This window comes from Streptomyces sp. CNX435, from assembly GCF_059570575.1.
Window position 1 is genome coordinate 57,672 of sequence record NZ_JCANTA010000018.1, and the last position, 57,671, is coordinate 115,342.

Below are 57,671 nucleotides of genomic sequence, written 5' to 3' on the forward strand. Positions count from 1 at the left end.
GTATTTCGGCCCGACGTGCTCGTCCATGAGCGCGACGGACGCGCGCCTGGCGATGGAGATGTTGAGCGGATCGCACCCGCGGGCCAGGGTCGTCCACTCGACGCCGACCCGGTCGAGGGTGTCGGTGAACAGCTTGCGGATGTCGTCGGACTTGTTGGTGAAGAAGTAGCGGGGGTACTCGTAGCGCTTGCGCCGACCGGCGACCAGACGAGTGGTCCAGTTCGTGATCCGGCAGCCGTCGGAGTGGATCAGCCCGCGGATGAACGGCCACGAGTGCGCGCCGACGATGGACTCTTGCCATGGCTCGAGCGCGATCGACCGCTCGTGCTTCCGCCCCGGGCCGTGCTGCGGGATCAAGCACGGCCAGTGAATGCTGTAGCTGGTCACGGCAACGCATCCCTTGTTCCGGACTCGGCAGACCTTGTTCTCCGGACGGACTGCACGGATGGCGTCGGTACATGCGTCGATCAGGCCGGGCCACGCGTCCGCGCAGGCAATGCGCAGGGAGTAGTTGCCGCGCGGCTGGCGGCTGACGCATCCGTCGCCCAGGTACAGCCCGAGGAGGTAGGCGTACGCCTCAGGATCCGCCGGCACGCCCGGCGCCGGGCGGCAGCGCACACACTCGCCTCTCTTCGCTACCGAGGGGAGCGGCTCGATCCGCACCTTCCAGTCACGGATCGCGGCCCGCGATACGCCCATCTGCTTGCTCACGGAGTTCATGCTTCGACCTTGGGCGACCAGGGCGAGTGCGCGCTTGCGCGTGTCAATGTCGTACACGCAAGCGAGCCTGTCCGAAGAGTGAGCCGAACGTGGAGAAATCGCAGCCGATCACCGGATCGCATGAAGATCAAGTGCCCCGGGTGGGATTCGAACCCACGCTGTCGGTGGTTTGAGCACCGGGCCTCTACCGCTGGGCTACCGGGGCATACCGGAGTGCGGCGCCGCCTAGCTTACAAGAGGTAGGTACCCTCGTGGGTGCCCCTACCCCAGCCAGGCAAAACCCCGAGGAGCACCGTGACCGCCCCCGAGACACCCGAAACCCCGGAGGACGTCGCCGCCGCCACCGCCGGTGGCGACGAGCACGTGCCGCCGCAGACCACCCGGGTGGTCATCGCCGAGGACGAGGCCCTCATCCGGCTCGATCTGAAGGAGATGCTGGAGGAGGAGGGGTACACCGTCGTCGGGGAGGCGGGGGACGGGGAGACGGCGGTGCGGTTGGCGCGGGAGCATCGGCCGGATCTGGTGATCCTGGATGTGAAGATGCCCGTGCTCGACGGTATCTCCGCCGCCGAGCAGATCGCCGCCGACTCGATCGCCCCGGTGCTGATGCTGACCGCGTTCTCTCAGCGTGAGCTGGTCGAGCGGGCGCGGGACGCCGGGGCGATGGCGTATCTGGTGAAGCCGTTCAGTAAGGGTGATGTGGTGCCGGCCATTGAGATGGCGGTCTCGCGTTATACGGAGCTGAGGACGCTGGAGAACGAGGTCGCCGATCTCACGCAGCGGCTGGAGACGCGGAAGCTGGTGGACCGGGCGAAGAGCATTCTGCAGACGGAGTATGGGTTGTCGGAGCCGGCGGCGTTCCGGTGGATTCAGAAGACGTCGATGGATCGACGGTTGTCGATGCAGCAGGTGGCGGAGGCTGTCATCGAGGATGACGCGGAGAAGAAGGCCAAGAAGAAGCAGGGTTAGTCTGCGGGGCCAGAGCGGCAGCCGGCCCGTGCCCCCCTCCCCGGGGCGCGGGCCGCTGCCGTCTGTAGGGGCGCCGTCTCAGTCTTCGCCGAGGTACGCCTTCCGTACGGATTCGTCGTGCAGGAGTTCGTCTCCGGTGCCGGAGAGGACGATCTTGCCGACCTCCATGACGTGTCCGTGGTCGGCGATGGAGAGCGCTGCTTGGGCGTTCTGTTCGACGAGCAGGATGGTGGTGCCCTGGGATTTGAGTTCTCGGATCGTCTCCATGATCTTCTGCATCATGATCGGCGAGAGGCCCATGGAGGGTTCGTCGAGCATGAGCAGTTTGGGCCGGGACATGAGTGCTCTGCCCATGGCGAGCATCTGCTGTTCGCCGCCGGACAGGGTGCCGGCGGCTTGTTTGCGCCGTTCGCCGAGGATGGGGAACAGTTCGTAGCACATGGTGATGTCTTGCTCGATGCCTGCTGTGTCTTTCCGGAGGAAGGCGCCGAGTTGGAGGTTTTCGGTGATGGTGAGGCGGGGGAAGAGCCGGCGGCCTTCTGGGGAGTGGGCGAGGCCCATGGCGACGATCTTGTGGGCGCCGATGCCGTTGAGGGGCGTGCCGTCGAAGAAGATCTTGCCGCCGGCGGGCTTGAGGAGGCCGGAGAGGGTGCGCAGGGTGGTCGTTTTGCCGGCGCCGTTGGTGCCGATGAGGGTGACGACTTCGCCGCTTTGCACGCTGAACGAGATGCCTTTGACGGCTTCGATCTTGCCGTAGGCGACTTTCAGGTCGTCGACCTGGAGTAGCGCGGTCACGCGTCGCCCTCCTTGCCCGTTTTGGTGGTGATCGCGTTTTCGGCGGCGATGACCTGGTCGGCGGCTTCGTCTTCGGGGGCGCCTTCGAAGGGTGTGCCGAGGTATGCGGCGATGACGCGGTCGTCGCTCTGGACGACGTCGGCGGTGCCTTCGACGAGTTTTTCTCCTTGGACGAGGACGGCGACGCGGTCGCAGAGCCCGAAGATGAACCGCATGTCGTGCTCGATGACGAGTACGGCGATGCCTTGTTCGCGGACTGCGAAGACGAGTTCGCGGGTGGCGCGGGTTTCTTGCGGGTTCATGCCTGCGGTGGGTTCGTCGAGGAGCAGCAGTCCGGGTTCGCTGGCGAGCGCCCGGGCGATTTCCAGTTTGCGCTGTTCGCCGTAGGGGAGGTTGCGGGCGAGGTGGTCGCGTTTGGCGGCCAGTCCGGTGAACTCCAGGAGTTCCATGGCGCGTGCTTCGGACGTCGTCTCCGCCTTTTTGAAGCCGGGGCCGCGTAGGAGTGCGGACCACAGTCCTTCGCGGGTGCGGGTGTGCCGGCCGACGAGGACGTTTTCCAGGACCGTCATGTTGGCGAAGAGGCGGATGTTCTGGAAGGTGCGGGCGATGCCCGCTTCGGTGACTTGATGGGAGCGGTGTGGCAGGACCTTGTCCTTGTACCGGACGGTTCCTTCGGTGGGGATGTAGAGCCCGGTCAGGCAGTTGAAGAAGGTGGTCTTGCCGGCTCCGTTGGGGCCGATGAGGCCGACGATCTCGCCCTGGTCGACGGTGAGGTCGACGTTGCGTACGGCGGTGAGGCCGCCGAAGCGCATGGTGACGCCGCGGGCGTCCAGGACGGTGCCGCCGATCGCCTGCCCCTTCGGGGGGATGGTGTCGCTGGCCATCGGTGTCACACCCCCACCTTGCTGAGTCCGGTTTCTTCTTTGGGCACGTCGAGCTGGCCGGTGTCGTGGAACTCGAGCTGCTTGCGGCGGTCGGCGATGAGGCCCTCCGGGCGGAAGCGCATGAGCAGGACGAGCGCCACGCCGAAGAGCAGCAGTTGGTATTCCTGGACGAACTGCAGCTTGGCGGGGATGAGGTAGAGCAGTGCCGCGCCGATGAGTGGGCCGCTGACGGTGCCCATGCCGCCGAGGATCACGGCCGCCAGCAGGAACGCGGAGTTCGGCGGCACGGCTTCGACGAACTGGTACTGCTCGGGGGTGACGGTGTATTGCACGTGTGCCTGTACGGTGCCGGCGACGCCGGCCAGGGTGGCGCCGAGCGCGAAGGCCAGGAGCTTGAGCCGGAAGGCGTTGATGCCCATGGCGCTGGCGGCGGTTTCGTCTTCGCGGATGGCGACCCAGGCGCGGCCGATGCGCGACTGGTCCGCTCGCCGGAAGACTGTGACGACGACGATCGTGCACACCAGCATGAGCAGGAAGTAGTTGGAGAACCGGCCGAGTTCCATGCCGAGGATGGTGTGTTCTTCGCCGAGGTTGAAGCCGAAGAGTTCCAGTTCCGGGATGTTGGGGATGCCGTTGGGTCCGTTGGTGACGTCGGGGCCTGAGGTGCCGTCGAGGTTGTTGACGCCGATGCGGAAGATTTCGCCGAAGCCGAGGGTGACGATGGCGAGGTAGTCGCCGCGTAGCCGCAGGGTGGGGGCGCCGATGAGCACGCCGAAGACCAGTGAGGCGGCGGCGCCGGTGAGTACGGCTGCCCAGAAGGGGAAGGTGACGCCGATGCTGGAGCTGGGCGCGCCGGAGACGAGGGCCGCGGTGTACGCGCCGACGCCGAGGAAGGCGACGTAGCCGAGGTCGAGGAGGCCTGCGAGGCCGACGACGACGTTGAGGCCGAGCGCCACGGTGGCGAAGATGAGGATGTTGGTGCCGATGGTGGCGTAGGCGTCGTTGCTCTGGGTGAACGGGAAGACGAACGCGGCGACGAAGGCCGCGGTGACGGTCACGTTTCGGTGCTTGGCGGTGAGCTGGCCGAGCCGCTGGGTGAGGCCGGCGCGGCCGACGGCGGTGAAGGCGAAGCCGACGAGCACGATGTAGCCGATGAACAGTTCGGCGTAGTCGGCGTCGATGCCGAAGGTGAAGACGTACAGGCCGATGGCGAAGGAGACGGAGATGATGATGATCTCCAGCCAGCCGGGCAGGTCCTTCAGCCGTCCGGGGGCGGGTGCCTTGAACGAGTGCACTACGTGTTGCCACGGGTCGGCCGGCGGGTTGTCGGGGTCGACGGGGATGTCCGAGGGCAGGCCGAGGGTACCGATGGCGCAGGTCAGGGCCATGGCGACGGCGATGTAGCCGCCGGGGTCGACGTTGATCAGGCCGCCGAGGTTTTTGATGATGGCGCCGATGGTGTAGCCGGTGACGCCGAGGGTGCCGAGTGCGAGCAGCCGTGCGGCGCTGTTGGGCCCGCCGGGGGTGAGCCAGCGCAGTCCGCGCACGCCCTGTCCGGAGAGTAGGAACGCCAGGGTGAGTAGCGCTCCGGTGAGGGTGAGGAGTTGCAGGCCGCCGGGGTATCCGTAGACGGTGAGGTTGCCGGGGAATTCCTCTGTGTAGGTCCATGAGAGGAAGGTGGCGATGAGGGTGCCCGCCGCGCCGCCGAGGGCGAGGAGCCGGGCGAGGCCGGGGGGCAGGGGCAGGGTGCCGGGCGTGGGGCCGCCGGTGGCGGTTTTCTCCATGGTGGTCATCGCTTTCACGCCCTGTCCGAGACGCGTTCGCCGAGGAGGCCCTGTGGTCGCAAGAGCAGGACAAGGATGAGGAGCGCGAAGGCCCAGACGTCCTTCCAGGAGCCGCCGCCGAAGTCCCCCATGCCGGGGATGTTCCCGACGTATGCGGTGGCCATGGCTTCGGCCACGCCGAGGACGACGCCGCCGATCATGGCGCCGTAGATGTTTCCGATGCCGCCGAGTACGGCGGCGGTGAACGCTTTGAGGCCGGCGATGAAGCCCATTTTGAAGTCGACGTTGCCGTATCGCAGCCCGTGGGCGATGGCCGCGACGGCGGCGAAGGCGCCGCCGATGGCGAAGGCCATCACGATGATGCGGTCGGTGTTGATGCCCATGAGCTTGGCCGTGTCGGGGTCCTGCGAGGTGGCCTGCATGGCGCGGCCGGTGCGGGTTTTGGAGACGAAGAAGCCGAGGGCGATCATGCACAGGGGGGCGGCGATGAGGAGGTAGAGGTCGCCGCGGAGGATGGTGAAGGAGCCGAAGTCGATGCGGGGGCCGCTGAACTCGGGGAAGGGCCGCGCCTTCTTGGCGTCGGGGTACCAGGCCCAGATGGCCTGCTGCAGGGCGATGGACAGGCCGATCGCGGTGATGAGGGGTGCGAGGCGTGGCGCGCCGCGCAGGGGACGGTAGGCGAAGCGTTCCGCGCCCACGGCCACCAGGACGGAACAGACGACTGCCATGAGGAACATCAGCGGCAGGGCGACGAGGAGGCTGGTGCCGTTGGGCATCCACAACCACATCGTCAGGGCGCCGAAGCCGCCGATCATGAATATCTCGCCGTGGGCGAAGTTGATGAGCTGGACTATGCCGTACACCATCGTGTAGCCGATGGCGATGAGCCCGTACAAGGCGCCGAGTAGCAGGCCGTTGGCAAGTTGCTGCGGCAGATCGTTCACCGCGGGGCCTCCGAGTGGGTGTCAGATATAGCCGCGCGGGGGGCGCTGTGTGCGCCCCCCGCGCCGCTTGCGGTCTGTGTGATCAGTGGGCGGTGGTGGTCGCCCCGGTCAGCCTTCGAACTCGCCGCTGGTTATCGGGACGTGCTTGCCGTCCTTGACCTGGTACAGCGACAGTTGCTTGTTGGTGGTGTCGCCGTATTCGTCGAAGGCGACGCTGCCGGTCACTCCCTCGAAGGAAACGTCGTTCATGGCCTCGGTGATGGCGAGGCGGGCCTCGTCCATGTCGCCGGGCAGTTCGCCGTCGTTGTCCTCGACGACGGCTTTGACGGCCTGGATGATGGCCCAGGCGGAGTCGTAGGAGTAGCCGCCGTAGGCCTCGTACGCGTCCTTGTAGCCGGCGGCCTCGTAGTTCTTGATGAACTCCTTGGCGGTGTCCAGTTCGGTCAGCGGGGCGCCGACGGAGCTGGCGATGTCGCCTTCGGCATCCGCCTTGGCCAGGGAGATGTACTCGGCGCTGAACAGCGCGTCGCCGCCGACGGTGGGGATCTTGGCCCCGGCCTTCTTGACCTGGGCGGCGAGCGGGGCGCCGGCCGGGTACTCGCCACCGTAGTAGACGAAGTCGGCGCCGGAGTTCTTGACCTTCGTGGCGATGGCCGAGAAGTCCTTGTCGTCGGGGTTGACGTGGTCGGTCCCGACGACCTTGCCGCCGAGCTTCTCGAACTCGTCGGCGAAGGTGCCCGCGAGTCCGGCGCCGTAGGTCTTCTTGTCGTCGATGACGAAGACCTTGGCGAGCTTCTCCTCGTTGTAGAGGTACTGCGCGGCGTAGGGGCCCTGGATGGCGTCGGTGGTGGCGACGCGGAAGTACGTGTCGAAGGGCCGTGCCTTCTCGCCGGACTGCCATTCCTCGCCCTGGGTCAGGGCGGGGTTGGTGTTGGCGGGCGAGACCTGGACGAGGTCGGCGTCGGCGAAGACCTTCTGCATGGACTGGCCGACGTCGGAGTTGAGCGGGCCGACGACGCCCATGACGTCCTCGTTGCCGACGAGCTTGGTGGCGTTCTGCTGGCCCTGCTGGGCCTGTGCGACGTCGTCGAGGGGTTCGAGCTCGAACGTGACGCCCTTGACCTCCTCGTTCTCGTTGGCCGTCTTCACGGCGAGCTCGGCGGAGTTCTCGATGCCGATGCCCAGGGCCGAGAGGTCACCTGTCAGCGGGGCGTCGAGGCCGATGACGACGGTCGTTCCGTCGCCACCGCCCCCGTCTTCGCTGTCGTCGTCGCGGGAACCGCAGGCAGACAGCGTGAGTGCCCCTGCGGTGACCGCAGTGGTGAGTATGAGCAAGGAACGGTGACGCACGATCAGTCCTTTCCCCTGGCGCGGCCTCGACTGCGCAGAGTGGGCCGGTGCACGCGGCAGGCGTCGGAAGGTGACCTGCTGCGCGGTGACTGGGCGTGACTCTAAGCCGCCCCGGCGCGGGATAGCAGAGGTGCAGGCAATGCTGTGACTCTCTTGTTATGACCCTTACATCCGGCGGCGGGGGCGGCAGGGGTGGTCTGTGCCGGATCGACGGAGTCCGGACGCCCGAACGGGCGTGAAGCCGCTGCTGATGTCCTATGCGCCCGGAGCGGCTGCGGGAGCGGGTTCGCATATCGTACGCAGTGCCCGGGACAGTTCGGCGGCGTAGGTCCCGCCGAGGATGGAGCTGTAGTCCTGTATTGCACGCGTGTTACGCAGCGTTACGCGCAGGGATGGCAGGCTCGCGTCGACGGGGAGGCCGGCGCATCGGACGACTTCGAATCGGACGGTGACCCGTGTGGGTTGGCCTCCGGGGAGCCGCAGCGGCAGCGCGGGGTGGACGGACAGCCGCAGGCCGCCGTAGCCCTGGGTGATCTTCTCCAGTGAGGCGCCGGTCTCCGAGGTGGCGGTGAGCTGGACGTCGAAAGTGTTATCGCCCAGTTTGGGGGTTTCTATCCCGAGAAAAGAGAAGTGGGTCGAGTGGATCGGATACGGCACGGCCGCGGGCGGCTCCGGCTCCGGCCGTGTGGCCAGGGCGTATGCGCCGAGGACGGCCAGCACGGCGAGGCCCGCGCCGGCAGCGGTGCGCTGGCGGAAGCGGGCCGGCAGCGCCGCCCAGCGCTCGCTGAGGCGCGGTCCGGCGGAGCCGCCGCCGAGGACCTCCGCGGGCGGGGCGGGGTCGCGCTCGGGGCCGGGCTCGGGCCGGGTGGGCGCGCTCATGGCGGCCAGGGTAAGGGCGTACGCCCGCAAAGAGCAGGGGCGGTACGTGCCTGCGCCTGCCGTCGTCCGACTACCGAACGTACCCGACGGCGGCGGTCTTCGGGCTGCGTGCCCGTCGACCCGCCGCCGTCCGCGGGACGCCCGGGCGCCGTGCGCGGCCGGCCCCGCGGGACGCCGTCAGCGTCCCGTGGGGCCGGAGGCCGGGCGTGGTGCGGTCAGAAGTCCCACTCGGCGTCGTCGAGTTCGGCCCGCTTCGCGCTGTCGGCGCCGGCGAACGCGGCGCCTGCCATGCCGGCGGCGAGGGTGGAGCCGTCGGCGGGATCGATCAGCAGGAAGGAGCCGGTGCGCCGGCAGTCGCCGTAGGCGTCCATGGGCAGCGGCTCCGAGGTGCGGAGCACGACCCGGCCGATGTCGTTGGCCTCCAGCGACCCCGGGGCGGGGTGGTGGGAGAGGTCGTCGAGGGTAAGCCGGTCCGGGATCTCCTTGACGATCGCCTTGACGGTGCGGGTGGTGTGCTTGAGCAGCACCCGGGCGCCGGGGGTGAGCGCGGTGTCGTGCAGGTGGCAGACGGTGGCCTGGATGTCCTGCGTGGCGTCCGGCGCCTGCTCGGTGGGGGCGATCATGTCGCCGCGGGAGATGTCGATGTCGTCGGCGAGCCGGATGGTGACCGACTGCGGCGCCCAGGCGGCGTCGACGCTCTCGCCGAGCACATCGACGGCGGCGACGGTGGAGGTGTGCCCGGAGGGCAGCACGGTGACGGGCTGGCCGACGTGGAAGATGCCGGAGGCGATCTTCCCGGCGTAGCCGCGGTAGTCGCGGTGCTCCGCGGTCTGCGGGCGGATCACGTACTGCACGGGGAAGCGGGTCACGCGGCCGCGCGGGTCGTGGTCGATCTGCACGGTCTCCAGGTGCTCCAGCACCGTGGGGCCCGCGTACCAGTCCATGGTGGCCGAGGGGGTGACGACGTTGTCGCCCTCCAGCGCCGAGATCGGGATGGTGGTCACGGCGGGTACGCCGAGGGCCTTGGCGTACTTGGTGAACTCGGCGGCGATCGTGGCGAAGACGTCCTCGGCGTAGCCGACGAGGTCCATCTTGTTGACGGCCAGGACCACGTGCGGCACGCGCAGCAGCGCGGCGACCGCGGCGTGCCGGCGGGTCTGCTCGACGACGCCGTGCCGGGCGTCCACGAGGATCACCGCCAGCTCGGCGGTGGAGGCGCCGGTGACCATGTTGCGGGTGTACTGCACGTGGCCGGGGGTGTCGGCGAGGATGAAGCGGCGCCGGGGGGTCGCGAAGTAGCGGTAGGCCACGTCGATGGTGATGCCCTGCTCGCGCTCGGCGCGCAGCCCGTCGGTCAGCAGCGCCAGGTCGGGGGCCTCCTGCCCGCGGCTGGCGGAGGCGCGCTCGACGGCCTCCAGCTGGTCGGCGAGGACCGACTTGGAGTCGTGCAGCAGCCGGCCGACGAGGGTCGACTTGCCGTCGTCGACGCTGCCCGCGGTGGCGAACCGCAGCAGGGAGACCTCGGTGAGCGTGGCCGGCTCCGTGGCGGCGGCGGGTGGGTTCACAGTCATGATCAGAAGTAGCCTTCGCGCTTGCGGTCTTCCATGGCGGCCTCGGACATCTTGTCGTCGGCCCGGGTGGCGCCGCGCTCGGTGAGGCGGGTGGCGGCGATCTCGGCGATGACCTTCTCGATGGTGTCGGCGTCGGAGTCGACGGCGCCGGTGCAGGACATGTCGCCGACGGTGCGGTAGCGCACGGTGCGGGTCTCGACAAGCTCGCCGCCCTTGGCGCCGCCCCAGTCGCCGGGGGCGAGCCACATGCCGTTGCGCAGGAAGACCTCGCGGCGGTGCGCGTAGTAGATCTCGGGGAGCACGATCTTCTCGCGGGCGATGTACTGCCAGACGTCCAGCTCGGTGAAGTTGGACAGCGGGAAGACCCGGACGTGCTCGCCGACGGCGTGCTTGCCGTTGTAGAGCTGCCACAGCTCGGGGCGCTGCCGGCGCGGGTCCCAGCCGCCGAACTCGTCGCGCAGCGAGAAGATGCGCTCCTTGGCGCGGGCCTTCTCCTCGTCCCGCCGGCCGCCGCCGAAGACGGCGTCATAGCGGGACTCCTCGATGGCGCGCAGCAGCGGCACGGTCTGCAGCGGGTTGCGGGTGCCGTCGGCACGCTCCTTCAGCTCGCCGCTGTCGATGAAGTCCTGGACGGACGCGACGTGCAACCGCAGGTTGTGCTGCGCGGCGACGCGGTCGCGGTACTGAAGCACCTCGGGGAAGTTGTGCCCCGTGTCGACGTGCAGCAGCGCGAACGGCGGCGGTGCCGGCGCGAACGCCTTCAGCGCCAGGTGGAGCATCACGATGGAGTCCTTGCCGCCGGAGAAGAGGATCACCGGACGCTCGAACTCCCCCGCCACCTCGCGGAAGATGTGCACCGCCTCCGACTCCAGCACGTCCAGGTGCGGCAACTGGAAGTCCTGGGCGGCGGCCTGCTCGAACTGGCTCATGCGAGACCTCGTTCCACCAGTGCGGCGTGAATCATCGCCGCGGATTCTTCGACACTCTGCTCGTGCGTGGGGATGCGCAGATCGGGGGCCGCGGGGGGCTCGTACGGGTCGTCCACGCCGGTGAGGCCGGAGATCTCGCCGGCCGCCTGCTTGGCGTAGAGGCCCTTCACGTCCCGCTCGGCGCAGACGTCGACGGGCGTGGCCACGTGCACCTCCACATACGTCGTACCCTCCGTCTGGTGGCGCTTGCGCACGGCCTCGCGGCTGTCCGCGTACGGGGCGATCACCGGCACGAGGACCTTCACGCCGTGCGAGGCGAGCAGCTCGGCGACGAAGCCGATGCGCTGCACGTTCGTGTCGCGGTCCCCCCGGGAGAAACCGAGGCCGGCGGTGAGGAATTCCCGGATCTCGTCGCCGTCCAGCACCTCCACCCGGTGGCCGGCGTCCCGCAGTCGCTCGCCGAAGGCGCGCGCCAGGGTGGTCTTTCCGGCGCTGGGCAGGCCGGTGAGCCAGATCGTGGCGCCGCGCGCGTGTACGCCGCCGGCGCCGGGTGCGTTGTCAGGCACTCCCACTCCCGTGAATCTCCTCGAACAGTGCCTCCCACTGCGGATGGACCGCCTCGGGAGTGTAGGAGCGCGACGTCTGCAGTGCCGCCGCTCCCATGTCGGCCCTGAGGCCCTCGTCGTCCATCAGCTGTCCCATGGCCTCGGCGAGCCCGTCCACGTCCTTGCGGCGCACCAGGAGGCCGTCCTTCCCGTGGGTGAGCACGTCGGCGGGACCCGTCGGACAGTCGAAGCTGACCACGGGGAGACCGTGGGTCATCGATTCGATCATCACCATGGGCAGGCCCTCGAACCGCGAGCTGAGCACATAAAAGGACGCTCTCGCAAGTTCGTCGTCCAGTTTGTTCGTGTGGCCCATCAGAAAGACGTGGTTGTAGAGGTGGTGCTCGTTGATCTGGCGGCGCAGCTCGGCCTTCTTCTCGCCGGTGCCGAAGATCCGCAGTTGCCAGTCGGGGAACTTCTCCACCAGCTGCGCCCACGCCGGGATCAGCATGTCGAAGCCCTTCTGCGGGAAGAGCCTGCCGGCGGCGACGGCGACGTGGTCGGCGTAGGTGGTGAGCTTCTTCTCACCGGTGTGCACGGCGTTGGGGATGCGTACGACGCGGGTGTCCGGCAGCAGCCCCTGATAGTCCTCCCGGTCACCGTGGGTGAGCACGGCGACCGCGTCGAACCGCGGGTACTCGCGCTGGATGGCGGCGCGGATGTCCGCCGGGTGCGTGCCCAGGTTCATGTGCTCTTGGGCGATCTTCCGGCAGCTGCGCGGCGTGAACCTGGCGGTGAGGAAGTTCAGCCCGGGGCGGGTCGGGACGATCACGGCGTCGCGCTGACGCTCCAGCCAGCCGATGATCGTGTCCTCGACGTAGCGGTTGTAGCGCTCGTACGCGAACTCACCCGCGGGGATGTGCCGGGGCGGCTGTCCCTCCCGCTCGATCCGCCGCTCGGCCGCCCGGGGGCCGGCCGCGGCCAGCTCGGCCTCACGGGCGCCGGGCCGGTGGTCGACCAGCGTGGTGACGGTGACCTTGGGGTGGAGGGGGAAGTGCGGCTCGTCGCGACCGCGCTGCATGCTGGCGATCTCGACGTCGTGGCCGGCGTCGGCCATGGATCCGGCCTGGTTGAAGACGGTGCGGATGGTCCCGCCGGTGCCGTAGGCGTGCATCAACAGATAGCGGATCTTCATGAGGCCGGCAGTACCTCGACGGAGAGGTTGTCCTTGATGGTGTAGTACGGCTTGACCTCGACGTCGGCGCCGTCGACCTGAGCGGGCTGGCCGGGGAAGACCATGATGTTCTTCTTGCCGGTGATCCCGTCGAGGTGGCGGCCGGCGCGCAGCCGGACCTCCGCGTCGCCCTCGCCCGCGGCCAGGTGGATGTCCCACTGGGCCGGAGTGGTCAGCCCGTCGGGCGCCAGGTCGGTCACGGGCACCGTGACGTCGAACCCGCCGTCCGCCAGCTCCGCCGGGTAGCGCAGTTGCTGGTCCTCGTGGTCGCGCCGGACGAGGAGCATCGACCACGGGCGGCTGCCGGCGGCGTCGGCGACGCCGTGCAGGCTGCCGGTGAGGCGTACGGCGCCGTCCCGGGGCCAGACCTCGGCGATCTCGGCATGCGGCTCCTGGGCGGCTGCGGCTCCGCCCAGGCCCTCGCCCTCGACGTAGCCCCAGGCGGCGCTGATCTCGCGCAGCGCCTCGGGGATCTCGTCGGCGGCGGGCAGCGCCCGGCCGGCCTGCACCTGGCCGCTGCGGATCTTGTCCTTCCAGTCACCGAGGCCCTTCTTGTAGCTCCCCTGGGTCTGGGAGCCGTAGTCGAGCATGCCCGGCTCGAAGTCGATCTCCAGGTAGGAGCAGATGGCCTTCATGGCGGACTCGGGGTCGTCGGTCAGCTCCTCGTAGCGCACGACGTGCCCCGGCAGCCCCTGGCGGGCGCGCTCGGTGGCGCGCATGTAGCGCAGCGCGTCGAGGGCCGCCTCCTCCTCGGTGCGCTTCTCCGGGTCGGCCTCGTACCAGGAGCGGGCGATGGAGGCGGGGTGGCGGAGCAGGAAGATGAACCGGGCGTCGGGCCAGCAGGCGGCGATGCGCTTGTACGCGAAGGTGTTGCTGGGCGTCTTCTCGACCAGGAAGTCCTTGCCGGAGCGCACCAGCTCACGGTGGAGCACCCGGTCCCAGATGAGGTGCTCCAGGTCGCCGCGCTCCAGGCCCAGCTCGGCCATGGCGCGCTCCGCGAGCTTGGTGCTCGCGTTGACCTCCAGCCGGCGGAAGTGGAGTTCGTGCGCGGAGTGCAGCCGGGAGTGGGCGTTGAGGAGCAGGCGGAGCAGGGTGGAGCCGGAGCGTACCGGCGACATGATGAACACCGGCCGCCGCAGCAGCCGGTCGACTCCGGGATCCTCCGGGGGCCGGTACGCGACCTGAGCGGCCGGCTTCGGCTCCGCGGACTCGTTGGTCCCGGCGGTCCCGGCGGCTTTCGGGACAGGGGCATACGGCAGCCCGGCCTTACGGATCTCGAAACCCGTGGTTGCGCCGAGCTTGTGATTCAGCTTCCGGAGGAGGTTCATGCGCCCCGAGGCTAGAAGGCGTTTGTGAGACGGGCAACGTACCCGAGCGGCATGTTCACTAAACGTGCAGGTCATAGCTAGTTTGATTGACGCAGAGTGGCGCTGGTCACAGCTACCTCCGCGGACCCGCGCAGACCTGGAGGCTCTCGCCTCGGGCACCACCGATCACCGCCCGGACGGGTGAATTCCGCTCGGGGCGCCGGCGCCACCGGGAGTGAGGGGGGGCTGAGAACCGTGAGAGCGGGATGAGAGGGGACGGCCCCGGGGGCGGCCGGTCTGAGCGTATCGGGTGAGTGATTCTCATGGGCTTCTCATCCTCACGTCCCGGCGCCGTCCCGCGGCGGGACACGCGGGCGGGCGGCGGGAGTTCGGGAGGGCGCCGCGCCGCTGAGTCCGGGCGGCGGTCGGTGATCGGCGGTCGGCCGGATCGCCGGTCGCCGCCGGGTGCCGGTCCGCCGCGGGTCAGGCGTCGCGCAGCAGGCAGGTGAGCCGCGCGGTGCACACCCGGCGGCCCTCCTCGTCGCTGACGACGACCTCGTACGTCGCGGTGGACCGGCCGCGGTGCACCGGCGTGGCCACGCCGGTGACCACGCCCGCGCGCAGACCGCGGTGGTGGGTGCAGTTCAGGTCGACGCCGACCGCGACCTTGGCGGGGCCGCCGTGCAGCATCGCGCCGACGGAGCCCAGGGTCTCGGCGAGCACCGCGGATGCGCCCCCGTGCAGCAGCCCGTACGGCTGCGTGTTGCCCTCCACCGGCAGCGTGCCCACGACCCGCTCGGGCGCCGCCTCCAGCACCTTCAGGCCCATGCGCTGCCCGAGGGCGCCGGCGGAGAACAGCTTCTCCAGGTCGACGCCGATGCCGGCGAACTCGTCGAGGATCTCCTGGGGGAACTTCGTGGTGGTGTGCTCGCCCATGGGCGCCCGGCTCCGTCCTCTACGCCGTCGTGTCGGGCTCCACCGTAGACGCGGTCGCTTCCAGCCTGACCACCAGGGACTTGCTCGTGGGGGTGTTGCTCGTGTCGGCGGTGGAGTCGAGCGGCACCAGCACGTTGGTCTCCGGGTAGTACGCGGCGGCGCAGCCCCGCGCGGTCGGGTAGTGCACGACGCGGAAGCCGTCCGCGCGGCGCTCGACGCCGTCGTGCCACTCGCCGACGATGTCCGCGTACGCCCCGTCGGCGAGGCCGAGGTCCGCGGCGTCGTCGGGGTGGACGAGGACGACGCGCCGGCCGCCGCGCACGCCGCGGTAGCGGTCGTCCAGGCCGTAGATCGTGGTGTTGTACTGGTCGTGGCTGCGCAGTGTCTGCAGCAGCAGCCGCCCCTCCGGCACGTCGGGGTACGTCACTGGGCCGGCGGTGAAGTTCGCCTTGCCGGTGCTCGTGGGGAAGCGCCGCTCGTCGCGCGGGGCGTGCGGGAGGGTGAAGCCGCCGGGGCGGCGGACGCGGGCGTCGAAGTCCTCGAAGCCGGGCACCACGCGCGCGATGCGGTCGCGGATACGCGTGTAGTTACTGCTGAACTCCTCCCAGGGCGTGGCGCTGTCCTCCCCCAGCACCGCGCGGGCGAGCCGGCAGACGATCGCGACCTCCGACAGCAGCGCGTCGCTCGCGGGCGCGAGCCGGCCGCGGGAGGCGTGCACGACGCCCATGGAGTCCTCGACGGTGACGAACTGCTCGTGGCCGCGGCCGTCGGGACCGGGCTGCCGGTCGCGCTCGGTGCGGCCGAGGGTGGGCAGGATCAGCGCGCGGGCGCCGGTGACGACGTGGCTGCGGTTGAGCTTGGTGGAGACGTGCACGGTCAGCCGGGCGCGGCGCATCGCGGCCTCGGTGACCGCGGTGTCGGGCGAGGCCGAGACGAAGTTGCCGCCGACGGCGAAGAAGACCTTGGCGTCGCCGTCGCGCAGGGCGCGGATGGCGCGTACGACGTCGTAGCCATGCCGGCGGGGCGGGGCGAAGCCGAACTCCTTCTGAAGCGCGTCCAGGAAGGCGGGCGCGGGGCGCTCGAAGATGCCCATGGTGCGGTCGCCCTGGACGTTGCTGTGGCCGCGCACCGGGCAGACGCCGGCGCCGGGGCGGCCGACGTGGCCGCCGAGGAGCAGGAAGTTGACGATCTCCTTGATGGTGGGCACGGCGTGCTTGTGCTGGGTGAGGCCCATCGCCCAGCAGACGACGATCTTGTCGGCGCCGAGCACCAGCTCGGCGGCGCGGTCGATGTCGGCGGCGGTCAGCCCGGTGGCGCGCTCCGCCTCGGCGTCGTCGTAGGCGCGGGCGGCGGCGGCGTACTCCGCGTAGCCGTGGGTGTGGTCGGCGACGAACTCCTCGTCGACGGCCCGCATGCCGGAGTCGTGCGCGGCGAGGACGCGCCCGGCGAGGGCGCGGAAGAGCGCCTGGTCGCCGCCGGCGCGGATCTGGAGGAAGAGGTCGGTCAGCGGGGTCCCGCCGCGGGCGAGGCCGCGTACGGTCTGCGGGTTCTTGAACCGGACCATGCCGGGCTCGGGCAGCGGGTTCACGGTGACGATCCGGGCGCCGTTGTCCTTGGCGCGCTCCAGCGCGCTGAGCATCCGCGGGTGGTTGGTGCCGGGGTTCTGGCCGGCGACGATGATCAGGTCGGCCCGGTAGAGGTCGTCGAGCAGGACGCTGCCCTTGCCGACGCCGAGGGTCTCGGTGAGCGCGGAGCCGGACGACTCGTGGCACAGGTTCGAGCAGTCGGGCAGGTTGTTGGTGCCGAACTCGCGGGCGAAGAGCTGGTAGAGGAAGGCGGCCTCGTTGCTGGTGCGGCCGGAGGTGTAGAAGACCGCCTCGTCGGGCGAGTCGAGGGCGGTCAGCTCCTCGGCGACGATCTCGAAGGCCCGCTCCCAGGACACCGGCTCGTACGTCTCGGCGCCCTCGGCGAGGTACACGGGGTGGGTGAGGCGGCCCTGCTGGCCCAGCCAGTAGCCGCTGCGGCCGGCGAGGTCGGCGACCGGGTGCGCGGCGAAGAACCCGGGGGTGACGCGGCGCAGCGTCGCCTCCTCGGCGACGGCCTTGGCGCCGTTCTCGCAGAACTCGAAGGTGTGCGGGCGGTCCGGCTCGGGCCAGGCGCAGCCGGGGCAGTCGAAGCCGTCGCGCTGGTTGACGCGCAGCAGGGTCCGGGCCGTACGCCGTACGCCCATCTGCTCCTGGCCGGTGCGCAGCGCGTGCGCGATGGCGGCGGCGCCGACGGCGGACTGCTGGGGCGGGGTGACCTCGGGGGCGTCCTGAACGGGGTCGCCGACGGGCGGTTTACCGGCCATGGCGGTCACCCTTTCCGGTGCGGGTTCTCGTGGACGGCGTACGGACCGATCCTGCCATGCCGCACCGTCACGGGACCGTTGTCGGTGCGGCATGGCAGGATCGGATCCGTGGCTGAGAACGCATCGAAGACCCAACGCCCCCGCCTGATGCTCCTGGACGGACATTCCCTTGCGTACAGGGCGTTCTTCGCGCTGCCCGCGGAGAACTTCTCCACCACCAGCGGGCAGATCACCAATGCGATCTACGGCTTCACGTCGATGCTGTCGAACACGTTGCGTGACGAGGCGCCGACACACCTGGCCGTCGCCTTCGACGTGTCCCGCAAGACCTGGCGCTCCGCGGAGTACGCGGAGTACAAGGCGAACCGCACCTCGACCCCCGACGACTTCCGGGGCCAGGTCGAGCTGATCGGCGAGCTGCTGGACGCGATGAACGTGCCGCGTTTCGGCGTCGAGGGCTTCGAGGCGGACGACGTGATCGCCACCCTGGCGACGCAGGCGGAGGCCGCCGGGTTCGACGTGCTGATCGTCACCGGCGACCGGGACTCCTTCCAGCTCGTCTCCGACCATGTGACGGTGCTGTATCCGACGAAGGGCGTCTCCGAGCTGACCCGCTTCACGCCGGCGAAGGTCGAGGAGCGGTACGGGCTGACGCCCGCGCAGTACCCGGACTTCGCCGCCCTGCGCGGCGACCCCTCCGACAACCTGCCGGGCATCCCGGGCGTCGGCGAGAAGACCGCGGCCAAGTGGATCAAGCAGTTCGGCTCGTTCGCGGAGCTGGCCGAGCGCGCCGAGGAGGTCAAGGGCAAGGCCGGGCAGAACCTGCGCGACCACCTGGACGCGGTGAAGCTCAACCGCCGCCTCACCGAGCTGGACCGGGGCGTCGAGCTGCCCACCGGCCCGGAGGGCCTGGAGCGCCGGCCGTACGACCGGACGTCGCTGCAGGTCATCATGGACGCCCTGGAGTTCCGCAACCCCAACTTCCGCGAGCGGCTGTTCAACGCGGACCCGGGCGCCGGCGAGCAGCAGGCCGAGCCGGAGCCCGGGGTGCAGGTCGACGGCCGGGTGCTGGCGACCGGCGAGCTGGCGCCGTGGCTCGCCGAGCACGGCTCGGGGCCGCTCGGCCTGGCCACCGTCGGCACCTGGCAGCTCGGCGTCGGCAGCGTCACCGAGGTCGCGCTGGCCACCGCGGCGGGGCCGGCCGCGTGGTTCGACCCGGCCCGGCTGGACGCCGGCGACGAGCAGGCGTTCGCGCGCTGGCTCGCGGACCCCGGCAGCGCCAAGACGGTGCACGACGCGAAGCGGGCCATGCGCGTCCTCGCCGAGCACGGCTGGACGGTCGAGGGCGTGGCGATGGACACGGCGCTCGCCGCCTACCTGGTCACCCCCGGCCGGCGCACGTTCGCGCTCGACGCGCTGTCCATCGCCTATCTGGGCCGTGAGCTGGAGCCGCCGGCCGCCGACGGGCAGCTGGAGCTGGGCCTCGACGGTGCGGAGGGCGACCAGGAGGCGGCGGAGCGGGACGCGCTGATGCGTACGGCCCGTACGGTCCTGGACCTCGGCGAGGCGCTCTCGGAGAAGCTGGCGCAGGTCGGCGCGGCGGAGCTGCTGCGCGACATGGAGCTGCCGGTCTCGGCGGTGCTTGCGGGGATGGAGCGGGCGGGCGTCGCCGTCGACCGGGCCCATCTGGAGGCCATGGAGGAGCAGTTCGCCGGCGCGGTGCAGCAGGCCGTCCGGGAGGCGCACGACGCGGTGGGGCACGAGTTCAACCTCGGCTCGCCCAAGCAGCTGCAGGAGGTCTTCTTCGGCGAGCTGGGCCTGCCGAAGACGAAGAAGACCAAAACGGGCTACACGACGGACGCCGACGCGCTCGCGTGGCTCGCCACCCAGACCGACCACGAGCTGCCGGTCATCATGCTGCGCCACCGCGAGCAGGCCCGGCTGCGCTCCACGGTCGAGGGGCTGATCAAGACCATCGCGGCGGACGGCCGGATCCACACCACGTTCAGCCAGACCGTCGCCGCCACCGGCCGGCTGTCCTCCACGGATCCGAACCTGCAGAACGTGCCCATCCGTACGGACGAGGGCCGGGCGATCCGCCGCGGCTTCGTCGTCGGCGCGGGGTACGAGTCGCTGCTGACCGCCGACTACAGCCAGATCGAACTGCGCGTCATGGCCCATCTGTCGGAGGACGAGGGCCTGATCGAGGCGTTCACCTCCGGCGAGGACCTGCACGACACCGTCGCCTCGCAGGTGTTCTCGGTGCCGCGCACCAAGGTCGACCACGAGATGCGGCGGAAGATCAAGGCCATGTCGTACGGGCTGGCCTACGGGCTGTCCGCGTTCGGCCTCTCCCAGCAGCTGGGCGTCGAGGCCGCCGAGGCCCGCAAGCTGATGGAGAACTATTTCGAGCGCTTCGGCGGCGTACGGGACTATCTGCGCCGCGTCGTGGACGAGGCCCGGGCCACGGGCTACACGGAGACGATGTTCGGCCGCCGCCGGTATCTCCCCGACCTCAACAGCGACAACCGCCAGCGGCGCGAGATGGCCGAGCGGATGGCGCTCAACGCGCCGATCCAGGGCACCGCGGCGGACATCGTGAAGCTCGCGATGCTGCGGGTGGACCGGGCGCTGGCGGCGGCTTCGCTGGAGACCCGGCTGCTGCTGCAGGTGCACGACGAGGTCGTGCTGGAGGTGGCCCCGGGCGAGCGCGAGCGGGTGGAGGAGCTGGTGCGGCGCGAGATGGCGGGCGCGGTCTCCCTGCGGGCGCCGCTGGATGTGGCGGTCGGCGTGGGCCCGGACTGGGACTCGGCGGCCCATTGACCGCCACCGCCACACGGCGGCTCGCTGACCGCCATTGGGCGGGCTCGCTGACCGCCGCGCGGCGGGCCGCCGGGTGTCCCGGCGGCCCGTGACCGGTCAGCCGCGGGTGTCGTCCTCGCCGATGTGGTGGACGCGGACGAGGTTGGTCGAGCCGGAGATGCCGGGCGGGCTGCCTGCGGTGATCACGACCACGTCGCCCTTGCGGCAGCGGCCGATCTTCAGCAGCTGCTCGTCGACCTGCGCCACCATCTCGTCGGTCGTCTGCACCATGGGGCCGAGGAAGGTCTCCACGCCCCACGTCAGGTTCAGCTGGCTGCGCGTGGCCCGGTCCGGCGTGAAGGCCAGCACCGGGATCGGCGAGCGGTAGCGCGAGAGCCGCCGTACCGTGTCGCCGGACTGCGTGAACGCCACCAGGTAGCGCGCCCCGAGGAAGTCGCCGATCTCCGCCGCGGCGCGCGCCACCGCGCCGCCCTGCGTGCGCGGCTTGTTGCGCTCGGTCAGCGGCGGCAGCCCCTTGGCGAGCATCTCCTCCTCCGCCGCCGAGACGATCCGGCCCATCGTCCGCACCGTCTGGATCGGGTACTTGCCGACGCTCGTCTCGCCCGAGAGCATCACGGCGTCCGTGCCGTCCATCACCGCGTTGGCGACGTCGGACGCCTCCGCGCGGGTGGGCCGGGACGCCTCGATCATCGAGTCGAGCATCTGCGTGGCGACGATGACCGGCTTGGCGTTCCGCTTGGCGAGCTTCACCGCCTGCTTCTGCACCATGGGCACCTGCTCCAGCGGCATCTCCACGCCGAGGTCGCCGCGGGCCACCATGATCCCGTCGAAGGCGTCGACGATGCCCTCCAGGTTCTCGACCGCCTGGGGCTTCTCCACCTTGGCGATCACCGGGACCCGCCGGCCCTCCTCGTCCATGATCCGGTGCACGTCGCGGACGTCCTGCCCGGAGCGGACGAAGGACAGCGCGATGACGTCCGCGCCCGTGCGCAGCGCCCAGCGCAGGTCGTCGCGGTCCTTGCCGGAAAGCGCGGGCACGGAGACGGCGACACCGGGCAGGTTCAGCCCCTTGTTGTCGGAGACCATGCCGCCCTCGATGACCATGGTGCGGACCCGGGGCCCGTCCACCGCGGTCACCTCCAGGGTGACGCGGCCGTCGTCGACGAGGATCCGCTCGCCGCGCCCGACGTCGGCGGCCAGCCCGGCGTACGTCGTACCGCAACACTTGCGGTCGCCCTCGACCGGGTCGACGCTGATGGTGAATTCATCGCCCCGTTCGAGAAATACAGGACCTTCGTGGAAGGTGCCCAGCCGGATCTTCGGGCCCTGAAGGTCGGCGAGCACGCCGACGCTGCGCCCCGTCTCGTCCGCCGCCTTGCGCACCCGTGCGTAACGCTCCTCGTGCTCAGCGTAAGTTCCGTGGCTGAGGTTGAACCTGGCGACGTCCATTCCCGCTTCGACCAGCCCCTTGATCTGGTCGTATGTGTCGGTCGCTGGCCCCAGGGTGCAAACAATCTTCGCTCGGCGCATGTATTCGACTCTATGACTTACCGGCAGGTAGGGAACTGGGTATTGGCCACTCTCCAACGACATTTGATTGAACGTCTATTGAGAGCGAGCTGACAACTAATAAAACGTGCGCGCCTCTGCTCTTATGAGCGCAATCACAGTTGCGGACGGGTCATGACGAACCTTGCGTTCACCCGGGCGTAAACCGTCTGTCGCTGGGGTTCGAGGTCGAGCGCGGGCGCCGGTTCGGCCCCCGAGGGGGCACCGCCGAAGCCGCGGGTCGCCTCCCGCGCCATCCACCTCTCCGCGTGCTCCGCGCCCTCGTCGGCGACCTCCACGACCGCCGTCAGGTCCGCGCCCAGCGCCGCCGCGTACTCGCGGGCACGCGTCACCGCCTCCCGTACCGCCTGCTGCCGGGCCTCGCGGTGCACCGGCGAGTCCGGGCGCAGCCCCCACCACGGGCCCTCGACGGTGGCCAGGTCGAGGTCGGCGGCCCGGGTGGTCAGCTCGCCGAGCGCGGTGAAGTCGCCGAACGTCGCGGTCAGCCGGACCCGGCCGTGGTAGCGCCGCACCCGTTCGCCGCGGCTGTGCCGGCCCAGTTCGGGCGTCACCAGCAGCGCCCCGGTCTCCAGCTTCTCGACCGCGTCGCCGTAGGACCTGATCAGCTCCCGGGCCTCGGCGTTGCGGCGGGTCAGATCCGCCAGCGCGCCGCGTCGGTCGGTGCCGCGGACGGCGACCGTGACGGCGATCCGGGCGATCTCCGGGTCGACTTCGAGGCGCGCTTCGCCGCGGACGGCGAGGCGCGGCTCGTCGGGGGTGCCGTAGGGAGTGGGACCGGAGGGGGACGGGGCAGGCGAGGGCGCGGAGGGCGGGTTCGTCATGCCTTCACTGTGCCAGGGTCCGGCGCGCGCGGGATCCCGTGCGCCGGCTCGTCGGGCCGTTCGCGCCGGGACCGCCGGAGTCCGAAGGTGGTGAAGGCGGTGCGGTGCGGCAGCGGGTACGGCTCGGTGCCGGTGACGTCGTTGAGGATGACCGCGCTGCGGTGGGCGGCGAGGCCCAGGTCGGGGGCGCCGACCCCGTGCGTGTGGCGCTCGGCGTTCTGGACGTAGATCCGGCCCGTGACGGCCGGGTCGAGCACGAGGCGGTGGCCCTCGTCGATCTCCGGGCGGCCCGCGGCGTCGCGGCGCAGCAGCGGCTCCAGCGGGGCGAGGAGGCCGTCGAGCGGGCGTTCCCGGTAGCCGGTGGCGAGCACGACGGCGTCCGTACGGAGGGTCTCGCGGGCGCCCTGCGCGGCGTGCTCCAGGTGCAGTTCGATGCGGTGCGGGCCGAGGCGGCCGGCGGTGCGCACGGTGACGCCGGGAGTGAGGACGGCGTCGGGCCAGCCGCCGCCGAGGGTGCGGCGGTACAGCTCCTCGTGGACGGCTGCGATGGTCTCGGCGTCGATGCCCTTGTACAACTGCCACTGCCGGGGCAGCAGTTCGTCGCGCACCTCCTCGGACAGCCCGTGGAAGTAGCGCGCGTAGTCGGGCGTGAACTGCTCCAGGCCCAGCTTGCTGTACTCCATCGGCGCGAACGCGGGGGTACGGGCCAGCCAGTGCAGCCCCTCCGCGCCCGCCGGCCGGGCCCGCAGCAGGTCGAGGAAGACCTCCGCGCCGGACTGCCCGGCGCCGACGACGGTGACGTGCCCGGCGGCGGCGAGGCGTGCCCGGTGGACGAGGTAGTCGGCGGCGTGCACGACGTCGGCGGTGGGCGACTCGGCGAGCGGACGCAGCGCCTCCGGCACGTACGGCTCGGTGCCGACGCCGACGACGAGGTGGCGGGCGTGGGCGCGGCCCAGCGCCGCGGCCTCGCCGGAGCCGTCGAGCTGGGTGAAGTCGGCCTCGAAGAGGCCGCGTTCGGCGTTCCAGCGGACGCTCTCGACCTGGTGGCGGAAGTACAGGCCGGGGAGCTGACCGCTGACCCAGCGGCAGTACGCGTCGTACTCGGCGCGGTGGGCGTGGAAGCGCTCGGCGAAGTAGAAGGGGTAGAGCCGCTGGCGGACGCGTAGGTAGTTGAGGAAGCTGAAGGGGCTGGTGGGGTCGGCGAGCGTGACGAGGTCGGCGAGGAAGGGTACTTGGAGGGTGGTGCCCTCGATGAGGAGTCCGGGGTGCCAGCGGAACTCGGGGCGGCGCTCGTAGAAGGCGGTGGAGATGCCGTGGACGCGGGCGGCGAGGGCGGCGAGGGAGAGGTTGAACGGGCCGATGCCGATCCCGGCGAGGTCGAGGGGGCGACCGGGGCCGGCGTGCTCAGCGGGCATCGGGGGCGGTTCCGTTCTCGCGGGCGGGACGGGCCGGGAGGTCATGGCAGGCTGGGCGGGCCGGGCGGTCCCGGGCGCTGTCTCCGGCCGCTGCTGCTGCCGCCGCCGTCGGTGGCTTCGGTGCCTTCGGTGCCGTCCGGTGGGCCTCGGTGACGAGCTTCAGCAGGCTGCGCAGGTCGCCGGGCTGGACGTGCGGGTTGAGCAGGGTCGCCTTCAGCCAGCGCCGCCCGCCCGCCTCCGCGCGGCCGAGCACCGCGTGCCCGTCGGCGAGCAGCCGCCGCCGCAGCGCCGCGACCGCGGCGTCGTCGGCTCCGGTGGGCCGGAAGAGGACCGTGGTCAGCGGCGGCGGCGCGTACAGCTCCAGCTCCGGGTCCTCCTCGACGAACTCCGCGAGCCGCGCCGCCGCGGCGAACGTCCCCTCCACCAGCTCCGCGACCCCGGCGCGCCCGAGCGCGCGCAGCGTGACGGCTACCTTGAGCACGTCGGCGCGGCGCGTGGTGCGCAGCGAGCGGTGCAGCAGGGCGGGCAGGCCGGCGTCGGTGTCGTCGGCGGCGCTGAGGTAGTCGGCGCTGTACGCGAGCGGCGCCAGGTCGGCGTCGTCCCGTACGGCCAGGAAGCCGGCGGCGATCGGCTGCCAGCCCAGCTTGTGCAGGTCGAGCGCGACGGTGTGGGCCCGGTCGAGCCCGGCGACGAGGTGCGCGCGGCTCGGGGCGAGCAGGAGCAGCCCGCCGTACGCGGCGTCCACGTGCAGCCGGGCGCCGTGCGCCGCGGCGGCGTCGGCGAGTGCGGGCAGCGGGTCGACGGCGCCGGCGTCGGTGGTGCCGGCGGTGGCGACGACCAGCGCCGGCCCCGGCCCGCCGCCGGGGCCGCGGCCGCGGAGCAGGCCGAGGGCGTCGCGTACGGCGGCGGGGCCGAGGACGCCGCGCGGCGTGGGGACGACGTGCGGGGCGCGCATGCCGAGCAGCCACGCTGCGCGGTGGACGCTGTGGTGGGCGTTGGCGCCGGCGACGACCTGCACGCCGGGACCGAGGAGTTCGCGGGCGAGCAGCAGCGCGAGCTGGTTCGCCTCGGTGCCGCCGGTGGTGACCAGCGCGTCGGGGCGGGCGGCGCCGGGGTGCACCTCGGCGGCGACCGCGGCGGCCACCTCGGCCTCCAGCTCGGCGGCGGCCGGGGCCTGGTCCCAGGAGTCCAGCGACTGGTTGAGCGCGCCGGCCGCGAGGTCCGCGGCGGCGGCGAGGGCGAGCGGCGGGGCGTGCAGGTGGGCGGCACAGTGCGGGTCGGCCGGGTCGGCGGCGGCCTCCGCAAGAAGGCGTACGAGGCCGGCGAGCGCCGCCTCCGCCCCGACGCCGGTGTCGGGCAGCACGGGGCGGGCGGCCTCGCGTACCCGTCCGGCGACGGCCGCGGGGCCGCCGGCGGGCAGCGGGCCGCCGCGGCGGGCGGCGCCGTCGGCGAGGGCGGCGAGGACGGTGTCGAGGTACGGGCGGAGGGCGCGGGGGCCGGCGGGGCCGCCCGCGAGGGCGGCTTCGGCGGCAGCGGGCATGCTGGCTCCTGGGGGCGCCGGTCTCGGAGAACCGGTGTGGTGAGGTGAGGCGGGCCTAACCTACTTCCGGCTTTTCCCCGAAACGTGCCGTTCTGCCCGGCAGTTCGCCCGTACGTGGGAACACGCGGAGAGGCGGGGGGAAGCGTCGCCCGATCTGCTACGGCCGGGCACGCCGCCCGTCGGGGCGGCCCGCGCCCGGCCGATCCCCGGTCTCCGCTCGCGGGTCGCGGGGTGCGGGTCACAGGGCGCGGGTCGCAGGGCGCCCGTCGCCGCCCGCCGCTCGCCTCTCCGCTACGGAACCCGGGCTCCCGCCGCCTCCCGTACGCGCAGCGCCCGGCCGAGGTCGTCGAGCTGGTCGGCCAGCCGCCGCCGCAGCGCCGGCACCGGCTCGCCCCGCTCCAGGCACTCCTTGCCGAGCCGCAGCGTCTCCGCGTCCACGAACCCCCGCGGGAACCCCGCACGCCCCGCCGCCACGGCGATGGCCGGGCCGCGGCGCGCGGCGAGCGCCGGCGTCTCGGCGAACCAGCGCGGCACGTACGGCGCCAGCACCTCGCGGTGCTCCGGCTGCCAGAAGCCCAGGGCGGTGGCGGTGAACAGGTAGTTGGAGGGCTCTCCCCCGGTGCCGGCCGCGCCGCCGTCCCCGTACATCGCCGCCCAGGCCGCCGCCTTCGCCCCGGCGTCCGGCAGCGCCGCCAGGCACCGCGCCGCCCCCTCCTGGGCCGAGGCGCCGGGGTCGCGGGCGACCTCCGCCTCGATCCGGTCCGGCCCGGCGGCGCCGAGGACGGCGAGCCGGGTGAGGCAGCGCCAGCGCAGGTCGGGGTCGAGGGCCGGGCCGCCGGGGACGGTGCCGGCGGCGAGCCAGTCGCGTACCTCGTCGGGCTCGTCGGCGCAGTCGATGAGGGCGCGGAGCGCCGCCAGCCGGAGCCCCGGGTCGGCGTTGTTGTCGGTGCGGCGCAGCAGTTCGCGGCAGATCGCGGCGACGGTCGCGCGGGCCGCGGGCCGGTCGGGGCCGGGTGCGTAGGCGTCGGCGAGCGGGCCGCGGGCGAAGGCCAGCACGGCCTGGACGACGGCGAGGTCGGCCTCGGCCGGCAGGTGCGCGGCGGCGGCCCGGAGGTAGTCGGCGGGCGGGAGTTCGGCGTCGCGGACCATGTCGCGGGCGGCGTTCCAGAGGACGGCGCGGCTGAGCGGGTCGGGGATGCCGGACAGGCAGCGCAGGGCGGTCTCCCAGGACCGGTCGTCCAGACGGATCTTGGCATACGTGAGATCGCCGTCGTTGAGGAGGACGAGGTCGGGCGTCCGGCCCTCCGCGGAAACGGACTTCAGCCCGAGGTCCGCGGTGAAGTCGTGCGGCAGCCTCGCGCGCAGCACCATGCGGCCGGGCTCGTCGGGGACCTCGTCGTAGAGGCCGACGTCCAGCCGGTGCGGGCGGCGCCCGGCGTGCTCGACCTCCAGCACCCACACGTCGCCGTCGCCCTCCCGGGTCTCCGGCCGGAAGGTGTCGACGCCGGTGGTACGCAGCCAGTCGTCGGCCCACTCGGGCACGTCGCGGCCGGAGGCGCGGGCCATGGACTCGATGAAGTCGGCGAGGGTGGTGTTGCCGAAGCGGTGCCGGGCGAAGTAGTCGTCGAGCCCGGCGAAGAAGTCCTTCTCGCCCATCCAGGCGACGAGTTGGCGGAGCGCGCTGGCACCCTTGGCGTACGAGATGCCGTCGAAGTTCTGCAGCGCGGAGGCGCTGTCCGCGACGCGCGGCGGGGCGACGGGGTGGGTGGAGGGCCGCTGGTCGGCGTCGTAGCCCCAGCTCTTGCGGGCGACGGCGAACTCGGTCCAGATGCCGGTGAAGCGGGTGGCCTCGGAGAGGATCTGGCAGCCCATGTACTCGGCGAAGGACTCGTTCAGCCAGATGTCGTCCCACCAGCGCAGGGTGACCAGGTCGCCGAACCACATGTGCGCCATCTCGTGCGCGATCACCATGGCGCGGGTCTGGCGCTCGGTGTCGGTGACGGCGGAGCGGTAGACGAACTCGTCGCGGAAGGTGATCAGCCCCGGGTTCTCCATCGCGTTGGCGTTGAACTCCGGGACGAACGCCTGGTCGTACGAGTCGAAGGGGTACGGCTCGGCGAACCGCTCGTGGTAGCGGTCGAAGCAGCGGCGGGTGACGTCGAACAGCTCGTCGGCGTCGGCGTCGAGATGGGCGGCGAGCGAGCGGCGGCAGTGCAGGCCGAAGGGCAGCCCGGCGTGGTCGGTACGGACGGAGTGCCAGGGGCCGGCGGCTACGGCGACGAGGTAGGTGGCGATGGGCGGGGTGGTGGTCAGCCGCCAGCGGACGCCGGCGCCGGGACCGGGCTCGGGCTCGGGGCCGGCCTCCGGGCCGGAGCCCGGGCCGGAGTCCTTGTCGGCCCTCTCCGCCCCCACCGGCGCCGTCCGGGCGATGCCGTTGCCGAGGACGGTCCAACCGGCGGGCGCGGTGACGGAGACGTCGAAGACGGCCTTGAGGTCGGGCTGGTCGAACGCGGCGAAGACGCGCTGCACGTCGTCCAGGAAGAGCTGGGTGTAGACGTACGTCTCGCCGTCGGCGGGGTCCGTGAAGCGGTGCATGCCCTCACCGGTGCGGGAGTAGCGCATGACGGCCTCGACGCGCAGTTCGTGCTCGCCCTCGTCGAGTTGCAGCGGGATGCGGTTGTCCGCGAGCGCGCCGGTGTCCAGGTCCCGGCCGTCGAGCGTGACCCGTACCAGCTCGGCGGGCTTGACCTCGACGAACGTCTCTCCCGCCGCGCGAGCGGCGAAGGTGACGGCGGTGCTGCTGCCGAAGACCTCCGCACCGCGCGTCAGGTCGAGGTCGACGGCATAGTGGCGGACGTCGAGGAGGTCGGCGCGGAGCTGCGCCTCGGCGCGGGTGAGTGCGGGCATGGGGCAATGCTGCCTCACCACCTGCGGCTACGACGACACCCCGGGGGCGTAGAGCCTCGAACCCGCGTCCGGGGCACCGGCCGCCCCGGGCCTGCGCGGCTACGCTGCTGCACATGCCGGGCAGAACCCTGGAGGCGCTGGGCCTCGCGACCGTGCCGCTGCTGGAGCCGCTGACGTATCCGGGGCCGCCGGTGCCCGGTCCCTCGCTGCTCGCCGGCGACCGGCTGCTGCCGCTGCGGCCCGCGCCGGGCGGGGTGGGGCGGTGGCGGGTGGCCGGGGACCGTACGGGCGGGGGGCCGCACACCGGGCTGGACGCGGGGCTCGACACAGGGCTGGACAGGGCGCAGGGCCCGGGGCCGTACGAGGCGCTGGACGACGTGCTGGACGAGGCGCTGGACGACGTGCTGGCGTCGCTGGGGCAGGCGCCTGCCGCGGAGCGGTTCCCGGTGCTGGCGCTGGGGTCGAACGCGGCCCCGGGGCAGCTGCGCCACAAGCTGACGCGCCTCGGCCTGCCCGCGGTCGTGCCGGTCACGCCGGCCGCCGTCCGCGGCCTCGGCGTGGGCGTCTCGGGGCACATCAGCCGCCCGGGGTACGTCGCGGCGGCCCCGTACGCCGACGAGGCGGCCGAGTCGGGGCTGTGGGTCACATGGCTGGACGAGCAGGCACTGCGCGCCGTGGACGGCACGGAGATGCCGAACTACGGCCGCGCGCTGCTGCCGGCCGCGGAGTTCCCGGCGCGGCTGCCCACCGGCGAGCAACTGCCGGGCACGTACGTCTACTTCAACGCCCGCGGCATCCTCTCCGGCCCCGACCACCGCCCGCTCCCCCACATCCCGGACCAACCCGCCCTGCTGACCCGCCTCCTCGCCGCCTCCCCCCGCCTGCACGACCTCCTCGGCCCGACACCCCGCCACTGGGTCGCCCGCGCGGCGGCCGACGCGGCGGCGCGGAAGGCGGGGACGCGGATCTTCCGCGAGGAGGGCTGGCTGCTGCCGGAGCCGGCCTTCGCGGCGTACGCGACGAGGGGCCAGACGTAGTACGGGGGCGTCCGGTGCGGGCCTCGCCCGCGGAGACCTTGACGCGTACGCGACCAGCGAGCACACTCGGTGCCGTTTACGTAAACATACCGGTACCGGGACCGGCGTCTCGCACTCACCGCACCGTCGCACCGCGCACGTGTCCGCAACCCGAAGAGCGATGAGAGGTACCCCCATGCCGCTCGACCGCCGCACGTTCCTGCTCTCCTCCGGCGCCGCCCTCGCCGGCGGTGCCGGGCTCGCCGCCGCCGGCCCCGCCGTGGCGCGGCCCGCCGCCCCGCTCGCGTGGGAGACCGTGATCGGCACCGGCACCTTCGCCGACTACGGGGCGCTGGAGTCCACCTGGAACTACCTCTATCCGTGGGGCTCCGACCACAACGGCACCGCTCGGATGTACGCCAGCGCCACCGACCACAACCACGTCTACCTGGAGTCCGGCGTCCTCGTACTGAAGGCGTCACGCATCAACTGGGACGAGGGCAACAGCAGCAAGGACCCCTACCTGCCGATCCACTACCACTCCGGCACGATCCACTCCAAGATGCGGCTGACGGTGACCGACCAGTACCCGGAGTGGGAGGTCAAGGGCGAGTTCCAGGCGCCGTCCGCGCGCGGCACCTGGCCCGCGTTCTGGCTGACCGGCGCCAACAGCTGGCCGCCGGAGAGCGACATCCTGGAGTACAAGGGCGACGCCCGCAACTGGTTCAACACCTACGACGGCGGCTGGGAGAACACCATCGTCCCGGTCTCCAACCCCGGTTCCTGGCACGGCTACCGCGCCTGGATCGCCAAGGTGAACGCGACCGACGTCGACATCCACTACTACCTCGACGACCAGTGGGTCGGGCAGCACCGCGGCTCGAACTTCGTCGGGGCCCCGATGCACCTCATCCTCAACCTGCAGATGGAAGGGTCGTCCGGGTCGTCGGGGCCGTCCGGGGACACGTACTACCGCGCCCGCAACATCTACGTGGGACGCTCCAACAACGGTTGACGCCGCCTCTCCCACGAACAGCCACGAACAGCCACGAACGGTCGCGAACGGTCGCGAACGGCTACGAACGATCGCGAACGGTCAGTCCGTCGACGACGACGGCTCCGGGGCGGAGGAGTTGGCGATCGTCTCGTGGTGGCGGATGACCTCGGCGATGATGAAGTTCAGCAGCTTCTCCGCGAAGGCGGGATCGAGCTTGGCGCTCTCCGCCAGCTCGCGCAGGCGGGTGATCTGGCGGGCCTCGCGGGCGGGGTCGGCGGGGGGCAGGTGGTGGGTGGCCTTGAGGCGGCCGACCTGCTGGGTGCATTTGAAGCGTTCGGCGAGCATGTGCACGACGGCCGCGTCGATGTTGTCGATGCTGTCGCGGAGCCGGTCGAGCTCGGCTCGTACGGCGGAGTCGGAGAGGCCGTCCATGGCCGACGGGGACGTGGAGTGGTCGGTCATCCCGCCACCGTAACAGGGGCGGGGACGTTGTCAGTGCCGGCTGTTACGTTCCTGCCATGGAGGGAAACGTGCAGGCGGGGGCGGACCGGCGGGCGGTGGCCGCGGCGGCGGTGACGGTGGTGCTGTGGGCGTCGGCGTTCGTCTCGATCCGGGACGCGGGGGAGCACTTCAGCCCCGGCGCGCTGGCGCTCGGGCGGCTGCTGGCGGGCTCGGCCGCGCTGGCGCTGATCCTCGTCGTGCGCCGCGAGGGGTTGCCGCCGCGGGCGGCGTGGCCGGGCATCGCCGTCTCGGGCACGCTCTGGTTCGGGGTCTACATGGTGGCGCTCAACTGGGGCGAGCAGCTGGTCGACGCGGGCACGGCCGCCATGGTCGTGAACGTCGGGCCGATGCTCATAGCGCTGCTCGGCGGCTGGCTGCTCAAGGAGGGCTTTCCGCCGATGCTGCTGGCGGGCCTGGCCGTGGCTTTCGCGGGCGCCGTGGTGGTCGGGATATCCATGTCCGACGGCGGCACATCCTCGCTGGGCGGAGTGCTGCTGTGCCTGCTCGCGGCGGCCACGTACGCGAGCGGTGTCGTCAGCCAGAAGCCGGCCCTCGCGCACGCCTCGCCGCTGCAGGCCACGGCCTACGGTTGCATGACGGGCGCGGTGCTGTGCCTGCCGTTCGCGGGGCAGCTGGCGGGGCAGGTGGGCGACGCGCCGCTGTCGGCGACGGCCAACGTGCTGTATCTCGGCGTCTTCCCGACGGCGCTGGCGTTCACGACGTGGGCGTACGCGCTGGCGCGGACCACGGCGGGGAAGATGGGCGCCACGACGTATGCGGTGCCGGCGCTGGTGGTGCTGATGTCCTGGGCGGCGCTGGGCGAGGTGCCGGAGGCGCTGACGCTGGTGGGCGGTGTGCTGTGCCTGGCGGGGGTGGCTGTTTCGCGGCGGCGGGGCGCAGGTCGCGGCCGGGGTGTCGTCGCCGCGGGCGGTGCGGTGCGGGAGCCCGGCGAGCCGGCGCGGGAGGAGGAGCCCTGCTGAGTGGCCGGGGTGTGCCCGGGACGTAGCGCGGATCCTCCCGTGGTACTACGACCGCGCGCAGATGCGGGCCGTGGTCGGACGATCGGCGTGGTCGCGCGGCCTAGCGTCGCCGGTATGACGATCGAAGTACGCGGGCTCACCAAGAGGTACGGCGAGAAGACCGCCGTCGACGACCTGACCTTCACCGTGCGCCCGGGAACCGTGACCGGCTTCCTCGGGCCCAACGGCGCCGGCAAGTCCACCACGATGCGCCTCATCGTGGGCCTGGACGCGCCGACCCGCGGCTCCGCCACCGTGAACGGACGCCGCTACGCGACGCATCCGGCGCCCCTCGCCGAGATCGGGGCGCTGCTGGAGGCGCGGTCCGTGCACACCGGGCGCAGCGCGTACAAGCACCTGCTCGCGCTCGCCCTGACCCACGGCATCCCGCGCGCCCGGGTGGAGGAGGTGATCGAGGCGGTGGGGCTGGCCGGCGCGGCGCGCAAGCGCGCCGGCGGGTTCTCGCTGGGCATGGGGCAGCGGCTCGGCATCGCCGCCGCGCTGCTCGCCGACCCGGCGACCGTCGTGCTCGACGAGCCGGTCAACGGCCTCGACCCCGAGGGCGTGCTGTGGATCCGCACCATGCTCAAGGAGCTGGCGGCGCAGGGCCGCACGGTGTTCGTCTCGTCGCACCTGATGAGCGAGATGGCGCTGACCGCCGAGCACCTGGTCATCGTCGGCCGCGGGCGGCTGCTCGCGGACACGACGGTGGCGGAGTTCGTACGGTCCGCCGGGCGCGACGAGGTGTCGCTGAAGTCGCCGCAGGCGGGCCGGCTGCGGGAGCTGCTGGCCGGCCCCGGCGTCGAGGTCGCCTCGGACGCGCCGGGCGAGCTGCGGGTCAGCGGGGTCGGCGCGGAGGACATCGGGCTGACGGCCGCCGCGCACGGCGTGCCGCTGTTCGAGCTGACACCGCACCGGGTGTCGCTGGAAGAAGCGTTCATGGAGCTGACCCGGGACGCCGTCGAGTACCACGGCCACGTCGCGGGGCGGAAGGAACGGCCGGGACGTGGGGAACGGAAAGAAGGAGTCGCCGCATGAGCACCCCGTCCCTGATCGCGCCCGGCCCCGGCGGCGCGGGCGCCGGGGCCCGCGGCGGCGCGGGCTACCGCGTGACGTACCCGCGCGTGCTGCGCTCGGAGTGGTCGAAGCTGTGGTCGCTGCGCTCGACCTGGTACGCACTGGCCGCCGTCGTCGTGCTGACCCTCGGCATCGGGCTCGCCGTCGGCGCCACGTACACCGACGGCGGCGACGACGGCCCGGGGGACGCCGTCGAGGCCACCCTGCTGGGCCTGAACTTCGGCCTGCTGATCCTGCCCGTGCTGGGCATCCTCACCACCGCCGGCGAGTGGTCGACGGGCATGGTGCGGGCCACGATGGCGGCCGTGCCGCGTCGGCTGCCCGTGCTGTGGGCCAAGGCGGCCGTCTTCGGCGCGGTGAGCTTCGTCCTGACGCTGGCGACGGCGCTGGTGACGTTCCCGGCGGCGCAGGCGTTCCTCGCCGGCACCCCCGTCGCCGCCGGCCTCGGCGACCCCGGGGTGGCGCGGGCGCTGCTCACCACGGCCGCGGGGGCGGCGCTCATCGCCGTGCTCGGGGTGGCGGTCGGGGCGCTGCTGCGCAGCATCCCGGCGTCGATCGGGGCCTTCGTGGCGGTGCTGATGGTGGTGCCGAACGTGGCGCCGCTGCTGCCGTACGGGTGGGTCGAGGACGCCGTGGCGTACACGCCGCTGGCCGCCATGGAGCCGCTGGCGGCCGCCCACCCGGACCCGGACCTGCCGACGGTCGGCACGGCGCTCGTCAGCATGGTCGTCTGGGCGGCGGCCGGGCTGGTCGCCGCGGCGCTGCGGCTCCTGCGTAGTGACGTCTGAGAGCCCGCCGGGCAACCATGGGCCGGGGGACGCGCGGAGGCGCGCGGCCCCGGCTGGGGGGTTCGGCTGGGGGTTCGGCAGGCGCCGGGCGGGCGACGGCGCGGTCCGGAATGAGAGGCGGTACGGATGGTGGGGGCGGCGGTGACGGCGGAGACGGCGGGAACAGCGCGGGCGGCGAGGGCGCGGACGGCGGAGAAGACGGCCGCGGGCGGGGACTCGGGCGGCGGCGCGGGGACGGTGCCGGTGCCGCCGCCCACGCACCGCATCCACGCCGCCGCGCAGCGCGTACGGGCCTTCGACACCCGCCACCCGGCCGTGTGGGACGCGGGGCTGGCCGTCCTCGTCGCGCTCCCCGGCCTCGTGCAGCTCACCGCCGGCGACTGGCGCGAGGACTCCCGGGACCAGCCCGGCGCGGACCCCGCCGAGCTGGCGTCGGTACCGGTGGCGGTGCCGTGGCTCCTCCAGGCCGGCATGGTGCTGGCGTTGCCGTGGCGCCGGCGGTACCCGTTCTCGATGTTCTGCGGCGTCGCGGCACTGACCTTCGTCCACGACGCGTACCACCTGGCGCTCGCGTCCGTCATGGTCATGGGCGTGGCCCTGTACAACGTGGCGCTGCGGCTGCCGCTGTCGCGACTGCTGTGGGTCGCCGCGATCATCACGGTGGAGATAGGCGCGGAGGTGCTGCGCGACCCGCCGGAGAACCTCGCCCGCGCGTACGTGCCAGTGGTCGCCATCGCCGCGACGATCGTGATGGGCGGCATCACCGCACGTACCAGACGCGAGTACGTCGCCTCCCTGCTGGACCGGGCCGACCGGCTGGAGGTCGAGCGCGACCAGCGGGCGCGGCTCGCCGCCGCGGCCGAACGCGCGCGGATCGCGCGCGAGATGCACGACATCGTGGCGCACAACCTCTCGGTGATCGTCGGCCTCGCGGACGGCGGCGCGTACGCGGCCCGCAGCGGCGGCCGGCCCTCGCCCGGCGCCGCGGACGGTTCCGCCCTCCGGCCCGCCGACCCGTCCGCGGAGCGCCCCGCACAGGCGCTGGACGCGATCTCCGCCACCGGCCGGGAGGCCCTGGGCGAGCTGCGCCGGCTGCTGGGCGTCCTGCACGAGCAGGGCCCCGGACCCGCGCACCTCGCGCCGCAGCCGGGGCTGGCCGAGCTGGAGCCGCTGCTGCAGCGCGTGCGGGAGGCGGGGCTGCCGGTGCGCTGTACGGTGCGCGGGGACTCGGGAACGCTGTCGGAGGGGCGGCAGTTGACGGTCTACCGGATCGTGCAGGAGGCGCTGACGAACACGCTGAAGCACGGGGGCGAGGGCACGACGGCGGCGGTGCGGCTCGACTGCGCGGCGGGCGGGGTGGAGATCGAGGTGACGGACACGGGGCCGCCCTCCGGGCGGGGCGGCGGAGACCAGGGCAGGCACGGGGGCGGACGCGTCCGGCGGGAAGCGCGACCCGGGAGCGGGCGGGAGCCCGAGGCCATGACCGTTGGCGGCGGATCCGCGGGCTGGGAGACGTCCCCGTACGGCGCCGAATCGACGGACGGTCGCGCCGGCCGGGGCGCCGCGGACCCGGCCCTGGGCGGCGGCCGGAGCGGCCACGCGCCGAGCGGGCGCCGGCCGCGGGCCGGAGCGGGTGGCGGCGGCGGAGGCATCTCTCCGAGCGACGGCGGGCCCACGGGCGCGTTTGCGTCCCCGTACGGCGGTGACGCCGCGGGCGGCCGGGGCATCGCGGGCATGCGCGAGCGCGCCGCGGTCTACGGCGGCACCCTCGACGCGGGCCCCGCCCCCGGCGGCGGCTGGCGTGTGTACGGCGTGCTGCCGCCCGTGCCGGCGGCGGAACCGCCCCCCGCGGACGCGCGCCCCCACCCCGGCCCCCCGCGGGACTCCCCCGCCGGCCGGCCCTCCGTGCCCGGTTCCCCGTCGGAGACGCCCCCGTGACCAGCGTGCTGATCGCCGACGATCACGCCCTCCAGCGGCTCGGGTTCCGGATGCTGCTCGAAAGCCAGGACGACATGGCCGTCGCCGGCGAGGCCGGCGGCGGAGCCGAAGCGGTGCGGCTGACCGCCGAGTTGCGGCCGGATGTCGTGCTCATGGACGTCCGCATGCCCGGCCTCGACGGCATCGAGGCCACCCGCCGCATCGCCGCCTCCGGCGGCCGTACCCGGGTGCTGATCCTGACGACGTTCGACCTCGACGAGTACGCCTTCGCCGGGCTGCGCGCCGGCGCCAGCGGGTTCCTCGTCAAGGACGCGATGCCGGACGAACTGCTGGCCGGGATCCGGGCGGTGTCCTCCGGCGAGGCGGTCGTCGCCCCGGCGCTGACCCGTCGGCTCATCGAGCGCTACGCGCACCTGCTCCCCGCCGACGGCGAGCCCGCACCCGCGGGCCCGGACCCGCGGCTGGCCGTGCTCACCGAGCGGGAGCGCGAGGTGCTGCAAGCCGTCGCGCTGGGCTGGACGAACGGCGAGATCGCCGAGCGGATGCACCTCGCCGAGTCGACGGTCAAGACGCACGTCGGCCGGATCCTCGGCAAGACCGGCGCCCGCGACCGCGTACAGGCGGTGATCTTCGCGTACGACACCCGCCTGGTACGCCCCGGCTGACCGGCCCCGGCGGCGCGTGCCGCCCACGCCGGCCCCGCGACACGTCCCCCTACGCCGGTCCCCCGCCCGGCCCTCCCGGTGCGCCCTCCGCCACCGGCGGCTCCCCCGGCTCCGGGATCCGGTCGCTCCAGCCGCCCGGCGCCGTACGTCCCTGCTGGTCGCGGAAGCGCACCGGCGCCACCCCCACCCGGCGCGTGAACAGCCGCGAGAAGTACGCCGGGTCGTCGTACCCCACCCGCCGGGCGACCGCCGCGATCGGCAGCTCCGTTGCGGCCAGCAGCTCCTTCGCCCGCCCAAGCCGTATTCCCAGCAGGTAGTCCTTCGGGCTGCACCCCGCCGCCCGCCGCACAGCGGAGCGCAGCTCCGCGGTCGTCATCCCGTGCCGCGCGGCGTGCTCGGCGACGGACAGCGGCAGGAAGGCGTCGCGGGCCAGCGCCGGCAGCACCGGGTCGCCGTCCGGGGCCATGTCCGCGCGCGACCGGCGCAGCGCGACGAGCAGGTCGTGCACGGCGGCGGACGTCTCGACCTCCAGCATCGGGTTGCCGCGGCGGGCGGCGCGGGCGATGCGGGTGACGACCGTACGCGGCCCGGTGGCGTCGCCGAGCGGCACCACGGGCCGCTCCGGCTGGACGTAGCCCAGCTCGGTGTACGCGGCCACGGCGGAGCCGGTGAAGTCGACGAAAGCCTCGTCCCAGCCGGTCTCCGGGTCGGGCCCGTAGTGGTGTACGGCGCCGGGGACGAGCCACAGCAACGCGGGCGCCACGACGTCCAGCACCGGCCCGTCGCCGCCCCGGAACCAGCCGCGCCCGCTGCTGATGACGACGGCGACGTGGTGGTCCAGCGTGCGCGGCCCGACGACCGGCAGGTCGCCGTACTGCAGGCCGACGCCGAGGCAGACCAGGCCGAGCTTGCGGTGCACCGGGCCGGGAGTGAAGTAGCGCATCCAGGTGTGGTGGCTCATCGTTGCCGGACCGGCGCCTACGACCCCTCCGACAGCCGCGCCGGGAAGCCCCCGGTGGCCACCGGACCCCACCGCTCCGGCGTGATCCGGATCAGCGACTTCCCCTGCCGCACCATGGCCTCCCGGTACTCGTCCCAGTCCGGGTGCTCCCCCGAGATGTTGCGGAAGTACTCCACGAACGGCTCCACGTCCTCCGTCGCGTCGATCACCTCCGCCGCGCCGTCGACCTGCACCCACGGCCCGTTCCACTCCTCGGACAGCACCACGATCCCGACCCGCGGGTCGCGCCGCGCGTTGCGCGTCTTGGCCCGCTCCGGGTACGTGGACACGACGATCCGCCCCGCGTCGTCCACCCCGCAGGTCAGCGGCGACGCCTGCGGCGCGCCGTCGGCCCGCCGGGTGAGCAGCAGGGCCCGGTGCCTGGGCCGTACGAAATCCAGCAGCCCGGCGAGGTCGACCCGGGTGTTGGTGGCGATGTTCGGACTCATGCACGTCACGATACGTCCCCGGGGGCCGCGGGGGCGGGCCCGTACAGTGGGCTGCAGTCGGACACCCTGGGGGTCGCCGGTGGGCAGCGCGAGCGCGGTCGAGCACGGCTTTCCGCATCTGCGGACCGTGCGGTCGGCCCTGACGGCGCTCTACCGGCGGATCACCGCGGACTTCCTGCACGCCAACTTCGCCGTCAGCGTGCCCGCCGCGGACGTGGCCCTGGCCGCCGGCGAGGATCTGCACCTCGGCGTCCAGCGGGTGGCACGTGCCCTGGTCACGCACCTGCAGCTGCCGGACGCGCGCATGATCGTCGGCTTCCGCGACATGCCCGAGGCGGCGACCGTGGAGCTGGCCGCGGGACCCGAGTACTTCGTCGAGCTGAACCCGCGCTTCCGCGACCACCACCGGGACGTCGGCGGGGCGCTCGCGCACGAGGTCATGCACGTCTACCTCGACCGCCTCGGCCTGTCCTTCCCCGGGACCGCCGACAACGAGATCCTCACCGACACCGCTACCGCCTACCTCGGCGCCGGCTGGCTGCTCCTCGACGCCTTCCGGGAGGGCGGTGGCGCCTCGCAGCGGTTCGGCTACCTCACGCCCGAGGAGTTCGGATACGTCGTCGCCAAGCGCGCCCTCGCCTTCGGCGAGAACCCCGAGACCTGGTTCACCAGCCCGCAGGCGTACGAGGCGTACACCGCCGGCATGCGCATGGCCCGCCGCGACGCCCAGCGCCCGCCGCTGTCGGAGAGCGGCCGGTTCGGGCGGCGCCGGTACACCAGAGACCGCAGGCGGGCGCAGGACCTGTTCGCGCAGGCCGCCGGCGGCGGGCTCACGACGACCGCCGCCCCCGTCGACGGCTACGCCTTCGAGGACGGCTCCCCGCTGCGGGTGTCGTTCCCCTGCCCCGTCTGCCACCAGCGGATCCGGGTGCCGGTGCGGGGGCACGTACGGGCGCGCTGCGGGCTGTGCAAGACGGTGCTGGAATGCGACACGTGACCGGCACCCCGTAGTCCGGTTACGTGCCGCGCCGCGCAGTGCCGTGCGGTACGTGCCGCGCCCAGCCGGGGCCTATCCCTTGATGGCGCCCGCCGCCAGCCCGGACGCCAGCCGGCGCTGCACGATCACGAAGAAGATCAGCACCGGCAGCGTGATCAGCGTGGAGCTGGCCATCACCGGCCCCCACGCGGTGTCGTTCTCGCCGAAGAACTGGTAGATCCCGACGGCCGCCGTGTACTTCTCGCTGTCCTTCATGAACGTGTACGCGAAGACGAACTCGTTCCAGGCGGTGATGAACGCGAACACGCTGGTGGCCACCAGCCCGGGCGCCACCAGCGGCAGCAGCACCGACCAGAACATCCGCGGCCAGCTGCAGCCGTCGATGTACGCCGCCTCCTCGACCTCCTTCGGCACCGTGGCGACGAACCCGCGCAGCGTCCAGATCGCGAACGGCAGCGACAGCGCGATGTAGACGATCGTCAGCCCGAGCAGGCTGTTGAGCATCTCGTAGTCGCGCATCTGCAGGAAGAGCGGGATGACCAGCGCCTCCAGCGGCACCATCTGCACGATCAGGATCATGATCAGCACGGAGGTGCGGAACCTGAACCGGAAGCGCGCCACGGCCACCGCCGCGAACAGCGACAGGGCGGCGGCGGCCAGGATGGTGCCGAGGCCGACGATCGCCGAGTTCAGCAGGTAGCGGTCGAAGTCGCCCTCGTTCCACACCCGGCTGAAGTGCTCGAACGACACGCCGCTCGGCAGGATGTCCGAACCCCGCGAGGAGGCCCGCGGGTCGAGCGCGGTGCTCATCATCCAGTAGACGGGGAAGAGGGTGAAGATCAGCAGGCCCGCGACGGCGGCCGGGAGGCCGACGCGCGAGGCGATCGAGGTGTGCTTCACAGGTCCTCCTCCCCCTGCCGGAAGAGCGTGCGGATGTAGACGAGGGTGATGGCGATGAGCAGCAGCGTGAGCATCACGGCCGCGGCGGCGCCGGCCCCGTAGTCGTTCTTGGCGAACGCCTCGATGTACGAGTACACGCCGAGGTTCATGACGTCCTCGTTGCTCCCGCTGCCGCCGGGCATCAGGAAGATCTGGGTGAAGACCTTGAAGTCCCAGATGGTGGAGAGGATGGTCACGACCAGGAAGATCGGCCGCAGCGCCGGCACGGTGATGCGCCAGAACCGCTGCCAGGCGTTCGCGCCGTCGATCATCCCGGCCTCGTACAGCTCCTTCGGCACGGTCATCAGGCCCGCGAGCACCGTGATGGCGACGAACGGGAAGCCGTGGTGGATGACGTTCAGGGTGGCGATGGCGTAGAAGCCGAGCCGCTCGGTGAACCAGTTGGTGGTCTCCGGGTCGATCAGGCCGAGCCCGCCGGCGATCCGGCTCATCAGCCCGTCCTCCGGCGCGAAGAGCCAGACCCAGACGTACGTGCCGGTGACCGCCGGCATCGCCCACGCGGCCATGATCGCGGTGGAGCAGATCACCCGCCACGTGGTGCCCAGCCGGTTCAACAGCAGGGCGACGAGGGTGCCGAACGCCACGGTGAGGACCACGCAGGCGAACGCGAAGAACGCCGTGTTCGGCAGCACCGTGCGCCACAGCAGCTCGTTGGAGAGCAGGTCGGCGTAGTTGTCGAAGCCGGTCCAGGTGCCGACGCCGCCGCCGAACTTGACCTCGTACTCCTGCAGTGACAGCTTGCCGACCTCGATCAGCGGCCACAGCAGCAGCCCGGCGAGCACCACGAGGGAGGGTGCCAGCAGCAGCCACGGCCGGGTCAGCGTCACCAGCCGCTTGCGGCGGCGTGCGGCGTCAGCGGAGGTGCGGCCGGGCCGCGACGGTTCCTTGGCGGGAACCATCGCGGCCTCGGCGGTAAGCGATTCCTTCACGGTGTGTTTCCGTGTCCTTGTCCGACGCCGGGGTCTACTCGGACTTGGCGAAGATGTCGTCCATCTCGCCGGCGGCCTTGTCCGCGGCCTCCTGGACGCTCTGGTCGCCCTTGAGGACGGACTGCACCAGCTTCAGCACCACCTGGCTGGCCTGGATCTCGCCGTACGCGGTGGTCTTCGGGACGGTCGCGCCGGCCTCCAGCATCTGCTTGGCGAACGGCTCGACCAGCGGGTCGCCCGCTCCGGCGATCTTCTCCAGCTCGCTGTTGGTGCCGGGGAAGTAGTTCGTCTGCTTGGCCCACTCGGCGGCGTACTTGCCCGTCGTGGCCATCTTGACGTACTCCCAGGCCAGCTCCTTGTTGTCGCTGTCGAAGGTCGACAGGTAGGAGCCGCCGAGGAACGACGGGCTCATGCCGCCGTCCTGGCCGGGGATCGGCGCGGCGGCGAGCTTGCCCTCCAGCTCGGGGGCCTCGTCGAGGAAGGTCTTGGGGGTCCAGTTGCCGGAGATCGTCATGGCGACGTTCCCCTTGGTGAACTCCTGGGCCACCTCGTCCTCGCGCCAGGTGGTGACCTTCGCCGGGGAGAGGCCGTCCTTGGTCGCCAGGTCGGTGTAGAACTGCAGGCCCGCGACGGACTCCGGCGAGTTGATGGCGGACTTCCAGGTGTCGCCCTCCTGCACGGCGGGCTCGCCGCCCGCGCCCCAGACGAAGGGCATCGCGAACATCTCGGCCCCGCCGGCGACGGGGAACGAGATCATGTCCGGCTCCTCCTTCTTCAGGGTGAGCGCGACGTCGCGAAGCTCTTCCCAGTTCGTCGGCGCCTTCAGGCCGTGCTTGTCGAAGATGTCCTTGCGGTAGACGAGGCCGCGCACGCCGGCGTACCAGGGCATGCCGTACTGCTTACCCTCCAGCGTGCCCGCGTCCTTCAGTCCCTCGACCAGGTCCTGGTCGAGCCCGGCCGCCTTCACCTGGTCGGTGACGTCCACCAGTCCGCCGGTCTCGGCGAACTGCGGCACCCACGTGGTGCCGACCTCGGCGACGTCCGGCACCTGGTCCGGGCCGCCCTCGATCGCGGTGGTGAACTTGCGCTGGGCGCTCTCCCACTGCTGGTACTCGACGTTGACCTTGGCGCCGGTCTTCTTCTCGAACTCCTTGTTCAGCTTGTCGAAGAACGGCTCGGCGTCGGGGTTGGTCCCCTTCATGATCCAGACGTCGAGGGTCTTGCCCTTGCCGTCCAGAGCGTCGCCGCCGCCGTCTTCATCATCGGAGTCGCTGCCACAGGCGGCGAGCCCCAGCACCATTGCGGCGCTCACGGCGCCGATGACGAACTTCCGCATGAACCGCTCCCGGTCTCCTGTGAGCCGAACCTGAACTTGTCTAGACCAGCAGGACGGTATGGAGTGGTTTAACCAGGGTCAAGGGTGACTTCGAGGTGATGCCGAACCGTTGTCTGGGCCGTCGCCGAAGCGTCCACCCGACAATTGTCCGACCTTTGGCGTTGCGCGCTGCGCAGCCGAAACTATCATCGCCTTTTTCCTGCCGCCCGCCCCCGGCGCACGACCGGGGGCGGCTGTGGAAGCGTCTGCTACCTGCGAACCGTCAGTCGGCCGGGGTGCCGGCGACGCTCAGGGCGCAGGCATCGCCGTTGAGCACGGCGCGCTTGGGCGGCGAAATATCACCCGAGTGGCTCGCCAGATAGCCCAACGAGACGCTCTCGCCCGGGGCGATCACCGCGTTGTGCGGGGCGTTGGCCGCCGTGACCATGTCGCCGCCCTGGAAGAGGTCGGTGTTCCAGTCCGAGATCACGGTCTGCCCCATGGCGAGCGGGAACTTCAGCGTCCAGCCGTCGATCGGCGTGCTGCCCGTGTTGATGACCGTCAGGTCCACGGTCAGTCCGCCGCCCCAGGTCCTCGACGCGATGTCGAGCCGGCACGTCGGCCGCTGCCGCTCGAACGCGACCTTGTGCAGGCCGCCGGGCAGGTCGTTGACGACGTAGAACTCGCCGTCGACCGTCTCGCCGACGTCGGTGACCTGGGTGGGGAACTGCCCGATCTCCGCCTGCCGGTAGCCGCCCTCGCCGTCCTCGCGCAGCGCCCAGACGGCGGAGGAGCAGTAGTCGGTGCCGATGTACGTGCCGCCGAGCAGGTCGGCGAACTGCTCGCCGCGGTAGACCCGGCCGCCGACGACGGCGCAGCCGCCGGTCTGCGGGGAGTAGGTGAAGACCGGATCGGTGTACGTGGCGTCGCCGGCGCACTGGGCCTCGTCGAAGACCTGGAAGCCCTCGCGGCAGGACCAGCCGAAGTTCGCGCCGGGCTGCTCCGCCCGGGTGACGTGGTCGATCTCCTCCCAGCGGCCCTGGCCGACGTCGCCGAGCCACAGCGAGCCGTCCGCGGGGTCGAAGGAGAAGCGCCAGGGGTTGCGCAGCCCGTACGCCCAGATCTCCGGGCGGGCGTCCGGGACGCCGGTGAACGGGTTGTCGTCGGGCACGCAGTACGGCAGGTCGCCGCAGGTGCGGCTGACGTCGATGCGCAGCAGCTTGCCGAGCAGGGTGTCGAGGCGCTGGCCGCTGTCGAAGGGGTCGCCGGCGCCGCCGCCGTCGCCGATCGTCCAGTACATGTAGCCGTCGGGGCCGAAGGCGATCGCGCCGCCGTTGTGGTTGCCGTACTCGGCGTGCTCCTGGGAGAGCAGCACCTCCAGACCGCCGTCGTCGAGCCCGTAGCGGGCGAGGGTCATCGCGCCGTCGGGCAGCGCGCTGTAGACGACGTACAGGTCCTGCACCTCCGGGAACGCGGGGTCGGGGAGGATGGCGAGCAGCCCGCGCTCGTTGCCCGACTCGTCGACGACGTCGGTGAGGTCGGCGACGGGGTCCGGGGCCAGGCCGGTGTCGGGGTGGTACGCGCGGACGGTGCCGCGCTTCTCGGCGATGAAGAGCCGGCCGCTGCCGTCGTCGGGCGCGGCGATGTCGATGGGCCGGCGCAGCCCGGAGGCAACCTGGGTGGTGGTCACCGCCAGCTCCGCCAGCGGGACTTCGGCGGCCGGACCCGAACCGGTGACGGTCGGTTCGGTGGCGGCTGCCGTCAAAGGGGCAGTCAGGGGGGCGAGCAGGGCGAGACTCAGGATCAGGAACAGCGGTGCGGTCCAGCGCCGTCTGAGCATGTGGGCTCCTGGGATACGAACGGGAGTTGCATGACCGCGCACCTCCCCGGAAGGTATCCGCTACGCCCCCGCCGCACCAGACCGCATCCGTCCCACCAGTCCCACCAGTCCCACCGGCCCTACCGGCCCTACCGGGCCTACCGGCCCCGCCGGCGGCCCCACCGCAGCCACCGGACACGCCGAGACGCCCGCCTCAACGGTCGGGGAGAGGCAGGCGCCGCGGGTCTTGCTGTTCCGTACCTCGTTGTACGGGACATCCCGAAGTCGTCCACGTGTCGGGGTGAGCCGGCGTCAGACCGCGAGCGCCCGGTCCGTCGGCCGGATGGGCGCGTGCAGTTCGCTGGCACCCGTCAGCATACGGTCCACGCCGCGCGCCGCCGAACGGCCCTCGGCGATGGCCCAGACGATCAGCGACTGGCCGCGCCCCGCGTCGCCGGCGACGAAGACGCCGGGGACGCTGGTGGCGTAGTCGGCGTCGCGGGCGACGTTGCCGCGCGCGTCCAGCTCCAGGCCCAGCTGCTCGACCAGCCCGTTCTCCCGGTCCACACCGGTGAAACCCATCGCGAGGGTGACCAGCTCGGCCGGGATCTTCTTCTCGGTGCCCGGCACGGGCTTGAACCCGCCGTCCGCGAACGCCACCTCGACCAGGTGCAGGAAGGCCACGTTGCCGACTGCCTGTCCCTCTTCGGGGGCGGTGCCCTCGAAGTGCGTGGTCGACACCGAGTAGACGCGCTCCCCGCCCTCCTCGTGGGCGGAGGTGACCTTGTACGTCATCGGGTAGGTCGGCCACGGCTGGCCCTCGGGGCGCTCCTCCGACGGCCGCGGCATGATCTCCAGCTGGGTGACCGAGGCCGCGCCCTGCCGGTGCGCGGTGCCGACGCAGTCGGCGCCGGTGTCGCCGCCGCCGATGACCACGACGTGCTTGCCCTCGGCGGAGACCGGCGGGGCGACGTAGTCGCCCTCCTGGACCTTGTTGGCCAGCGGCAGGTACTCCATCGCCTGGTAGACGCCGGCCAGTTCGCGGCCCGGCACCGGCAGGTCGCGCGCGGTGGTGGCGCCGGCGGCGATGACGACGGCGTCGTACCGCTTGCGCAGCTTGGCGGCGTCGATGTCGCGGCCGATCTCCACGCCGGTACGGAACTTGGTGCCCTCCGCCCGCATCTGCTCGACGCGCCGGTTGATGTGCCGCTTCTCCATCTTGAACTCGGGGATGCCGTACCGCAGCAGCCCGCCGATCCGGTCGGCCCGCTCGTAGACCGCGACCGTGTGCCCGGCCCGGGTGAGCTGCTGGGCGGCGGCGAGCCCCGCCGGTCCCGAGCCGACGACGGCGACCGTCTTGCCCGACAGCCGCTCCGGCGGCTGCGGCGTGACGGCGCCGGCCTCCCACGCCTTGTCGATGATGGTGACCTCGACGTTCTTGATGGTCACCGCCGGCTGGTTGATGCCCAGCACGCAGGCCGTCTCGCACGGCGCCGGGCACAGTCGCCCGGTGAACTCCGGGAAGTTGTTGGTCGCGTGCAGCCGCTCGCTGGCCGCGGTCCAGTCCCCGCGGTAGGCGTAGTCGTTCCACTCGGGGATGAGGTTGCCGAGCGGACAGCCGCTGTGGCAAAAGGGGATGCCGCAGTCCATGCAGCGGCCGGCCTGCTTGCTGATGACGGGCAACAGCGAGCCCGGGACGTAGACCTCGTTCCAGTCCTTGACCCGCTCGGCGACGGGACGGGTCTCGGCGATCTCGCGGCCGGTGGTCAGGAAGCCCTTGGGGTCAGCCATGGAGCGCAGCCTCCATCATCTTCTCGTGCGTCTGGGCCTCGGTGAGGCCGGCCCGCTCAGCGGCGTCCTTGGCGGTGAGCACTGCCTTGTACGTGGACGGGTAGACCTTGCTGAACCGGGCGACGCCGGCGTCGGGGGCGTCCCACTCGGCGAGCAGCTTCTCCGCCACCGTCGAGCCGGTCTCCTCGTGGTGGCGGCGCACCACGTCGTGCAGCCACTGCCTGTCGTCGTCGTCAAGCTTCTCGACGGCGGCGAGGTTGCCCTCGTTGACGTTCTCGGGGGCGAGGTCGATGACGTACGCGACGCCGCCGGACATGCCGGCCGCGAAGTTGCGCCCGGTCTCACCCAGCACGACGGCGTGGCCGCCGGTCATGTACTCGCAGCCGTGGTCGCCGACGCCCTCGGCGACGACGAGTGCACCGGAGTTGCGGACGCAGAACCGCTCGCCGACCTTGCCGCGCAGGTAGATCTCGCCGCCGGTGGCGCCGTACGCGAGGGTGTTGCCCGCGATGACGCTGTACTCGGCGAGGTGGTCCGCGCCCCGGTCGGGGCGGATGGCGAGCCGGCCGCCGGACAGGCCCTTGCCGACGTAGTCGTTGGCGTCGCCCTCCAGCCGCAGCGTGACGCCGCGCGGCACGAAGGCGCCGAACGACTGGCCGGCGGAGCCGGTGAAGGTGATGTCGATCGCGTCGTCGGGCAGGCCGGCGCCGCCGAACTTCTTCGTCACCTCGTGGCCGAGCATGGTACCGACGGTGCGGTTGATGTTGCGGATCGCGACCCGGGCCCGTACGGGCTGGGCCTCCGCGGCAGACGGCGCGGCGAGCGCGTCCGCGGCGAGCTTGATCAGCTCGTTGTCGAGCGCCTTCTCCAGGCCGTGGTCCTGGCCGGTGACCTGGTAGCGCGCGGCGCCTTCCGGCAGCTCCGGGACGTACAGCAGCGGGGCCAGGTCGAGACCCTGCGCCTTCCAGTGGTCGACGGCGCGGGTGACGTCCAGCATCTCGGCGTGGCCGACCGCCTCGGCCAGGCTGCGGAAGCCCAGCTCGGCCAGCAGCTCGCGGACCTCCTCGGCGATGAACTCGAAGAAGTTGACGACGAACTCGGCCTTGCCGGCGTAGCGCTCGCGCAGCACCGGGTTCTGGGTGGCGATGCCGACCGGGCAGGTGTCCAGGTGGCACACGCGCATCATCACGCAGCCGGAGACCACCAGCGGCGCGGTGGCGAAGCCGAACTCCTCGGCGCCGAGCAGCGCGGCGACGACCACGTCGCGGCCGGTCTTCAGCTGCCCGTCGGTCTGCACGACGATGCGGTCGCGCAGGCCGTTGAGCAGCAGCGTCTGCTGGGTCTCGGCGAGGCCCAGCTCCCAGGGGCCGCCAGCGTGCTTCAGCGACGTCAGCGGGGAGGCGCCGGTGCCGCCGTCGTGGCCGGAGATCAGCACCACGTCGGCGTGCGCCTTGGACACCCCGGCCGCGACCGTGCCGACGCCGACCTCGCTGACCAGCTTCACGTGGATGCGGGCCTGCGGGTTGGCGTTCTTCAGGTCGTGGATGAGCTGCGCCAGGTCCTCGATGGAGTAGATGTCGTGGTGCGGTGGCGGCGAGATGAGGCCGACGCCGGGGGTGGAGTGCCGGGTCCTGGCGACCCACGGGTACACCTTGTGGCCGGGCAGCTGGCCGCCCTCGCCGGGCTTGGCGCCCTGCGCCATCTTGATCTGGATGTCGTCGGCGTTGACCAGGTACTCGCTGGTGACGCCGAAGCGGCCGGAGGCGACCTGCTTGATCGCCGAGCGCCGCCGCGGGTCGTACAGCCGGTCGGCGTCCTCGCCGCCCTCGCCGGTGTTGGACTTGCCGCCGAGCTGGTTCATCGCGACGGCCAGCGTCTCGTGCGCCTCGCGCGAGATGGAGCCGTACGACATGGCGCCGGTGGAGAACCGCTTGACGATCTCGGCGACGGGCTCGACCTCGTCCAGCGGCACCGCGGGGCGGCCGGAGTTCAGCCGGAACAGGCCGCGCAGCGTCATCAGCCGCTCGGACTGCTCGTCCACGCGCTGCGTGTACTGCTTGAAGACGTCGTAGCGGCGGGTGCGCGTCGAGTGCTGCAGCCGGAAGACCGTGTCGGGGTCGAACAGGTGGGGCTCGCCCTCGCGGCGCCACTGGTACTCGCCGCCGATCTCCAGGTTGCGGTGCGCCGGGGCGATACCGGAGGCGGGGTACGCCTTGGCGTGCCGGGCGGCGACCTCCGCGGCGACGACGTCGATGCCGGCGCCGCCGATCTTCGAGGTGGTGCCGTGGAAGTACGTGTCCACGAACTCCTGGTCCAGGCCGATGGCCTCGAAGACCTGCGCGCCGCGGTAGGAGGCGACCGTGGAGATGCCCATCTTGGACATCACCTTCAGCACGCCCTTGCCCAGCGCCTTGATCAGGTTGCGGATGGCGGTCTGCGAGTCACCGTCCGGGCCGGCCTCAAGGTACGTACCGGCGCGGACGAGGTCCTCGACGGACTCCATCGCCAGGTACGGGTTGACGGCGGCGGCCCCGTAGCCGATGAGCAGCGCGACGTGGTGCACCTCGCGCACGTCGCCGGCCTCGACCAGCAGGCCGACCTGGGTGCGCAGCTTGGTGCGGATCAGGTGGTGGTGGACGGCGGAGGTGAGCAGCAGCGACGGGATCGGGGCGTGCTCGGCGTCGGAGTGCCGGTCGGAGAGGACCAGCAGCCGGGCGCCGGACTCGATCGCGGCGTCCACCTCGGCGCAGACCTCCGCCAGCCGGTCGGCCAGTGCCGGTCCGCCGCCGTGCACGCGGTAGAGCCCGGAGAGCGTCACGGACTTGAAGCCCGGCATGTCGCCGTCGGCGTTGACGTGGATGAGCTTGGCCAGCTCGTCGTTGTCCAGGACCGGGAAGGGCAGCGTGACGGTGCGACAGGACGCGGGCGTGGGCTTCAGCAGGTTGGCCTGCGGGCCCACCGCGGAGTGCAGCGAGGTGACCAGCTCCTCGCGGATCGCGTCCAGCGGCGGGTTGGTGACCTGCGCGAAGAGCTGGGTGAAGTAGTCGAAGATCAGCCGCGGCCGGTCGGAGATGCCCGCGAGCGGGGTGTCGGAGCCCATCGAGCCGATCGGCTCGGCGCCGGTGCGCGCCATCGGCGTGAGCAGGACGCGCAGCTCCTCCTCGGTGTAACCGAAGGTCTGCTGGCGGCGGGTGACCGAGGCGTGGGTGTGCACGATGTGCTCGCGCTCGGGCAGCTCCGGCAGCGCGACGATGCCGGCGTCCAGCCACTCCTCGTACGGGTACTCGGCGGCCAGCTCCGCCTTGATCTCGTCGTCCTCGACGATGCGGTGCTGCGCGGTGTCGACGAGGAACATCCGGCCGGGCTGCAGCCGGCCCTTGCGGACGACGCGGTCCGGGTCGAAGTCGAGCACGCCGACCTCGGAGGCCAGCACGACCAGGCCGTCGTCGGTGACCCAGTAGCGGCCGGGGCGCAGGCCGTTGCGGTCCAGGACGGCGCCGACGAGCGTTCCGTCGGTGAAGCTGACGCCGGCCGGGCCGTCCCAGGGCTCCATGACGGTGGAGTGGTACTGGTAGAACGCCCGGCGGGCCGGGTCCATGGACTCGTGATTCTCCCACGCCTCCGGGATCATCATCAGCATCGCGTGCGGCAGTGACCGCCCGCCCAGGTGCAGCAGCTCCAGCACCTCGTCGAAGGACGCGGTGTCGGAGGCGTCCGGGGTGCAGACGGGGAAGACCCGCTCCAGGGCGTGCTCGCCGAACAGCTCCGAGTACAGCTGGGACTCGCGCGCGCGCATCCAGTTGCGGTTGCCCATGACCGTGTTGATCTCGCCGTTGTGCGCGATGTAGCGGTACGGGTGCGCCAGCGGCCAGCTGGGGAAGGTGTTGGTGGAGAACCGGGAGTGCACGACGCCGATCGCGGTGGTCAGCCGGCGGTCCGACAGGTCGGGGAAGAACGGCTCCAGCTGCCCGGTGGTCAGCATGCCCTTGTAGACGAGGGTGCGGGAGGACAGCGACGGGAAGTACACGTCGGTCTCGCGCTCGGCGCGCTTGCGCAGCACGAACGCGGACCGGTCCAGCTCGATGCCGGACTTCCGGGCGGCGGCGTCGGCGCTCTCCACGAAGAGCTGGGCGAACGACGGCATCGTCGCGCGGGCGCCGCTGCCGAGCAGCTCGGGCGCGACGGGCACCTCCCGCCAGCCGAGCACGTTCAGGCCCTCCTCGGCGGCGATGGCCTCGACCCGCTCCCGTACCGCCGCGGCCTCGTCCGCCGCCACGGGCAGGAAGGCCATGCCGACGGCGTACGAGCCGGCGGCCGGCAGCGGGAAGTTCACGACGTCGCGCAGGAAGGCGTCCGGGACCTGCAGCAGGATGCCGGCGCCGTCGCCGGTGTCCGGGTCCGAGCCGGTGGCGCCACGGTGCTCCAGGTTGCGCAGCACCGTCAGCGCCTGCTGGACGAGTGCGTGGCTGGCCTCCCCGCTCAGCGTGGCGACGAAGCCGACCCCGCAGGCGTCGTGCTCGTACCGGGGGTCGTACAGCCCCTGCGCTGCAGGGCGGGCCGCCTGGGATGCGTGCCGCATCGGCTCTCCCGTCGTCGTCGTGGCAATGTGCGTGCCGAGGGACGACGTTGGCCCTGGCCGAAATTTCGTGCAGGTTACATGATGACCTGCAGCTCAGGAAGCGGATACTCCGTATCAGTATCCGGACACCCCGGGTCGGGGAGGTACGCCCCGCCGCGCGGGGGATCTGCACGGTTAGCGCAGCAGAAGGCACGGGCGGCACTGCCCGCGGTGCTCGACACATGCCCACGGAGGTCCGGGTCGAAACGCGGCGGTAATAGATCAGGAGTACGGGCCGGTCGCTTTCGAGGATACGGGATTCAGCCGGACGCGCAGCCCGGGAAGTCAGCCGACGGCCGCCCCGAAGAGGGCGCCCAGGCCGTACGTGACCGCCGCCGCGGCACCGCCGAGCAACAGCTGCCGCAGCCCGCTGAACCACCAGCTCCGGGCCGTGACGCGGGCCACCGCGGCCCCGCAGGCGAAAAGCCCGGCGAGGGCGAGCAGCACCGCGGGCCACAGCGTCGTGGCGCCCAGCAGATACGGCACCACCGGCAGCAGGGCGCCCACGGCGAACGAGCCGAACGACGACAGCGCCGCCACCGCCGGCGACGGCAGGTCGCCCGGGTCGACGCCCAGTTCCTCGCGGGCGTGGATCTCCAGCGCCTGCTCCGGGTCCCGCATCAGCTGCTTCGACACCTCGGCGGCCAGCTCCGGGTCCACCCCCCGGGACGCGTACAGCTCGCTCAGCTCGCGCAGCTCGTCCTGCGGGTGCCGGCGCAGCTCGCGCCGCTCCACGTCCAGCTCGGCGAGGACCAGCTCGCGCTGGGAGGCGACGGAGGTGTACTCCCCCGCGGCCATCGAGAACGCGCCGGCGGCGAGCCCCGCGAGGCCGGTCAGCACGATGGTCGTGGACGAGACCGAGCCACCGGCCACGCCGGTGATCAGCGCGAGGTTCGACACCAGGCCGTCCATCGCGCCGAAGACGGCCGGCCGCAGCCAGCCGCCGGTGACGTCGCGATGGACGTGGCCGTGCCGCTCGGCCGGCCGGCCCGTCTGCAGCTGCGCGGACATCGATCGCGCTCCCCTCGTCGATCTTCAGTTCGACGATACGCGGGGTCCCGGAGGCCCGCCAGCAAGGCTGGCCGTACTCACCCGGCGGCCGGGCACCGCGGAAGCCTGTCCGGCAGAGCAGCTCGTGGCCGCGGCGTCCGGTGCCGTCGGCCGCGTAGTCCCGCGGCCCTCGCGCACAGGTTCCGCCGCCGGGCTCGGCGGACAGACTCCAGGGGACGATCCGGCCGGGACACCGGGCCGGACACGGGCGGGGCCGTCGCCGCGGGTGCGGTGACGGCCCTGCCGTGACGTGGGGTGTGCCGGCCGGCTACGTGTGCCGGCCGCGCTCTCCGGCGGGGGCGTCCCCGGCGGTCTTGGCCTCGGTCGCGCCGGCGGGCTCGGGTTCGCCGGCGCCGGTGCCGGTGCCGCTCCCGTCGGCCTCGCCGCCGTCCGCGCCGTCCGCGCCGTCCGTACGGTCCGCGTCCGCGGCGTCGGCCTTCTTCAGGGCGTCGTCCTTCTCCAGGGGGTCGTCCGCGGTCCCGGCACCGTCGCCGGGCCCGTCGCCCGCCGCGGCCGGCTCCACGACCTCCTCGCGGCCCGGCCGCTTCTTCGCCGACACCACGATGTAGACCACCGCGGCGGCGAAGACGAGGATCGACGTCCAGACGTTGAGCCGCAGGCCGAGGATCTCGTGCGCGTCGTCCACGCGCATGTACTCGATCCAGCCGCGGCCCGCGGTGTACCCCGCGACGTAGAGCGCGAAGGCCCGGCCGTGGCCGAGGCGGAAGCGGCGGTCGGCCCAGATCACCAGCAGGGCGACGCCGATGCACCACAGCGACTCGTAGAGGAACGTCGGGTGGAAGGTCGCATCCACGGGCGGAGTGTCCACGACGTTGTGGTCGCTGTCGATCTCCACGGCCCAGGGCACGTCGGTGTGGTCGCCGTACAGCTCCTGGTTGAACCAGTTGCCCCAGCGGCCCAGGGCCTGCGCGAGCGCGATGCCGGGGGCGACGGCGTCGGCGTAGGGCGGCATCGCGATGCCGCGGCGCCGGCAGCCGATCCACACGCCCAGCGCACCCATCGCGATGGCGCCCCAGATACCGAGGCCGCCCTCCCAGATCTCGAAGGCCTTGACCCAGTCACCGCCCTCGCCGAAATACGGCTCGGGGGTCGTGACGACGTGGTAGAGCCGGCCGCCGACGAGGCCGAAGGGCACGGCCCAGATGGCGATGTCCGCGACGGTCCCCACCCGGCCGCCGCGCTCGATCCAGCGTCGGCCGCCGAGCCAGATGGCGACGAAGATGCCGAGCAAGATGGCGAGGGCGTAACCGCGCAGCGGAACCGGTCCGAGGTCCCAGACCCCGTCGGAGGGACTGGGGATGTATGCGAGATCCATCCGTCTCCTAGCGCGCGCTGCCGACCTGCGTCTTGTATGCTCGTGAGCCTGCCTTCGGGCAGCGGTCAGGGCTTGGCCGCCCCTCAATCACAAGAGGGGGAAGCCCCTCGGCCTCGTGCCGAAGAGGGAGGAGTCACAGCAGGACCGACGGTACCGCGCCCTGCGGGGTGAGGCTAACCAGTCCGGCAACACCTGCATAACGACCCCGTCCGCGTCAGCGCGGGCGTGGTCGTACCTCCTCAGCCCGCCGCGGCGTCGCCGACGAGTTGCTTCAGCCGCTCCGGGGTGAGGTTCGAGCCCTGGCCGTAGATGTTCTCGCCCTCCAGCAGGACGGTGGGCGTGGAGGTGTGGCCGGACTCGCCGAAGGCGTCGTCGGAGGCGTCGACCCAGCCGTCGTACGTGCCGTCGTCGACGCAGGAGTCGAAGGCCCCGCCGCGCAGCCCGTCGACCTCGCCGGCCAGCTCCTTCAGCCGCGCCTTGTCGGCGAAGGCGTCGTCGGTCTCCGGCGGCTGGTTCTCGAAGAGCACGTCGTGGTACGGGACGAACTCGCCGGCGTCCTGGGCGCAGGCGGCGGCGTTGGCGGAGTTCCGCGAGCCGGAGCCGCCGACGTTGCCGTCGATGAGCTTGACCAGCCGGTACTCGGTGCGCAGCTTCCCGGCGTCCTCCAGCTCGTTGATGGTCTTGCTGAAGCCGGCCTCGAACTGGCCGCAGGCCGGGCAGCGGAAGTCCTCGTAGATGGTGAGGTCGGCCGGGGCGTCCGCCTTCCCCGCGGGCAGCGCGAGGCGGTCCTCGCCGACGGCGCCCTTGGGGTACGCCACGGCCTTGTCGTCGTCCCCGTCGTCGCCGAGGCCGCCGATGAGGAGGCCGATCACCGTGACCACGGCGAGCACCCCCACCACCGCGGCCAGCGCGATGAGCGTGCGCCGCTGCCTGTCCCTGGACTTCTGCCGCTCACGCTCGGCCCGCATCCGGTCCCGGGCGGCGCGCTTTCCCTCAGGGGTGTTCTCGGGGTTCTCGGGGTTCTCGGGGTTCTCGGGGTTCTCGGGGTTCTCGGGGCTGTTCTGGCTCACGCCCGGCTATAACGAGGAACCCGCCGCCCGGTGACGGATCAGAACACGCGCCCGTACTGCAGGTATGCGGCGGCGGCGGAGAGCAGCAGCACCACTGAGACGAGGACGAGGCCCACGGCGAAGGCGCGGGGCACCGGCGCCTGCGGCATCCGGGGGCGGGGACGGCGCGCCCGGCGCGGGCGGGGGGCGGCCGCGCGCCGGGCGTCGTCGGCGGCGAGCCGCTCCGTGACCTCGTACCACCGCGCGGAGTGCTCCTTCGGCGCGGAGTCTTCTATCCGGCCCAGGGAGTCCTTCTGGAACCGCTCCCATATGTCGTCGGGCAGAAGCGGTTCGTCATCGGCGCCGGGCTGTTTGCCGGCCATCGGGCCCTCCCCTGTGCGACACGGACTGCTCCTTTCCAGGATCGCACGTCCGTACGCACCGCGGAGGGCCCTGTGGACAACGGCCGCGGGGGGTGTCAGGGCCGGCGGCGTACTCCGTCGGCCAGCTCCCCGGCCAGCGCCCGCACGCCCGCGAGGCCGGCCTCCCGGTCGTCCCCGGCGTCCAGCAGCCGCTTGACGAAGGCCGAGCCGACGATCACCCCGTCGGCGAACCCGGCGACCTCGGCCGCCTGCCCGGCCGTCGAGACGCCGAGGCCGACGCAGACGGGCAGCCCGGCCCGTGCCGCCTCGGTCGCGCGGGTGCGGCGGACCAGGTCCCGGGCCTCGCGGCCCACGGATTCGCGGGTGCCGGTGACGCCCATCAGCGACGCGGCGTAGACGAAGCCGCTGCCGGCCGCCGTGATGGTCGCAAGACGCTGCTCGCGGCTGCTGGGCGCGACCACGAAGACCGTGGCCAGGCCGTGCTTGTCGGCGGCCTGCCGCCACGGGCCCGACTCCTCGACGGGCAGGTCGGGCAGGATGCCGCCGGCACCCCCCGCCGCGGCGAGGTCCTCGGCGAAGCGCTCGGGGCCGTAGCGGTCGACCGGATTCCAGTACGTCATGCAGAGCACCGGGGCGCCCGTCGCGGACTGCACCTCGCCGACCGTGCGGATGACGTCCTTGATGCGCAGCCCGCCGCGCAGCGCGATGTCGTCGGCGGTCTGGATCACCGGGCCGTCCAGCACGGGGTCGCTGTGCGGCAGGCCCACCTCGATGGCGTCGCAGCCGCCTTCGACCATGGCGGTCATGGCCCGTACGCCCGTGTCGACGTCGGGGAAGCCGGCCGGCAGATAGCCGACGAGGGCCGCCCGGCCCTCCGCCCGGGCGGCGGCGAACACGGCGTCGAGCCGCGCGAGGTTGCCCGTCACCGGTCTGCCTCCTCGGTGTCGTAGAGCCCGAAGTAGCGGGCGGCGGTGTCCATGTCCTTGTCGCCGCGGCCGGAGAGGTTGACCACGATCAGGCCGTCGGGCCCCAGCTCACGGCCGACCTGAAGCGCGCCGGCGAGCGCGTGGGCGCTCTCGATGGCGGGGATGATGCCCTCGCTCCGGGACAGCAGCCGCATCGCCCGCATGGCCTCGTCGTCGGTCACGGCCCGGTACTCGGCGCGGCCGGCGTCCTTGAGGTACGCGTGCTCGGGGCCGACGCCGGGGTAGTCGAGGCCGGCGGAGATCGAGTACGGCTCGGTGATCTGGCCGTCCTCGTCCTGCAGCACGTACGACCGGGAGCCGTGCAGGATGCCGGGGTCGCCGACGCTGAGGGTGGCGGCGTGCTCGCCGCTGGTCAGGCCGTGCCCGGCGGGCTCGCAGCCGACGAGGCGCACGGCGGGGTGCGGCAGGAAGGCGTGGAACAGGCCGATGGCGTTGGAGCCGCCGCCGACGCAGGCGACGGCCGCGTCGGGCATCCGGCCCGTACGGTCGAGGACCTGCTGGCGGGCCTCGATGCCGATCACCCGGTGGAAGTCGCGGACGAGGGCGGGGAAGGGGTGCGGGCCCGCGACCGTGCCGAAGAGGTAGTGGGTGTGCTCGACGTTGGCCACCCAGTCGCGGAACGCCTCGTTGATGGCGTCCTTGAGCGTACGGCTGCCGGACTTCACCGGGATGACCTCGGCGCCGAGCATCCGCATGCGGGCGACGTTGAGCGCCTGCCGCTCGGTGTCGACCTCGCCCATGTAGACGGTGCAGTCGAGGCCGAGGAGGGCGCAGGCGGTGGCGGTGGCCACGCCGTGCTGGCCCGCGCCGGTCTCGGCGATGATGCGGGTCTTGCCCATGCGGCGGGTGAGCAGGGCCTGACCCAGCACGTTGTTGATCTTGTGCGAGCCGGTGTGGTTGAGGTCCTCCCGCTTGAGGAAGACCCGGGCGCCGCCGGCCTGCTCGGCGAAGCGCGGTACCTCGGTGAGCGGGCTGGGCCGGCCGGTGTAGTTGACCAGCAGGTCGTTCAGCTCGGCGACGAACGCGTCGTCGCCCTTGGCCTTCTCGTACGCGACGGCGACCTCGTCGACGGCGGCGCGCAGCGCCTCGGGGATGAACTTGCCGCCGTACGCGCCGAAGTAGCCCTCGGCGGTCGGCACCTGGCCGGCTGGGTCAGGGATGAAGAAGTCTGTGGGCATGGCTGATCCTCGGTCGGAACGGATGGTGGACGGCGTGGGGACACGCCGTCTGCCATCGCCTGCCGTTGATCTGGCCGGGCTCGGCCCCGATGTGGTAGCGCACGCGCCGGCCCCGCACGCGCCGCGCCGGCGCGCGGCAGCCGCGCGGCCGGCACCCGGGGGCCAGGACGCCTCCCGCGAGGGCGCCTCCCGCGAGGGCGCCTCCCGCTGGGGGGACACCGGTGTGCGCGGCGCGGCGGGCGCCCGCCGCGGCGGCGAAGCCGCCGGGGTGGACGGGAGGCGCGGTCGCGAAGCCGTGGAGCCGACGGTCCGGCGCCGCCGGGACCGGATGCACTGCACACGGGCCGGCAGGAGCTGCGGAAATCCCGCACGCAACGACCCCCGCCAGGGCCGCACACCCACGCGCCGCCGCGGCGGCGAAGCCGTGGAGCCGGGCGGGCGGCGCTGCCGAGGCTCGATGCGCTGCGCGCGAGCCGGTACGAGCCGCGGAGATCCCGCCGGCGCGGCACTGCACTGGAACCCGGCTCCCGCTCGCCGCCGCAGCGGCCAGGCCGCCGGGCCGGGCGAGGGGCGCCGCCGAGGCCGGATGCGCTGGGCGCGGGCCGGTACGAGCCGCGGAAGTCTCGCCCGCGCCGGACTCCGCCGGGACCAGACACCCACGCGCCGCCACGGCGGCCAGGCCGCCGGGCCCGGCGGAGGGCGCCGCGCCCTCGACCGCGCCTCCGCGCGGGGCGGGGGGCGGGGGGTCCACTTCCACGGTCACCGGGCGTCAGCCCCGCCCGTGGCGCAGCGCGGGGTGGGCGCCGGCGGCGACGAGGTCGGCGACGGCCGCACGCGGCTCCTTGCCGGTGACCAGGGACTCGCCGACGAGGACGGCGTCGGCGCCGTCGTTCGCATACGCGATGAGGTCGTGCGGCCCGCGCACGCCGGACTCGGCGATCTTGACGATGTGGTCGGGGATCTCCGGCGCCACCCGGCCGAAGTTGCCGCGGTCCACCTCAAGTGTCCTGAGGTTGCGCGCGTTCACGCCGATGATCTTCGCCCCGGCGGCCACCGCGCGCTCGGTCTCCTCCTCGTCGTGCACCTCGACCAGCGGCGTGAGCCCGATGGACTCGGCCCGCTCCACCAGCGAGACCAGCGCCTCCTGGTCCAGCGCGGCGACGATGAGCAGCACCAGGTCGGCGCCGTACGCGCGCGCTTCCCACAGCTGGTACGACGTGACGACGAAGTCCTTGCGCAGCACCGGCAGGTCCACCTTGGCCCGCACGGCCTCCAGGTCGGCCAGCGAGCCGCCGAAGCGGCGCTGCTCGGTCAGCACGCTGATGACGGCGGCCCCGCCCGCCTCGTAGTCCGCGGCGAGCGCGGCCGGGTCGGCGATGGCCGCGAGCGCGCCCTTGGACGGGCTGGAGCGCTTGACCTCGCAGACGACGGTGACGCTGTCGCCGCGCAGCGCGGCCACCCCGTCCCGCGCCTCGGGGGCCCTGGCGGCGCGTTCCTTCAGCTCGTCGAGGCCGACCCGGGCCTGCCGCTCGGCGAGG

At 72.4% G+C, this 57,671-nt stretch carries 46 protein-coding genes and 1 tRNA gene (2 of these 47 cut by a window edge); 10 read left to right on the forward strand and 37 right to left on the reverse strand.

Going from position 1 to position 57,671, the window contains the following annotated elements; genetic code table 11:
- Together T328_RS25760 and T328_RS25765 are read right to left on the reverse strand one after the other, a co-directional pair.
- Nucleotides 1–777, reverse strand: partial view of a transcriptional regulator gene (locus T328_RS25760; RefSeq protein ID WP_496498554.1) — the 5' portion only. 3 nt of this gene lie to the left of the window's left edge; the window shows 777 of its 780 coding nt (coding positions 1–777); its start codon is at nucleotides 775–777; the stop codon falls past the left edge of the window.
- A gap of 75 nt (nucleotides 778–852) precedes the next feature.
- Nucleotides 853–925 (reverse strand) — tRNA-Leu (locus T328_RS25765).
- A gap of 89 nt (nucleotides 926–1,014) precedes the next feature.
- Here T328_RS25765 and T328_RS25770 point away from each other — a divergent pair.
- Entirely contained in the window at nucleotides 1,015–1,689 is a 675-nt protein-coding gene (locus tag T328_RS25770; RefSeq protein WP_496498555.1) for an ANTAR domain-containing response regulator, read from the forward strand.
- Nucleotides 1,690–1,767: 78 nt separating this feature from the next.
- Here the strand turns inward: T328_RS25770 and T328_RS25775 are convergent, their stop codons facing one another.
- From T328_RS25775 to T328_RS25835, 13 genes are all read right to left on the reverse strand, one after another.
- On the reverse strand, nucleotides 1,768–2,484 hold the full coding sequence (locus T328_RS25775; RefSeq protein ID WP_496498556.1) for an ABC transporter ATP-binding protein: 717 nt from the start codon (nucleotides 2,482–2,484) through the stop codon (nucleotides 1,768–1,770).
- On the reverse strand, nucleotides 2,481–3,368 hold the full coding sequence (locus T328_RS25780) for an ABC transporter ATP-binding protein (protein WP_496498557.1): 888 nt from the start codon (nucleotides 3,366–3,368) through the stop codon (nucleotides 2,481–2,483). Before T328_RS25780 ends, T328_RS25775 begins: the two co-directional genes overlap by 4 nt.
- Before the next feature lie 5 nt (nucleotides 3,369–3,373).
- On the reverse strand, nucleotides 3,374–5,161 hold the full coding sequence (locus T328_RS25785) for a branched-chain amino acid ABC transporter permease (RefSeq protein WP_496498558.1): 1,788 nt from the start codon (nucleotides 5,159–5,161) through the stop codon (nucleotides 3,374–3,376).
- Between the two features lie 5 nt (nucleotides 5,162–5,166).
- Nucleotides 5,167–6,096: a branched-chain amino acid ABC transporter permease gene (locus T328_RS25790; protein ID WP_496498559.1), complete on the reverse strand. Its 930-nt coding sequence runs from the start codon at nucleotides 6,094–6,096 to the stop codon at nucleotides 5,167–5,169.
- Between the two features lie 108 nt (nucleotides 6,097–6,204).
- Nucleotides 6,205–7,446, reverse strand: a complete 1,242-nt coding sequence (locus T328_RS25795) for a branched-chain amino acid ABC transporter substrate-binding protein (protein WP_496498560.1) — start codon at nucleotides 7,444–7,446, stop codon at nucleotides 6,205–6,207.
- A 255-nt stretch (nucleotides 7,447–7,701) separates the two neighbouring features.
- Nucleotides 7,702–8,325 (reverse strand): hypothetical protein, encoded by a 624-nt coding sequence (locus T328_RS25800; protein WP_496498561.1) that lies wholly within the window; start codon nucleotides 8,323–8,325, stop codon nucleotides 7,702–7,704.
- Between the two features lie 215 nt (nucleotides 8,326–8,540).
- A complete protein-coding gene (locus T328_RS25805) occupies nucleotides 8,541–9,896 on the reverse strand; it encodes a sulfate adenylyltransferase subunit 1 (RefSeq protein ID WP_496498562.1) in 1,356 nt (451 codons plus the stop codon).
- A gap of 2 nt (nucleotides 9,897–9,898) precedes the next feature.
- Nucleotides 9,899–10,825 carry a sulfate adenylyltransferase subunit CysD gene (cysD, locus tag T328_RS25810; RefSeq protein WP_496498563.1) on the reverse strand — a complete coding sequence of 309 codons (927 nt, stop codon included), beginning with the start codon at nucleotides 10,823–10,825 and terminating at the stop codon, nucleotides 9,899–9,901.
- On the reverse strand, nucleotides 10,822–11,391 hold the full coding sequence (cysC, locus tag T328_RS25815) for an adenylyl-sulfate kinase (RefSeq protein ID WP_496498564.1): 570 nt from the start codon (nucleotides 11,389–11,391) through the stop codon (nucleotides 10,822–10,824). Before cysC ends, cysD begins: the two co-directional genes overlap by 4 nt.
- Complete coding sequence (locus T328_RS25820) at nucleotides 11,384–12,565, reverse strand: glycosyltransferase family 4 protein (protein ID WP_496498565.1); 1,182 nt, start codon at nucleotides 12,563–12,565, stop codon at nucleotides 11,384–11,386. The genes cysC and T328_RS25820 overlap by 8 nt, the downstream gene beginning before the upstream one ends.
- Nucleotides 12,562–13,932: a sulfotransferase family protein gene (locus T328_RS25825; protein ID WP_496498566.1), complete on the reverse strand. Its 1,371-nt coding sequence runs from the start codon at nucleotides 13,930–13,932 to the stop codon at nucleotides 12,562–12,564. The genes T328_RS25820 and T328_RS25825 overlap by 4 nt, the downstream gene beginning before the upstream one ends.
- 462 nt (nucleotides 13,933–14,394) lie before the next feature.
- Nucleotides 14,395–14,847: a PaaI family thioesterase gene (locus tag T328_RS25830; RefSeq protein WP_496498567.1), complete on the reverse strand. Its 453-nt coding sequence runs from the start codon at nucleotides 14,845–14,847 to the stop codon at nucleotides 14,395–14,397.
- A gap of 19 nt (nucleotides 14,848–14,866) precedes the next feature.
- Nucleotides 14,867–17,197 (reverse strand): FdhF/YdeP family oxidoreductase, encoded by a 2,331-nt coding sequence (locus T328_RS25835; RefSeq protein ID WP_496498568.1) that lies wholly within the window; start codon nucleotides 17,195–17,197, stop codon nucleotides 14,867–14,869.
- A 147-nt stretch (nucleotides 17,198–17,344) separates the two neighbouring features.
- Between T328_RS25835 and polA the strand changes: the two genes are divergently transcribed.
- The gene (gene polA / locus T328_RS25840; RefSeq protein WP_496498645.1) at nucleotides 17,345–20,020 is read left to right on the forward strand and encodes a DNA polymerase I; all 2,676 of its coding nucleotides are present in this window, start codon (nucleotides 17,345–17,347) and stop codon (nucleotides 20,018–20,020) included.
- A gap of 96 nt (nucleotides 20,021–20,116) precedes the next feature.
- Here polA and pyk read toward each other — a convergent pair whose 3' ends face one another.
- The 5 genes from pyk to pepN form a co-directional block, all read right to left on the reverse strand.
- The gene (pyk, locus tag T328_RS25845; protein ID WP_496498569.1) at nucleotides 20,117–21,550 is read right to left on the reverse strand and encodes a pyruvate kinase; all 1,434 of its coding nucleotides are present in this window, start codon (nucleotides 21,548–21,550) and stop codon (nucleotides 20,117–20,119) included.
- A 134-nt stretch (nucleotides 21,551–21,684) separates the two neighbouring features.
- Entirely contained in the window at nucleotides 21,685–22,410 is a 726-nt protein-coding gene (locus T328_RS25850) for an SIMPL domain-containing protein (protein ID WP_496498570.1), read from the reverse strand.
- Nucleotides 22,407–23,825, reverse strand: a complete 1,419-nt coding sequence (locus T328_RS25855; RefSeq protein ID WP_496498571.1) for a lysine N(6)-hydroxylase/L-ornithine N(5)-oxygenase family protein — start codon at nucleotides 23,823–23,825, stop codon at nucleotides 22,407–22,409. Before T328_RS25855 ends, T328_RS25850 begins: the two co-directional genes overlap by 4 nt.
- Nucleotides 23,815–25,365, reverse strand: a complete 1,551-nt coding sequence (locus T328_RS25860) for a pyridoxal phosphate-dependent decarboxylase family protein (protein ID WP_496498572.1) — start codon at nucleotides 25,363–25,365, stop codon at nucleotides 23,815–23,817. The genes T328_RS25855 and T328_RS25860 overlap by 11 nt, the downstream gene beginning before the upstream one ends.
- Before the next feature lie 291 nt (nucleotides 25,366–25,656).
- Nucleotides 25,657–28,272: an aminopeptidase N gene (gene pepN / locus T328_RS25865; protein WP_496498573.1), complete on the reverse strand. Its 2,616-nt coding sequence runs from the start codon at nucleotides 28,270–28,272 to the stop codon at nucleotides 25,657–25,659.
- A gap of 113 nt (nucleotides 28,273–28,385) precedes the next feature.
- Between pepN and T328_RS25870 the strand changes: the two genes are divergently transcribed.
- Both T328_RS25870 and T328_RS25875 read left to right on the forward strand, forming a co-directional pair.
- The gene (locus tag T328_RS25870) at nucleotides 28,386–29,309 is read left to right on the forward strand and encodes a hypothetical protein (RefSeq protein WP_496498574.1); all 924 of its coding nucleotides are present in this window, start codon (nucleotides 28,386–28,388) and stop codon (nucleotides 29,307–29,309) included.
- Between the two features lie 175 nt (nucleotides 29,310–29,484).
- On the forward strand, nucleotides 29,485–30,303 hold the full coding sequence (locus T328_RS25875) for a glycoside hydrolase family 16 protein (protein WP_496498575.1): 819 nt from the start codon (nucleotides 29,485–29,487) through the stop codon (nucleotides 30,301–30,303).
- 81 nt (nucleotides 30,304–30,384) lie between these two features.
- On the opposite strand, the gene T328_RS25880 is transcribed toward T328_RS25875, so the two are convergent.
- Complete coding sequence (locus T328_RS25880) at nucleotides 30,385–30,747, reverse strand: chorismate mutase (RefSeq protein ID WP_496498576.1); 363 nt, start codon at nucleotides 30,745–30,747, stop codon at nucleotides 30,385–30,387.
- Between the two features lie 56 nt (nucleotides 30,748–30,803).
- Here T328_RS25880 and T328_RS25885 point away from each other — a divergent pair, with 56 nt between their 5' ends.
- The 5 genes from T328_RS25885 (at nucleotide 30,804) to T328_RS25905 (ending at nucleotide 36,273) form a co-directional block, all read left to right on the forward strand.
- On the forward strand, nucleotides 30,804–31,766 hold the full coding sequence (locus T328_RS25885; protein WP_496498577.1) for a DMT family transporter: 963 nt from the start codon (nucleotides 30,804–30,806) through the stop codon (nucleotides 31,764–31,766).
- A gap of 114 nt (nucleotides 31,767–31,880) precedes the next feature.
- Nucleotides 31,881–32,843, forward strand: a complete 963-nt coding sequence (locus tag T328_RS25890; RefSeq protein WP_496498578.1) for an ABC transporter ATP-binding protein — start codon at nucleotides 31,881–31,883, stop codon at nucleotides 32,841–32,843.
- On the forward strand, nucleotides 32,840–33,670 hold the full coding sequence (locus T328_RS25895; RefSeq protein ID WP_496498579.1) for an ABC transporter permease: 831 nt from the start codon (nucleotides 32,840–32,842) through the stop codon (nucleotides 33,668–33,670). The genes T328_RS25890 and T328_RS25895 overlap by 4 nt, the downstream gene beginning before the upstream one ends.
- 126 nt (nucleotides 33,671–33,796) lie before the next feature.
- Entirely contained in the window at nucleotides 33,797–35,608 is a 1,812-nt protein-coding gene (locus tag T328_RS25900) for a sensor histidine kinase (RefSeq protein ID WP_496498580.1), read from the forward strand.
- Complete coding sequence (locus T328_RS25905; RefSeq protein ID WP_496498581.1) at nucleotides 35,605–36,273, forward strand: response regulator; 669 nt, start codon at nucleotides 35,605–35,607, stop codon at nucleotides 36,271–36,273. Before T328_RS25900 ends, T328_RS25905 begins: the two co-directional genes overlap by 4 nt.
- A gap of 49 nt (nucleotides 36,274–36,322) precedes the next feature.
- Here the strand turns inward: T328_RS25905 and T328_RS25910 are convergent, their stop codons facing one another.
- Both T328_RS25910 and T328_RS25915 read right to left on the reverse strand, forming a co-directional pair.
- The gene (locus T328_RS25910; protein ID WP_496498582.1) at nucleotides 36,323–37,234 is read right to left on the reverse strand and encodes a helix-turn-helix domain-containing protein; all 912 of its coding nucleotides are present in this window, start codon (nucleotides 37,232–37,234) and stop codon (nucleotides 36,323–36,325) included.
- A gap of 17 nt (nucleotides 37,235–37,251) precedes the next feature.
- Complete coding sequence (locus T328_RS25915) at nucleotides 37,252–37,722, reverse strand: PPOX class F420-dependent oxidoreductase (RefSeq protein WP_496498583.1); 471 nt, start codon at nucleotides 37,720–37,722, stop codon at nucleotides 37,252–37,254.
- Between the two features lie 79 nt (nucleotides 37,723–37,801).
- On the opposite strand from T328_RS25915, the gene T328_RS25920 reads away from it, so the two are divergent.
- A complete protein-coding gene (locus T328_RS25920; RefSeq protein ID WP_496498584.1) occupies nucleotides 37,802–38,719 on the forward strand; it encodes a hypothetical protein in 918 nt (305 codons plus the stop codon).
- Between the two features lie 72 nt (nucleotides 38,720–38,791).
- Here T328_RS25920 and T328_RS25925 read toward each other — a convergent pair whose 3' ends face one another.
- The 14 genes from T328_RS25925 to trpC all read right to left on the reverse strand — a co-directional run.
- A complete protein-coding gene (locus tag T328_RS25925) occupies nucleotides 38,792–39,619 on the reverse strand; it encodes a carbohydrate ABC transporter permease (RefSeq protein ID WP_496498585.1) in 828 nt (275 codons plus the stop codon).
- On the reverse strand, nucleotides 39,616–40,608 hold the full coding sequence (locus T328_RS25930; RefSeq protein WP_496498586.1) for a carbohydrate ABC transporter permease: 993 nt from the start codon (nucleotides 40,606–40,608) through the stop codon (nucleotides 39,616–39,618). The genes T328_RS25925 and T328_RS25930 overlap by 4 nt, the downstream gene beginning before the upstream one ends.
- Before the next feature lie 34 nt (nucleotides 40,609–40,642).
- Nucleotides 40,643–41,944, reverse strand: a complete 1,302-nt coding sequence (locus T328_RS25935; RefSeq protein WP_496498587.1) for a sugar ABC transporter substrate-binding protein — start codon at nucleotides 41,942–41,944, stop codon at nucleotides 40,643–40,645.
- A gap of 262 nt (nucleotides 41,945–42,206) precedes the next feature.
- Complete coding sequence (locus T328_RS25940) at nucleotides 42,207–43,763, reverse strand: PQQ-dependent sugar dehydrogenase (RefSeq protein WP_496498588.1); 1,557 nt, start codon at nucleotides 43,761–43,763, stop codon at nucleotides 42,207–42,209.
- 291 nt (nucleotides 43,764–44,054) lie between these two features.
- Nucleotides 44,055–45,533, reverse strand: a complete 1,479-nt coding sequence (locus T328_RS25945; protein ID WP_496498589.1) for a glutamate synthase subunit beta — start codon at nucleotides 45,531–45,533, stop codon at nucleotides 44,055–44,057.
- Nucleotides 45,526–50,112, reverse strand: a complete 4,587-nt coding sequence (gltB, locus tag T328_RS25950; RefSeq protein WP_496498590.1) for a glutamate synthase large subunit — start codon at nucleotides 50,110–50,112, stop codon at nucleotides 45,526–45,528. Before gltB ends, T328_RS25945 begins: the two co-directional genes overlap by 8 nt.
- A gap of 324 nt (nucleotides 50,113–50,436) precedes the next feature.
- Entirely contained in the window at nucleotides 50,437–51,162 is a 726-nt protein-coding gene (locus T328_RS25955) for a VIT1/CCC1 transporter family protein (protein WP_496498591.1), read from the reverse strand.
- Between the two features lie 307 nt (nucleotides 51,163–51,469).
- Complete coding sequence (gene lgt / locus T328_RS25960; protein ID WP_496498592.1) at nucleotides 51,470–52,537, reverse strand: prolipoprotein diacylglyceryl transferase; 1,068 nt, start codon at nucleotides 52,535–52,537, stop codon at nucleotides 51,470–51,472.
- A gap of 239 nt (nucleotides 52,538–52,776) precedes the next feature.
- Nucleotides 52,777–53,607, reverse strand: coding sequence for a DsbA family protein (locus T328_RS25965; RefSeq protein ID WP_496498593.1), 831 nt, complete (start codon nucleotides 53,605–53,607; stop codon nucleotides 52,777–52,779).
- 38 nt (nucleotides 53,608–53,645) lie between these two features.
- The gene (locus T328_RS25970; RefSeq protein ID WP_496498594.1) at nucleotides 53,646–53,969 is read right to left on the reverse strand and encodes a hypothetical protein; all 324 of its coding nucleotides are present in this window, start codon (nucleotides 53,967–53,969) and stop codon (nucleotides 53,646–53,648) included.
- 95 nt (nucleotides 53,970–54,064) lie between these two features.
- Nucleotides 54,065–54,895 carry a tryptophan synthase subunit alpha gene (gene trpA, locus T328_RS25975; protein ID WP_496498595.1) on the reverse strand — a complete coding sequence of 277 codons (831 nt, stop codon included), beginning with the start codon at nucleotides 54,893–54,895 and terminating at the stop codon, nucleotides 54,065–54,067.
- On the reverse strand, nucleotides 54,892–56,133 hold the full coding sequence (gene trpB, locus T328_RS25980) for a tryptophan synthase subunit beta (protein WP_496498596.1): 1,242 nt from the start codon (nucleotides 56,131–56,133) through the stop codon (nucleotides 54,892–54,894). The genes trpA and trpB overlap by 4 nt, the downstream gene beginning before the upstream one ends.
- On the reverse strand, nucleotides 56,108–56,896 hold the full coding sequence (gene trpM / locus T328_RS25985; protein ID WP_496498597.1) for a tryptophan biosynthesis modulator TrpM: 789 nt from the start codon (nucleotides 56,894–56,896) through the stop codon (nucleotides 56,108–56,110). Before trpM ends, trpB begins: the two co-directional genes overlap by 26 nt.
- Before the next feature lie 6 nt (nucleotides 56,897–56,902).
- Nucleotides 56,903–57,671, reverse strand: the 3' portion of a protein-coding gene (gene trpC, locus T328_RS25990; protein ID WP_496498598.1) for an indole-3-glycerol phosphate synthase TrpC. Its footprint extends 41 nt past the window's final position; only the last 769 of its 810 coding nucleotides appear in the window; the start codon falls outside the window, past its right edge; its stop codon occupies nucleotides 56,903–56,905.

Bases quoted from the DNA above. Each gene is read 5' to 3' on its own strand.
- T328_RS25780 (WP_496498557.1), bottom strand. From the start codon at position 3,368: ATGGCCAGCGACACCATCCCCCCGAAGGGGCAGGCGATCGGCGGCACC.
- T328_RS25910 (WP_496498582.1), bottom strand. From the start codon at position 37,234: ATGAGCCACCACACCTGGATGCGCTACTTCACTCCCGGCCCGGTGCAC.
- T328_RS25820 (WP_496498565.1), bottom strand. From the start codon at position 12,565: ATGAAGATCCGCTATCTGTTGATGCACGCCTACGGCACCGGCGGGACC.
- T328_RS25830 (WP_496498567.1), bottom strand. From the start codon at position 14,847: ATGGGCGAGCACACCACCACGAAGTTCCCCCAGGAGATCCTCGACGAG.
- T328_RS25805 (WP_496498562.1), bottom strand. From the start codon at position 9,896: ATGACTGTGAACCCACCCGCCGCCGCCACGGAGCCGGCCACGCTCACC.
- T328_RS25895 (WP_496498579.1), top strand. From the start codon at position 32,840: ATGAGCACCCCGTCCCTGATCGCGCCCGGCCCCGGCGGCGCGGGCGCC.
- T328_RS25885 (WP_496498577.1), top strand. From the start codon at position 30,804: ATGGAGGGAAACGTGCAGGCGGGGGCGGACCGGCGGGCGGTGGCCGCG.
- T328_RS25785 (WP_496498558.1), bottom strand. From the start codon at position 5,161: ATGACCACCATGGAGAAAACCGCCACCGGCGGCCCCACGCCCGGCACC.
- T328_RS25870 (WP_496498574.1), top strand. From the start codon at position 28,386: ATGCCGGGCAGAACCCTGGAGGCGCTGGGCCTCGCGACCGTGCCGCTG.
- T328_RS25855 (WP_496498571.1), bottom strand. From the start codon at position 23,825: ATGCCCGCTGAGCACGCCGGCCCCGGTCGCCCCCTCGACCTCGCCGGG.
- T328_RS25875 (WP_496498575.1), top strand. From the start codon at position 29,485: ATGCCGCTCGACCGCCGCACGTTCCTGCTCTCCTCCGGCGCCGCCCTC.
- cysD (WP_496498563.1), bottom strand. From the start codon at position 10,825: ATGAGCCAGTTCGAGCAGGCCGCCGCCCAGGACTTCCAGTTGCCGCAC.
- T328_RS25945 (WP_496498589.1), bottom strand. From the start codon at position 45,533: ATGGCTGACCCCAAGGGCTTCCTGACCACCGGCCGCGAGATCGCCGAG.
- trpB (WP_496498596.1), bottom strand. From the start codon at position 56,133: ATGCCCACAGACTTCTTCATCCCTGACCCAGCCGGCCAGGTGCCGACC.
- T328_RS25800 (WP_496498561.1), bottom strand. From the start codon at position 8,325: ATGAGCGCGCCCACCCGGCCCGAGCCCGGCCCCGAGCGCGACCCCGCC.
- polA (WP_496498645.1), top strand. From the start codon at position 17,345: ATGCTCCTGGACGGACATTCCCTTGCGTACAGGGCGTTCTTCGCGCTG.
- pepN (WP_496498573.1), bottom strand. From the start codon at position 28,272: ATGCCCGCACTCACCCGCGCCGAGGCGCAGCTCCGCGCCGACCTCCTC.
- T328_RS25900 (WP_496498580.1), top strand. From the start codon at position 33,797: ATGGTGGGGGCGGCGGTGACGGCGGAGACGGCGGGAACAGCGCGGGCG.
- T328_RS25955 (WP_496498591.1), bottom strand. From the start codon at position 51,162: ATGTCCGCGCAGCTGCAGACGGGCCGGCCGGCCGAGCGGCACGGCCAC.
- T328_RS25915 (WP_496498583.1), bottom strand. From the start codon at position 37,722: ATGAGTCCGAACATCGCCACCAACACCCGGGTCGACCTCGCCGGGCTG.
- T328_RS25880 (WP_496498576.1), bottom strand. From the start codon at position 30,747: ATGACCGACCACTCCACGTCCCCGTCGGCCATGGACGGCCTCTCCGAC.
- T328_RS25940 (WP_496498588.1), bottom strand. From the start codon at position 43,763: ATGCTCAGACGGCGCTGGACCGCACCGCTGTTCCTGATCCTGAGTCTC.
- T328_RS25970 (WP_496498594.1), bottom strand. From the start codon at position 53,969: ATGGCCGGCAAACAGCCCGGCGCCGATGACGAACCGCTTCTGCCCGAC.
- T328_RS25860 (WP_496498572.1), bottom strand. From the start codon at position 25,365: ATGCCCGCTGCCGCCGAAGCCGCCCTCGCGGGCGGCCCCGCCGGCCCC.
- T328_RS25835 (WP_496498568.1), bottom strand. From the start codon at position 17,197: ATGGCCGGTAAACCGCCCGTCGGCGACCCCGTTCAGGACGCCCCCGAG.
- pyk (WP_496498569.1), bottom strand. From the start codon at position 21,550: ATGCGCCGAGCGAAGATTGTTTGCACCCTGGGGCCAGCGACCGACACA.
- gltB (WP_496498590.1), bottom strand. From the start codon at position 50,112: ATGCGGCACGCATCCCAGGCGGCCCGCCCTGCAGCGCAGGGGCTGTAC.
- T328_RS25890 (WP_496498578.1), top strand. From the start codon at position 31,881: ATGACGATCGAAGTACGCGGGCTCACCAAGAGGTACGGCGAGAAGACC.
- T328_RS25935 (WP_496498587.1), bottom strand. From the start codon at position 41,944: ATGCGGAAGTTCGTCATCGGCGCCGTGAGCGCCGCAATGGTGCTGGGG.
- lgt (WP_496498592.1), bottom strand. From the start codon at position 52,537: ATGGATCTCGCATACATCCCCAGTCCCTCCGACGGGGTCTGGGACCTC.
- T328_RS25850 (WP_496498570.1), bottom strand. From the start codon at position 22,410: ATGACGAACCCGCCCTCCGCGCCCTCGCCTGCCCCGTCCCCCTCCGGT.
- T328_RS25825 (WP_496498566.1), bottom strand. From the start codon at position 13,932: ATGAACCTCCTCCGGAAGCTGAATCACAAGCTCGGCGCAACCACGGGT.